The sequence below is a fragment of the Hydrogenophilus islandicus genome (genome assembly GCF_054657095.1).
In genome coordinates, this window is sequence record NZ_BAAHXE010000001.1 from 1 (window position 1) to 55,984 (window position 55,984).

Annotated in this window: 56 protein-coding genes and 1 tRNA gene (1 of these 57 cut by a window edge); 40 read left to right on the forward strand and 17 right to left on the reverse strand. The window is 63.0% G+C overall.

The window, feature by feature from the left end; genetic code table 11:
* The first annotated feature begins 180 nt into the window (after positions 1-180).
* From ACYQ6T_RS00005 to ACYQ6T_RS00045, 9 genes are all read left to right on the forward strand, one after another.
* Positions 181-414 carry a hypothetical protein gene (locus ACYQ6T_RS00005; protein ID WP_459826204.1) on the forward strand — a complete coding sequence of 78 codons (234 nt, stop codon included), beginning with the start codon at positions 181-183 and terminating at the stop codon, positions 412-414.
* Positions 415-558: 144 nt separating this feature from the next.
* Positions 559-1,137, forward strand: coding sequence for an electron transport complex subunit RsxA (gene rsxA / locus ACYQ6T_RS00010; RefSeq protein WP_459826521.1), 579 nt, complete (start codon positions 559-561; stop codon positions 1,135-1,137).
* Positions 1,138-1,158: 21 nt separating this feature from the next.
* Positions 1,159-1,803 carry an electron transport complex subunit RsxB gene (gene rsxB, locus ACYQ6T_RS00015; protein ID WP_459826206.1) on the forward strand — a complete coding sequence of 215 codons (645 nt, stop codon included), beginning with the start codon at positions 1,159-1,161 and terminating at the stop codon, positions 1,801-1,803.
* Positions 1,800-3,467, forward strand: a complete 1,668-nt coding sequence (gene rsxC, locus ACYQ6T_RS00020; protein ID WP_459826208.1) for an electron transport complex subunit RsxC — start codon at positions 1,800-1,802, stop codon at positions 3,465-3,467. Before rsxB ends, rsxC begins: the two co-directional genes overlap by 4 nt.
* The gene (locus ACYQ6T_RS00025; protein WP_459826210.1) at positions 3,464-4,453 is read left to right on the forward strand and encodes an RnfABCDGE type electron transport complex subunit D; all 990 of its coding nucleotides are present in this window, start codon (positions 3,464-3,466) and stop codon (positions 4,451-4,453) included. The genes rsxC and ACYQ6T_RS00025 overlap by 4 nt, the downstream gene beginning before the upstream one ends.
* Positions 4,450-5,112, forward strand: a complete 663-nt coding sequence (locus ACYQ6T_RS00030) for an RnfABCDGE type electron transport complex subunit G (RefSeq protein WP_459826212.1) — start codon at positions 4,450-4,452, stop codon at positions 5,110-5,112. The genes ACYQ6T_RS00025 and ACYQ6T_RS00030 overlap by 4 nt, the downstream gene beginning before the upstream one ends.
* Positions 5,113-5,133: 21 nt before the next feature.
* Positions 5,134-5,847: an electron transport complex subunit RsxE gene (rsxE, locus tag ACYQ6T_RS00035; RefSeq protein ID WP_459826214.1), complete on the forward strand. Its 714-nt coding sequence runs from the start codon at positions 5,134-5,136 to the stop codon at positions 5,845-5,847.
* Entirely contained in the window at positions 5,844-6,515 is a 672-nt protein-coding gene (gene nth / locus ACYQ6T_RS00040) for an endonuclease III (protein WP_459826216.1), read from the forward strand. The genes rsxE and nth overlap by 4 nt, the downstream gene beginning before the upstream one ends.
* A complete protein-coding gene (locus ACYQ6T_RS00045) occupies positions 6,493-6,918 on the forward strand; it encodes a DUF1841 family protein (RefSeq protein WP_459826218.1) in 426 nt (141 codons plus the stop codon). The genes nth and ACYQ6T_RS00045 overlap by 23 nt, the downstream gene beginning before the upstream one ends.
* Before the next feature lie 9 nt (positions 6,919-6,927).
* Here ACYQ6T_RS00045 and ACYQ6T_RS00050 read toward each other — a convergent pair whose 3' ends face one another.
* A complete protein-coding gene (locus tag ACYQ6T_RS00050; protein ID WP_459826220.1) occupies positions 6,928-7,701 on the reverse strand; it encodes an oxygen-binding di-iron domain-containing protein in 774 nt (257 codons plus the stop codon).
* 145 nt (positions 7,702-7,846) lie between these two features.
* On the opposite strand from ACYQ6T_RS00050, the gene ACYQ6T_RS00055 reads away from it, so the two are divergent.
* From ACYQ6T_RS00055 to miaA, 5 genes are all read left to right on the forward strand, one after another.
* Positions 7,847-8,185, forward strand: a complete 339-nt coding sequence (locus tag ACYQ6T_RS00055; protein WP_459826222.1) for a FliO/MopB family protein — start codon at positions 7,847-7,849, stop codon at positions 8,183-8,185.
* Positions 8,186-8,262: 77 nt separating this feature from the next.
* Entirely contained in the window at positions 8,263-9,000 is a 738-nt protein-coding gene (gene fliP, locus ACYQ6T_RS00060; RefSeq protein ID WP_459826523.1) for a flagellar type III secretion system pore protein FliP, read from the forward strand.
* 12 nt (positions 9,001-9,012) lie between these two features.
* Positions 9,013-9,279: a flagellar biosynthesis protein FliQ gene (fliQ, locus tag ACYQ6T_RS00065; protein WP_459826224.1), complete on the forward strand. Its 267-nt coding sequence runs from the start codon at positions 9,013-9,015 to the stop codon at positions 9,277-9,279.
* Between the two features lie 55 nt (positions 9,280-9,334).
* A complete protein-coding gene (fliR, locus tag ACYQ6T_RS00070; protein ID WP_459826226.1) occupies positions 9,335-10,138 on the forward strand; it encodes a flagellar biosynthetic protein FliR in 804 nt (267 codons plus the stop codon).
* A gap of 19 nt (positions 10,139-10,157) precedes the next feature.
* On the forward strand, positions 10,158-11,132 hold the full coding sequence (miaA, locus tag ACYQ6T_RS00075; RefSeq protein ID WP_459826228.1) for a tRNA (adenosine(37)-N6)-dimethylallyltransferase MiaA: 975 nt from the start codon (positions 10,158-10,160) through the stop codon (positions 11,130-11,132).
* Here the strand turns inward: miaA and ACYQ6T_RS00080 are convergent.
* Both ACYQ6T_RS00080 and purM read right to left on the reverse strand, forming a co-directional pair.
* Positions 11,066-12,373 (reverse strand): hypothetical protein, encoded by a 1,308-nt coding sequence (locus ACYQ6T_RS00080; protein ID WP_459826230.1) that lies wholly within the window; start codon positions 12,371-12,373, stop codon positions 11,066-11,068. The two genes, miaA and ACYQ6T_RS00080, sit on opposite strands and share 67 nt — an antisense overlap.
* A gap of 6 nt (positions 12,374-12,379) precedes the next feature.
* Entirely contained in the window at positions 12,380-13,432 is a 1,053-nt protein-coding gene (gene purM, locus ACYQ6T_RS00085) for a phosphoribosylformylglycinamidine cyclo-ligase (protein ID WP_459826525.1), read from the reverse strand.
* 92 nt (positions 13,433-13,524) lie between these two features.
* On the opposite strand from purM, the gene ACYQ6T_RS00090 reads away from it, so the two are divergent.
* Genes ACYQ6T_RS00090 through panC form a run of 6 tightly spaced genes read left to right on the forward strand, consistent with a single transcriptional unit; the run spans position 13,525 to position 18,605 of the window.
* Positions 13,525-14,220 carry an HdaA/DnaA family protein gene (locus ACYQ6T_RS00090; RefSeq protein ID WP_459826232.1) on the forward strand — a complete coding sequence of 232 codons (696 nt, stop codon included), beginning with the start codon at positions 13,525-13,527 and terminating at the stop codon, positions 14,218-14,220.
* 3 nt (positions 14,221-14,223) lie between these two features.
* Entirely contained in the window at positions 14,224-14,889 is a 666-nt protein-coding gene (locus ACYQ6T_RS00095) for a histidinol-phosphatase (protein WP_459826234.1), read from the forward strand.
* Positions 14,890-14,899: 10 nt separating this feature from the next.
* Positions 14,900-16,294, forward strand: a complete 1,395-nt coding sequence (gene pcnB, locus ACYQ6T_RS00100) for a polynucleotide adenylyltransferase PcnB (RefSeq protein WP_459826236.1) — start codon at positions 14,900-14,902, stop codon at positions 16,292-16,294.
* On the forward strand, positions 16,291-16,893 hold the full coding sequence (gene folK, locus ACYQ6T_RS00105; RefSeq protein WP_459826238.1) for a 2-amino-4-hydroxy-6-hydroxymethyldihydropteridine diphosphokinase: 603 nt from the start codon (positions 16,291-16,293) through the stop codon (positions 16,891-16,893). The genes pcnB and folK overlap by 4 nt, the downstream gene beginning before the upstream one ends.
* Before the next feature lie 28 nt (positions 16,894-16,921).
* Positions 16,922-17,734: a 3-methyl-2-oxobutanoate hydroxymethyltransferase gene (panB, locus tag ACYQ6T_RS00110; protein WP_459826240.1), complete on the forward strand. Its 813-nt coding sequence runs from the start codon at positions 16,922-16,924 to the stop codon at positions 17,732-17,734.
* Between the two features lie 28 nt (positions 17,735-17,762).
* Positions 17,763-18,605 (forward strand): pantoate--beta-alanine ligase, encoded by an 843-nt coding sequence (gene panC, locus ACYQ6T_RS00115; RefSeq protein ID WP_459826527.1) that lies wholly within the window; start codon positions 17,763-17,765, stop codon positions 18,603-18,605.
* An 80-nt stretch (positions 18,606-18,685) separates the two neighbouring features.
* Here the strand turns inward: panC and acs are convergent, their stop codons facing one another.
* Positions 18,686-20,641: an acetate--CoA ligase gene (gene acs / locus ACYQ6T_RS00120; protein WP_459826242.1), complete on the reverse strand. Its 1,956-nt coding sequence runs from the start codon at positions 20,639-20,641 to the stop codon at positions 18,686-18,688.
* Between the two features lie 134 nt (positions 20,642-20,775).
* On the opposite strand from acs, the gene ACYQ6T_RS00125 reads away from it, so the two are divergent.
* The 3 genes from ACYQ6T_RS00125 (at position 20,776) to ACYQ6T_RS00135 (ending at position 23,627) form a co-directional block, all read left to right on the forward strand.
* Entirely contained in the window at positions 20,776-22,311 is a 1,536-nt protein-coding gene (locus tag ACYQ6T_RS00125) for a fumarate hydratase (RefSeq protein ID WP_459826244.1), read from the forward strand.
* Between the two features lie 125 nt (positions 22,312-22,436).
* Positions 22,437-22,512: transfer RNA gene (locus ACYQ6T_RS00130), tRNA-Thr, on the forward strand.
* 5 nt (positions 22,513-22,517) lie between these two features.
* The gene (locus ACYQ6T_RS00135; protein ID WP_459826246.1) at positions 22,518-23,627 is read left to right on the forward strand and encodes an ADP-ribosylglycohydrolase family protein; all 1,110 of its coding nucleotides are present in this window, start codon (positions 22,518-22,520) and stop codon (positions 23,625-23,627) included.
* Between the two features lie 83 nt (positions 23,628-23,710).
* Here ACYQ6T_RS00135 and crcB read toward each other — a convergent pair whose 3' ends face one another.
* Positions 23,711-24,106 carry a fluoride efflux transporter CrcB gene (gene crcB / locus ACYQ6T_RS00140; RefSeq protein ID WP_459826248.1) on the reverse strand — a complete coding sequence of 132 codons (396 nt, stop codon included), beginning with the start codon at positions 24,104-24,106 and terminating at the stop codon, positions 23,711-23,713.
* Positions 24,107-24,241: 135 nt separating this feature from the next.
* On the opposite strand from crcB, the gene mnmH reads away from it, so the two are divergent.
* Positions 24,242-25,294, forward strand: coding sequence for a tRNA 2-selenouridine(34) synthase MnmH (gene mnmH, locus ACYQ6T_RS00145; RefSeq protein ID WP_459826250.1), 1,053 nt, complete (start codon positions 24,242-24,244; stop codon positions 25,292-25,294).
* A gap of 8 nt (positions 25,295-25,302) precedes the next feature.
* On the opposite strand, the gene ACYQ6T_RS00150 is transcribed toward mnmH, so the two are convergent.
* Together ACYQ6T_RS00150 and ACYQ6T_RS00155 are read right to left on the reverse strand one after the other, a co-directional pair.
* Positions 25,303-25,788 carry a peptidase associated/transthyretin-like domain-containing protein gene (locus tag ACYQ6T_RS00150; RefSeq protein ID WP_459826252.1) on the reverse strand — a complete coding sequence of 162 codons (486 nt, stop codon included), beginning with the start codon at positions 25,786-25,788 and terminating at the stop codon, positions 25,303-25,305.
* 43 nt (positions 25,789-25,831) lie between these two features.
* On the reverse strand, positions 25,832-27,298 hold the full coding sequence (locus tag ACYQ6T_RS00155) for an NAD-dependent succinate-semialdehyde dehydrogenase (RefSeq protein WP_459826254.1): 1,467 nt from the start codon (positions 27,296-27,298) through the stop codon (positions 25,832-25,834).
* A gap of 108 nt (positions 27,299-27,406) precedes the next feature.
* Between ACYQ6T_RS00155 and ACYQ6T_RS00160 the strand changes: the two genes are divergently transcribed.
* The 7 genes from ACYQ6T_RS00160 to minE are packed head-to-tail and all read left to right on the forward strand — an operon-like array spanning position 27,407 to position 36,135.
* The gene (locus tag ACYQ6T_RS00160; protein ID WP_459826256.1) at positions 27,407-30,100 is read left to right on the forward strand and encodes a bifunctional acetate--CoA ligase family protein/GNAT family N-acetyltransferase; all 2,694 of its coding nucleotides are present in this window, start codon (positions 27,407-27,409) and stop codon (positions 30,098-30,100) included.
* A 12-nt stretch (positions 30,101-30,112) separates the two neighbouring features.
* A complete protein-coding gene (locus tag ACYQ6T_RS00165; protein ID WP_459826257.1) occupies positions 30,113-30,973 on the forward strand; it encodes a D-hexose-6-phosphate mutarotase in 861 nt (286 codons plus the stop codon).
* Positions 30,974-31,001: 28 nt separating this feature from the next.
* A complete protein-coding gene (locus ACYQ6T_RS00170) occupies positions 31,002-33,350 on the forward strand; it encodes a Tex family protein (protein WP_459826258.1) in 2,349 nt (782 codons plus the stop codon).
* A complete protein-coding gene (hslO, locus tag ACYQ6T_RS00175) occupies positions 33,347-34,234 on the forward strand; it encodes an Hsp33 family molecular chaperone HslO (protein WP_459826260.1) in 888 nt (295 codons plus the stop codon). Before ACYQ6T_RS00170 ends, hslO begins: the two co-directional genes overlap by 4 nt.
* A 9-nt stretch (positions 34,235-34,243) precedes the next feature.
* Positions 34,244-35,011 (forward strand): septum site-determining protein MinC, encoded by a 768-nt coding sequence (minC, locus tag ACYQ6T_RS00180; protein WP_459826261.1) that lies wholly within the window; start codon positions 34,244-34,246, stop codon positions 35,009-35,011.
* 24 nt (positions 35,012-35,035) lie between these two features.
* On the forward strand, positions 35,036-35,848 hold the full coding sequence (gene minD, locus ACYQ6T_RS00185) for a septum site-determining protein MinD (RefSeq protein WP_459826263.1): 813 nt from the start codon (positions 35,036-35,038) through the stop codon (positions 35,846-35,848).
* Positions 35,848-36,135: a cell division topological specificity factor MinE gene (gene minE / locus ACYQ6T_RS00190; RefSeq protein ID WP_459826265.1), complete on the forward strand. Its 288-nt coding sequence runs from the start codon at positions 35,848-35,850 to the stop codon at positions 36,133-36,135. The genes minD and minE overlap by 1 nt, the downstream gene beginning before the upstream one ends.
* Positions 36,136-36,174: 39 nt before the next feature.
* On the opposite strand, the gene ACYQ6T_RS00195 is transcribed toward minE, so the two are convergent.
* Positions 36,175-37,962 carry a methyl-accepting chemotaxis protein gene (locus ACYQ6T_RS00195; protein WP_459826267.1) on the reverse strand — a complete coding sequence of 596 codons (1,788 nt, stop codon included), beginning with the start codon at positions 37,960-37,962 and terminating at the stop codon, positions 36,175-36,177.
* 81 nt (positions 37,963-38,043) lie between these two features.
* Here ACYQ6T_RS00195 and lysS point away from each other — a divergent pair, with 81 nt between their 5' ends.
* From lysS to serB, 9 genes are read left to right on the forward strand one after another with little or no spacing between them, the layout of a single operon-like run.
* Positions 38,044-39,546 (forward strand): lysine--tRNA ligase, encoded by a 1,503-nt coding sequence (lysS, locus tag ACYQ6T_RS00200; protein WP_459826269.1) that lies wholly within the window; start codon positions 38,044-38,046, stop codon positions 39,544-39,546.
* A gap of 10 nt (positions 39,547-39,556) precedes the next feature.
* Positions 39,557-40,054 (forward strand): 6-pyruvoyl trahydropterin synthase family protein, encoded by a 498-nt coding sequence (locus ACYQ6T_RS00205; protein WP_459826271.1) that lies wholly within the window; start codon positions 39,557-39,559, stop codon positions 40,052-40,054.
* A gap of 46 nt (positions 40,055-40,100) precedes the next feature.
* Complete coding sequence (gene amrB / locus ACYQ6T_RS00210; RefSeq protein ID WP_459826273.1) at positions 40,101-40,934, forward strand: AmmeMemoRadiSam system protein B; 834 nt, start codon at positions 40,101-40,103, stop codon at positions 40,932-40,934.
* Positions 40,935-40,944: 10 nt separating this feature from the next.
* Positions 40,945-41,550 (forward strand): AmmeMemoRadiSam system protein A, encoded by a 606-nt coding sequence (amrA, locus tag ACYQ6T_RS00215; RefSeq protein WP_459826275.1) that lies wholly within the window; start codon positions 40,945-40,947, stop codon positions 41,548-41,550.
* Complete coding sequence (amrS, locus tag ACYQ6T_RS00220) at positions 41,547-42,617, forward strand: AmmeMemoRadiSam system radical SAM enzyme (RefSeq protein WP_459826277.1); 1,071 nt, start codon at positions 41,547-41,549, stop codon at positions 42,615-42,617. Before amrA ends, amrS begins: the two co-directional genes overlap by 4 nt.
* Positions 42,614-43,294: a hypothetical protein gene (locus ACYQ6T_RS00225; RefSeq protein ID WP_459826279.1), complete on the forward strand. Its 681-nt coding sequence runs from the start codon at positions 42,614-42,616 to the stop codon at positions 43,292-43,294. Before amrS ends, ACYQ6T_RS00225 begins: the two co-directional genes overlap by 4 nt.
* Positions 43,284-46,760, forward strand: coding sequence for a transcription-repair coupling factor (gene mfd / locus ACYQ6T_RS00230; protein WP_459826281.1), 3,477 nt, complete (start codon positions 43,284-43,286; stop codon positions 46,758-46,760). The genes ACYQ6T_RS00225 and mfd overlap by 11 nt, the downstream gene beginning before the upstream one ends.
* A gap of 51 nt (positions 46,761-46,811) precedes the next feature.
* Positions 46,812-47,897 (forward strand): 3-deoxy-7-phosphoheptulonate synthase, encoded by a 1,086-nt coding sequence (locus ACYQ6T_RS00235; protein WP_459826283.1) that lies wholly within the window; start codon positions 46,812-46,814, stop codon positions 47,895-47,897.
* A complete protein-coding gene (serB, locus tag ACYQ6T_RS00240) occupies positions 47,894-48,802 on the forward strand; it encodes a phosphoserine phosphatase SerB (protein ID WP_459826285.1) in 909 nt (302 codons plus the stop codon). Before ACYQ6T_RS00235 ends, serB begins: the two co-directional genes overlap by 4 nt.
* Positions 48,803-48,805: 3 nt before the next feature.
* Here serB and yaaA read toward each other — a convergent pair whose 3' ends face one another.
* The 9 genes in view from yaaA to bamA are tightly spaced (at most 28 nt apart) and all read right to left on the reverse strand, a layout consistent with a single transcriptional unit that may run on beyond the window.
* Complete coding sequence (gene yaaA, locus ACYQ6T_RS00245; RefSeq protein ID WP_459826287.1) at positions 48,806-49,627, reverse strand: peroxide stress protein YaaA; 822 nt, start codon at positions 49,625-49,627, stop codon at positions 48,806-48,808.
* 20 nt (positions 49,628-49,647) lie between these two features.
* Positions 49,648-50,457, reverse strand: coding sequence for a TrmH family RNA methyltransferase (locus ACYQ6T_RS00250; RefSeq protein ID WP_459826289.1), 810 nt, complete (start codon positions 50,455-50,457; stop codon positions 49,648-49,650).
* A complete protein-coding gene (locus ACYQ6T_RS00255) occupies positions 50,447-51,064 on the reverse strand; it encodes a ribonuclease HII (protein ID WP_459826291.1) in 618 nt (205 codons plus the stop codon). Before ACYQ6T_RS00255 ends, ACYQ6T_RS00250 begins: the two co-directional genes overlap by 11 nt.
* A gap of 7 nt (positions 51,065-51,071) precedes the next feature.
* Positions 51,072-52,226, reverse strand: coding sequence for a lipid-A-disaccharide synthase (lpxB, locus tag ACYQ6T_RS00260; protein ID WP_459826293.1), 1,155 nt, complete (start codon positions 52,224-52,226; stop codon positions 51,072-51,074).
* The gene (gene lpxA, locus ACYQ6T_RS00265; RefSeq protein ID WP_459826295.1) at positions 52,226-53,005 is read right to left on the reverse strand and encodes an acyl-ACP--UDP-N-acetylglucosamine O-acyltransferase; all 780 of its coding nucleotides are present in this window, start codon (positions 53,003-53,005) and stop codon (positions 52,226-52,228) included. Before lpxA ends, lpxB begins: the two co-directional genes overlap by 1 nt.
* Before the next feature lie 11 nt (positions 53,006-53,016).
* Entirely contained in the window at positions 53,017-53,454 is a 438-nt protein-coding gene (gene fabZ, locus ACYQ6T_RS00270) for a 3-hydroxyacyl-ACP dehydratase FabZ (protein WP_459826528.1), read from the reverse strand.
* Positions 53,454-54,545 (reverse strand): UDP-3-O-(3-hydroxymyristoyl)glucosamine N-acyltransferase, encoded by a 1,092-nt coding sequence (lpxD, locus tag ACYQ6T_RS00275; protein ID WP_459826297.1) that lies wholly within the window; start codon positions 54,543-54,545, stop codon positions 53,454-53,456. Before lpxD ends, fabZ begins: the two co-directional genes overlap by 1 nt.
* Positions 54,546-54,551: 6 nt before the next feature.
* Positions 54,552-55,055 carry an OmpH/Skp family outer membrane protein gene (locus tag ACYQ6T_RS00280; RefSeq protein ID WP_459826299.1) on the reverse strand — a complete coding sequence of 168 codons (504 nt, stop codon included), beginning with the start codon at positions 55,053-55,055 and terminating at the stop codon, positions 54,552-54,554.
* 28 nt (positions 55,056-55,083) lie between these two features.
* Positions 55,084-55,984: the final stretch of an outer membrane protein assembly factor BamA gene (bamA, locus tag ACYQ6T_RS00285; protein ID WP_459826301.1), read on the reverse strand. It continues 1,439 nt past the right edge of the window; the window shows 901 of its 2,340 coding nt (coding positions 1,440-2,340); its start codon lies beyond the right edge, outside the window; the stop codon is at positions 55,084-55,086.

The following is a 55,984-nucleotide window of genomic DNA, read 5'->3' on the forward strand; positions in this document are numbered from 1 at the left end:
ACCGCAGAAACGAAAGTCTAACAAATCCAATCAACCCACGTCAACCCCCACCGCACCGCCACGCCACTTCTCAGCACCGGCGCAGCAGAGGAAGGCGCGATGATACAGAGCAAAAAGAGCGCAGTCAAGGGGGCTTCGCGGTATCATCATCAACCGCTAACGCTCTTGTCTGGATCAAAGATGCCTTGGTCTGCTCGTCTGCTCTTTTTTGCCGCGGCGCTCTGTGCTCTGGCGGCTCTTGCTGCCGGGTTCGGCCTCTTTGCCCCATGGGCCCCTTGGCTCGACGGCGAGGGAGGGGTTCTGGCACTGGTTGTCAGTGCGATCGCTTTTGCTGGCTCCGGCGCATTTCCTTGGGTGCTCCACCGCTTGCAGCGCAACGACTGCACACCGACCAGCGACAAAAACAACCTCTGAGTGACAGCCCGACTCCTCCAGAAGGCATGGCCAGCTGTTTATGCCCATGAAGCACCGTTGGGAATGCCGCACGGGTATAACGGTTGAATTGCAGGCGCGGCCGGAGGATAATCGGCATGGATGAAGCCCGGGCTGGAGTCGATGATGGCGAATTACGTGCTGCTTGTGATTGGCGCGGCGCTCGTGAATAACGTCGTGTTGGTGCGCATCCTTGGCCTTTGTCCGTTCATGGGGGTCTCGAAAAAGGTAGACACCTCGGTGGGGATGGGGTTGGCGACTCTCTTTGTGTTGACGCTGGCGTCAGGGTGCAGTGCGTTAATTGAAAATTATCTCCTCGTACCCCTTGATCTTCAGTATTTGCGCACGCTCTCGTTCATCGTTGTGATTGCTGCGATCGTGCAATTTACTGAAGCGGTGATCCAGAAGACGAGTCCATTGCTCCACCAGGTTCTTGGCATCTATCTACCGCTCATCACGACCAATTGCGCCGTGCTGGGGGTGCCGCTTTTGGCAGTTGCCGGCAAGTACGATTTCTTTGAGTCATTGCTCTTCGGCGCGGCATCGGCCGCTGGTTTCACGTTGGTGATGGTGCTCTTTGCCGGAATTCGCGAACGGCTTGATGGAGCAGACGTTCCCACGCCCTTTCGTGGGGCAGCGATCGCGCTGATCACCGCGGGAATCATGAGTTTGGCGTTCATGGGCTTTGCCGGGCTAGACCGCTGAGGGTCATCAGAGGACAGAAAAATGGTCGCAGCGCTTGGGGTGATGGGGGGGATCGCTCTCCTTCTTGGGGTGATCCTCGGTTGGGCGAGCGTCCGCTTTCGCGTCGAAGGCGATCCGATCGTCGATCAAATTGACGCCATTTTGCCGCAAACGCAGTGCGGCCAGTGCGGCTATCCCGGCTGCCGCCCTTATGCGGAAGCGATTGCCAAAGGGGAAGCCGATATCAACCGTTGCCCACCAGGGGGGGAAGAGGGTGTCCGCCGACTCGCTGACCTCCTTGGACGAGAATTTAAACCGCTTGAGCAGGAAGAGGCGGCAGAAAAGCCCAAATCGGTGGCGGTTATCGACGAAAGCCGTTGCATTGGGTGTACACTTTGTATCCAGGCCTGCCCGGTCGACGCGATTGTTGGGGCAGCGAAGCAGATGCATACGGTGATCGACTCCCTCTGCACAGGGTGCGAGTTGTGTGTCGCCCCCTGCCCTGTCGACTGCATCACGATGGAGCCGATTCCGCAAACGCTTGCAACCTGGAAGTGGCCGAAACCGACCCAAGACGAGACACGACTGGCCCCTTTCCAGACGGTCGATCTCAGGGCCGCAAGTAGAGGAGCTTCGTTGGCAGTGGCTGAAAGCGAAACACCCCAGCATGAGCGGGAGACGCTATGAGACGCTTTTTCGCTGCGATGCTCCACGCCGCTGGCCACGAGCGCTACGACCCTATCGCCCATCGGCGACTCTACCCGATCGATGGGGGCATCGCTTTCCCCGACTACCATAAAAAAGAGTCGTCGGAAATTCCCCTGCGGACCGTACCCCTTGCTTCGCACTACGTCGTGCCGCTTGTCACCCACCCCCGTTCGACTGCTCGTCCGCTCGCGGCAGTGGGTGCATACGTGCGCAAGGGGGAAAAGATCGGTGACCCCGAGGATCCATTCGGTATCGCGGTTCATGCGCCGACCTCTGGGGTCATCCGTGATTTGGGGCACTACCCGATGACCCACGTTTCCGGGTTACCCGCGTTAGCCTACCTGATCGAACCTGACGGAAAAGATGAGACGCATGAGCCAAATCCCTACCGCGGTGCTGCAGACGACACCGATGCGGTCCGCGCTTTCCTCCAAAGCATGGGCCTAGCCGGAATGGGGGGTGCTGCGTTTCCGACCCACGTGAAGGTCGCCTCCGGCCCAGCACGGACATTGGTCATCAACGGTGCCGAGTGCGAGCCGTGGATCACCTGCGATGATCGGTTGATGCGCGAACACCCCGGCGAGATTGTCGCTGGCGCGTTGGTTCTTGCCGCCGCTGTTCATGCCGACGAAGTAGTGATTGCGATCGAAGAGAACAAGCCCGAAGCGATTGCCGCGATGCGGCAAGCCGCCGAAGCGAGCTCGGTCACCGTGGTGGCGATTCCCACGATCTACCCGGCGGGTGGAGAGAAGCAGTTGATCGCACGACTCACGGGAATCGAGGTTCCCTATGGCCGCCTCTCTGCTGAGTTTGGCGTGCTGGTCTTCAATGTCGGCACCGCACGCGCAGCCCATCGGGCGATTCAGCGGGGTGAACCGCTCATCGAACGCGTCGTCACGCTCACCGGGGCCGCCGCAGACCCGGGTAACCGATGGGTCCGCATTGGCCATCCGATTGCCGAACTGATCGACGAGATGCGCCCCACTCCCGACGTCGACCGCTACCTGTTGGGTGGCCCGATGACCGGTTTTGCGATTCCCGATCTCGACGCGCCGATCCTCAAGGGGAGCAACTGCATCATCGCAGCTTCCCCTACCCTCTTTCCCCCACCCCCCCCAGAGCAGCCGTGTATCCGGTGCGGCGCTTGCGCCCCAGTCTGTCCGGCACGACTGGAACCGATGGCGCTTTACTGGTTCGCACGGGCCAATCAGTTTGACAAAGCCCAGGCGTTTCATCTCTTCGACTGTATTGAGTGCGGGTGTTGTGCTTACGTCTGCCCTGCCCACATCCCGCTGGTCGATTATTACCGTTACGCCAAAAGCGAGATTGGGGAACGCGAACGGGAGAAACAGAAATCCCAGCAGGCGAAAGCGCGCTTTGAGTTTCGCAACTTCCGATTGGAACGAGAGAAGATGGAAAAGGCGGCTCGCGCTGCAGCCAAAGCGGCAGAGACCAGACGCAAACTGGAAACGGAAGAGGATCGTGGCGCTGCGATGCTTTCCGAAGGAGAGGAAGCTCAGACCGTCTCCGGGGATGTCGCACCCTCAGCTGAGGCCGAGCGGAAAAAGGCGCTCGTTGCGGCGGCATTGGCACGCGCAAGGACGAAACGGGGTGCAGTTGATTCAGGGGAGGAGACCGAATGATCACCGCCCCCTATTGGCGCGCGCCGGCAAGCGTAACCCGTGTGATGGGTTGGGTTTTGCTCGCGCTGCTTCCTGCGGTCGCGACATTCGTCGCCCTCTTTGGTCCGCTGGTGCTCGCCCAACTGCTCCTCGCGTCGATCACTGCACTCGTACTGGAAGGGACGATCCTGGCGCTACGCCGGCGGCCTGTGGTTCCGGCAGTAACCGACCTCTCCGCCGTGGTCACCGCGTGGCTCCTGGTCCTCTCGCTCCCTCCGACGGTTCCCTGGTGGCTGACCGTGCTGGGGGTCGTGATCGCGATCGGTGGTGCGAAGCAGCTCTACGGCGGAATTGGCCAAAACCCGTTCAATCCGGCGATGGTGGCGTTTGCCGCGCTGATCGTCTCGTTTCCTGCCGAGCTTTCCCGCTGGCCGACACCGACGACGTCGGTTGCCGCACAGTGGCAGAGTTTCCTCGGCAACCCCGAACCCGACGCGCTCGCTGGGGCAACCGTGCTGGATACGCTCCGCACCGCGACCCGTAGCGGCACAGCCATCGGGGAGGTGCTGCAAGGCGGAGCACCCTTGGGCCACCTCTCCGGAGCGGGCTACGAATGGGTTGCGTTGGCATTTCTTGTCGGCGGCCTCGTGCTCGTTTGGCGGAGTGTCATTCCCGCCCGGCTCCCCTTCGCGTTTCTGGGGACGTTGACACTGCTCACCACGATCGCGTGGTGGCTCGTTCCCGATCGCTTCGCCCCCCCCTGGGTCCATCTTTTTGCCTATAGTACGATGCTTGCTGCCTTCTTCATCATCACCGATCCGGTGAGTGGTGTCGTCACCCCGCGCGGGCAGTGGGTGTTCGCTGCCGGTGCAGCCCTCCTCGTCTTTTTGATCCGCCACTTTGGACAGTTTCCCGATGGCGTCGCTTTCGCGGTGCTGCTGATGAATCTCGCTGCACCCTGGATTGAGCTCAAGACGCAACCGGCTGTTTTTGGGAAGAGACGATGAACGATCCTCAGCAGCCCTCGATCACCCAAGCGGTCGTTCGCTCGTCGCTCACTCTTGGCGCTTTTGCCCTCGTCTTTACGCTCCTCATGAGTGGCGCTTACCACCTCACCCGTGATCCGATCAACGAGGCGGTGAAGCGCGAAGAGTTGCGCCTGGTGAAAGAGCTCGTTCCTCCTCCACTGGACGAAGAGGCGATCCGCCCGTTCCCCCTCCCCGAGCCGATTCAACGGGAGCTCGATGTCGCGCCTGAGGCGAAAGGGTATGCCGTTTTTCGTGCGGAGAAGCCTCAATTGGTGATCGTCCCTGCGCGCAGCCGGCAGGGGTATGGGGGAGATGTGGTCGTGATTGTCGCCGTAAACGCCCAAGGCGAACTGGTCGGGGCACGGGTGACGCAGCACCATGAGACGCCGGGACTCGGAGACTACATCGATCCGGCGCGCGACCGCAATCGAGCGCACCCATGGATCGCGCAGTTTTCTGGCTGGGCCGTTGCGAACCACTCCTCACCGTGGCGGGTCAAAAAGGATGGCGGTTTCATCGACGCCCACGCCGGTGCAACGATCAGCGCCCGCGCAGCAACCGCGGCGATCGAACGGGGCGCACGCACGGCCCACCGCGCTTTTGCCGAGCTTGCGGCGTTGGCGCAAGGGATGCCGTAAACCGCTTAGGGAGCAAAAAGAATGAACAACCCAGAACCGCCTTTCCAAGAACTGAGCGTCAATGGTCTGTGGAAGCAAAACCCTGCGCTCGTGCAGTTGCTGGGTCTCTGCCCGACACTTGCTGTGAGTACGAGCTTTGTCAACGCCGTGAGCCTGGGTCTTGCGACCGTCCTCGTGATGATGGTAGCCAGCGGTGCCGTTGCCCTGTTGCGCCCTGTGATCCCGCGCGAGATCCGCATCCCAGTTTTTGTCTTGGTGATCGCTGGGCTCGTGACGGTGGTCGACCTCCTGATGAACGCCTATCTCCACTCGCTCTATCTCGTTCTGGGGATCTTTGTCCCGCTCATTGTCACGAACTGTATTGTGCTGGCGCGGGTTGAGGCGTTTGCGGCGAAAAATCGCTCCAGTTTCGCCTTGATGGACGCGCTGATGATGGGGCTGGGACTGGTTTGGGTCTTGGGGCTGATTGGTGCGGTGCGTGAGATGCTTGGCCAAGGAACACTCTTTGCCGGCATCGAATGGATTGTCCCTTCCTGGTCGGCGATTACCCTTTTGGGCGAAGAGAGCCGGGGATTCCTGCTGGCGATGCTGCCCCCGGGTGCTTTTGTCGTCCTCGGTTTTCTCGTGGCGATCCACAATGCGCTCACCGCGGGGCATAAAAAGCGACAGAAAGCGCAGGCCCGAAGTGCGGGAGGATCACCGCTTGCGCCCGCTGCGAGCGAGAATCTACCATGAGTCACCAGCTCATGTCCGAAGCGGAGATCACCGCGGCATTCGCCCGTTGGCAAGCGGCCAATCCACAACCGACCACAGAACTTCGCTATGAGACCCCTTTCCAGCTGCTCGCCGCGGTGGTGCTCTCGGCCCAGACGACCGATCAGCGCGTCAATGACGCCACGCGCACCCTTTTTGCCGTTGCTCCTGACGCGTGCACGATGGCGGAACTCCCCGAGGAGGAGATCGCGCGCCACATCCGCCAAACCGGGCTCTTCCGCAGTAAAGCGCGTCACCTCAAAGCGCTTGCCGAGCGGCTCTGCCGCGACCACCAGGGAGCGGTACCCAACGACCGCGCCTATCTTGAGAGTCTCCCTGGCGTAGGGAGGAAGACGGCCAATGTCGTGCTGAACACCCTTTTTGGCGAAGAGACGATCGCCGTCGACACCCACATCTTTCGGGTGAGCAACCGGATGGGTTTAGCGCCGGGGAAGAGTGTCCGTGAAGTGGAGGAGATGCTCCTTGCACGTGTCCCGCAACCCTACCGTCGCCACGCCCACCATTGGCTGATTCTGCACGGCCGCTACACCTGCACCGCGCGCAAGCCCCGCTGTGACACGTGTTTGGTTGCGGACCTCTGTCACTATCCGGAAAAACGGAGGCATCATGCTCTTTCAACCCTCCCGTGACGACGTTCGCCGTTTTCTTGCCGAGAGTTACCGCCGGTGGCGAGCAGGACTACCGCTCGAGCCGATGCAGGTGGTTGCGGCCGAGGTGATTGCGCTGCACCCGGAGTACTTTCCTCTCTTTGAAGACGAAGAGGCGCTCTTTCGCGACTACACGCCGGAGGATGGCGGGGTCAATCCCTTCCTCCATCTGACCCTCCATTTGGCGGTCGCCGAGCAGCTGATGATTGACCAACCCCCAGGGATCAAGGCGCTCTTTGCCGCCCGCGCACGCAAGCGGGGGGACGTTCATGAGGCGCTCCACGATCTGGTCGAAGCGCTGGGGGTGACGCTTTTTGAAGCGCAACGGGCTGGGCAGATGCCCAACAACGATCGCTACCTCGAGCGGATCCGCTCGCTTCCGTGATCCGGGTGCTTAGCGCGGAACGCGGTAGTTCTCCTGCGTCATCAGGTCGATCCCGCAGGGGAACGACTCGACCCAGTCGATGAAGCGCTGGACCATCGCTTTGCCTTCAAAACGTTGGCCGTGCTGCGGGACGATCATCTCGATCTCGAGCGACCGCGCCATGTTGGCCCAGTAGCGCAGGATCTTTTGGGAAACCATGTAGCGGCGGTGGAAGGCTGCCATTTTGGGGATATGGGCGTCGAAGTCGCGCACCGGTTGCGCCGCCGTTTCGTGATCGACGATCGATACGCCCAAGTCGCCGGAAAAGAGGATTTTGGCTACCGGGTCGTAGAACTGGAAATTCCCTTCGGCGTGCATGAAGTGGGCCGGAAGCGCGATGATTTCGTGGTGTCCCAATGGAATGCGCATCCCCTCGTCGGGAATGCCGAGAATACGGTCCGAATAATCTTTGCCGGTGGTGAAATGGGGCACGAAACGGGTCCACAAGTTCGAAATATAGACCTTCGCATGGGAAGCGATGAGCCATTTATTCACCGACGCGATGATGTCGGGGTCGGCGTGCGAGGCAAAGAGGTAGTCGATCTCCTGGGGGCGACAATACTTGGACATCCCCATCAGAAGCCCCGTGTGGGTCATGTTGCCGCCCGGGTCGAAGAGCGCCGCGTGGTGGGCGTCGATCACCAAAAACTGGTTGCACTGCACGGCATGGTTGCGCGCCTCGTCGACCAGATCGTAGAACCCGAGCACGACGTGGTTGCCATCGTTGAAGAGCTCAACTGCCATCGATTGCTTCCCCCAATTCGGTTTTTTGATTGTCGCACAAAACGGTCAAGCTGCGCAACGCGCGGAATTGACCGCTTTTCTTCCCATTTTTCCTCCCCAAGCGCTCCCCCTTTTCGGCGACAATAGGGCAAAAGGAGAGGTCACGATGGACTGGGCTCAATACGAACCCCTCTGGCGACTGCTCGTTGTTCTGGTCATCCTGGCGCTGGGCGCGTGGGGTGTGGGTCAATGGCTGCGGCGGCGCCCGGCGCTCGTGAGCGCCAACCGGCAACTGCGCGTGGTCACCGCGGTTGCGGTCGGGACCCGAGAGCGGGTGGTGCTCCTTGAAGTGGAAGGGGAGAAGGTGCTGATCGGCGTCTCGCCCCAGGGGATCACCCCCCTTTGGCAGAAGAGTTTCGCCCAGACGCTGGCAGAGCAAAAAGGTGCTTCACAACGCGCTGAACCACCGGAAGAGAACTCCGCTGAGGAGCAGCATCACCGATGACGACGCGATCGCTTCCGCACGCTAACGCCGGGCGTAACCGCAACAGCAACGCCCAACCCCGTCAGCGAAAATGGTGGATGATTGTTGGGGTATTCGGCGGGGCACTCCTCATGATGAGCCCTGACCTCTTTGCCCAACAGGGGATCCCGCTTGCGACGGTCACCCCGCAGCCAGGGGGGGCGTCGAGCTACTCGCTCAACGTCCAGACGCTTCTGCTCCTCACCGCGCTCACGTTCCTGCCCGCGGCGCTCTTGATGATGACGAGTTTCACCCGCATCATCATTGTGTTGTCGCTGCTACGGATGGCGCTGGGGACGCAAACCTCCCCTCCCAACCAGGTCCTTATCGGGATTGCCCTCTTTCTCACCTTTTTCATCATGGCACCCGTATTCGACCGTATCTACCAGGAGGCGTGGCTTCCCTACCAGAACGATCAGCTCGCATTCGAAGCCGCGGCGGCCAAGGCGGCCGAACCGCTCAAGGGGTTTATGCTGCAGCAGGTCCGGGAAAATGATCTCCGCCTCTTTGCCGACCTCGCCCAGACGCCGCCGGTGACCAAACCGCAAGAGCTGCCGCTGCGGGTGATCGTCCCCGCCTACCTCACTTCGGAATTGAAGACCGCGTTCCAGATCGGTTTTGTGATCTTTCTCCCGTTCCTCATCATCGACATGATCGTCGCGTCGGTCTTGATGTCAATGGGGATGATGATGGTCTCGCCGATTCTGGTGGCGCTGCCGTTCAAACTCCTCGTCTTCGTGTTGGTCGATGGCTGGACCCTCTTGGTCAGTTCCCTTGTGCGCAGTTTTGGCCTTTGACGGAGAACGACGATGCACGCCGCACTCTTTGACCTCGCTCGCGACGCAGTGATCACAACGCTGCTCCTCTCAGCCCCCCCCTTCCTCGCCGCGCTCGTCACGGGGCTTATCGTGAGTATCTTTCAAGCAGCGACGCAGATCAACGAGATGACCCTCACCTTCATCCCCAAGTTTGTCGCCGTGGTGGTCACCCTCATCGTAATGGGTCCGTGGATGGGGCAGACGATTACCGATTTCATGACCCGTCTCATGACCCAATTGCCGCTCCTCCTCTCATGACCAGAACCCCAAGCCCTGCGGCACCCTAACCCCATTTGCCCTCTGACGCCAAGCGATGCTAACGATTACGAGCGCACAATGGGCAGAGTGGTTGACGATCTATCTCCTGCCGCTCTTTCGGCTCGCGGCGCTCGTCACAACCGCGCCGCTCTTTTCCAACCGCGCAGTTCCGGCGCGGATTCGCCTGGTCGTTGCTGTGGCACTCACTTTGGTGATTGCACCGACGTTGTCTTCCCCGCGTGAGCCGCTTCCGATCGGTTCTTGGGCGATGCTACCCGCCGTGGTGAGCGAAATCCTCATCGGTGCGACGATCGGTTTTTTGCTGCGCGTCGTCTTCGCTGCGATCGACCTTGCTGCATCATTGGTCGGTTTTCAGATGGGGCTCTCATTTGCCACCTTTTTCAGCCCAACGAGCGGCACCCAGACCCCTGTCCTCAACGAGTTCATCGGCGTCTTTGCTTCGCTCCTCTTCTTGGCGCTCGATGGCCACCTGATGTTGATCCTCGCGTTGGCGCGCAGTTTTGAGTGGCTCCCGCCGATGGGGGGAGCGATCTGGTCGTGGCAAGAGGGATGGCGGATTGCGATCGCCCTTCCGGCGATCCTCTTTACCACCGCGTTCATGGTGGCACTCCCGGCAACCGTTGCGCTGCTCCTGACCAACGTGGCACTCGGGTTTCTGACCCGAACCGCGCCGCAACTCAATATTTTCGCGATCGGTTTTCCCATCACGATCACGATCGGTTTCCTGACCCTCTGGGCACTCTACCCAGCCATCGGTGAGGCGCTTCAAAACCTTTTTGCCGATGGCCTCTCGTGGGCCGAGCGTTTCTTGCACGCGGTTGCGGCAATAGAGCGGTAATTCGGCTACCATTCTGCTCGTGACGGATCAGCTTCCTCCCTTCCCCCTCCCTGCGATTCTCGGCCCGACGGCAAGCGGCAAAACGGCTTTGGCGTTGGCGCTGAGCGAACGTTTTGCGCTCGAGGTGGTGAGTGTCGATTCGGCGCTCGTCTACCGCGGGATGGACATCGGGACTGCAAAGCCAACGACCGAGGAGCGGGCGCGCTGCCCCCACCACCTGATCGACCTCATCGAGCCCGAGGAGGTCTATACCGCAGGACGGTTCGTGCGCGACGCCGAAGATGCAGCGGCGGTAATCACCGCGGGGGGCCGTCTTCCCCTCTTTGTGGGCGGCACGATGCTCTACGCCAAAGCGTTCCACGAGGGGCTGGCGTCGCTTCCCCCGGCTGACCCGGCATTGCGGGCCAAAATCGACGCCCGTGCCGCCGAGGAGGGGTGGCCGCAGCTCCACGCGTGGCTCGCCTCGCTCGACCCCGCGACCGCCGCGCGCCTCTCGCCCAACGACCGGCAACGGATCCAGCGTGCGCTCGAGGTAGTCTTGACTACCGGTGTGCCCCTGGCCGAGACGCTCGCCCGCCAGGAATCGGCCGCGCAATCAGATCGGCTTGCCGTTCTGGCCCTCATCCCGAGCGACCGCACGTGGCTCCACCAGCGAATCGCTGACCGCTTTCACCAGATGCTCACGCAGGGTTTTCTTGAAGAGGTGGAGCGGCTGCGGACGCGGCCCACACTCACCGCAGACCACCCTGCAATCCGCGCCGTGGGCTACCGCCAGGCGTGGGACTACCTCGAAGGGGAGATCAGCTACGACGAGATGGTGACGCGAGCGATCACCGCAACGCGGCAACTCGCGAAGCGCCAGCTCACCTGGCTTCGGCAGTTCGCCCGCAATTGGCGGCAGGTGACAATCCTCGATCCTACCGACCCTCACTGGATCGACAGAGCCACCGAGTGGCTCTCCCGCCAGGCGATCACCGCGACGATCAGAAGGTAACCCAGCAGCGCGTAGCGCCAGTTGCCCCGGGCGAGCGCCACGGACGAGAGGCCAAAACGGGCCTCGAGCAGAAGATGAACCCCCGCCAACGGGTTGACCGCCAGGCCAATCGCCCATGTCCCGAGGAAGATGAGTGCCAGCATCACCGGATCGGGGTGAAGCGGCGCAAACCAAGCACTCACGAGCGTAATCGTGATCACCGCGTGAATGCCCAACGACGCCAAAAGGACCATCCCAGCCAAGGTCACGGCAGCGGCAAAGGTATCGAAGCGGGAAAAGGGAAGGAGCCCCTTGAGGAGCGGCAGCCAGGCGTCCACCCCAACCGAAAAGAGCCCTGCGGCAAGAAAGAGGAGCAGTTCGCCACGCATCAGCGGCAGGCGTTGGGTGATGTGCTGCTTGAGAATATGGAGCCCCTCACGTGCCGAGTAGCGCACGAAAATCACCGTGAGCGGCAGTCCGAGCGCAGCGAGATTGATGACCGAGAGCATCGCCCAAGCAGGTTGCCACCCACGCAACCCGACGACGATCAGCGCCATCGCCACCGGCAAAAGGAGCTGGCGCGGCGTCAAGGGGTATTCGGGTAAGTGGAGAAGCCTTTCGCGCTCCGTCCGCCAAAGGATCTCGGCCAGTGAGAGTGCGATGAGCAGCGCCGCAAGAGGTGCACCGTAGAGGGCGATTGCCGCGAGCGACGCGCCGGGGGCGTAGGTGAGTGCGACCGCCATCGCAGCGAAGAAGGGCGACCAGAGCGCCGCTGCGAGAAAGGCCCGCGCGATCGCCCGCGCCATCGCTTCGGGGAGCGGCCCCTGGGCGCGGCGAACCAGCTGCTCAACAGTGATCACCACCATCGAGAGGTTGATCACCGCCCCGATCAGATGGACCGCAACTGCGGCGTGGAGCAACCGCCGCCACGGTGGGGTGCCCTCCTTTTCGTGACGAAGGAGAGGAGGAGCGGGAGCGACCAGTTGGAGGAAGGTGACGCAGGCGAGCATCGCCACGAGGAGCGTATTCTGAGTGAGCATCCGCTCCCACGCCACCCGATAGCCTTGGAGCTCCGCTCCCACGGCCAAAAGGAGACCGAGGGTAAAAAGCGCCGCAACGTACCGTTTTTGCCGCGCATCGAGCGCCGGATAGAGCAAAGGGGCGATCAGCCAGGCAATGAACCCGGCGATGGAGAGTGTGGGTGCGCCCATCCCGCCGACAGTCGCCAAGAGGGCGACTGCGGCAATTCCCCAACCAACCATCGAGGGTTACACGTAGCGAACGGCAGGTGCCGTGTCCGAAGGAACGATCGTGCCGATGCGATAGACCTCCTCGCCGGCGCTGCACAGCGCCTTCTCGACCGCGTCGGCATGCTCCGCGGCGATGATCACGGTCATGCCGATGCCGCAATTGAAGACGCGCAGCATCTCGTCGTCTGCTACGCTTCCTTGCTCCTGGAGCCACTGAAAGAGCGCGGGCCAACGCCAACTCCCCCGCTCGATCGCTGCTGCGGTCCCATCCGGGAGGACGCGGGGGAGGTTTTCGGTGATGCCGCCACCGGTAATGTGGGCAAGCGCCTTGATTGCACCGGGATGGGCGGCACGGGCGGCCAAAACACTCTTCACGTAGAGGCGCGTCGGCGCCATGATCGCGTCACGTAACGGCACCCCGTCGAGCACGACGGCGCGATCGACATCGGGATCGACCCCGAGCCCCGTGCGCGCCAAAATTTTCCGGATGAGCGAGTAGCCGTTCGAGTGGGCCCCGCTACTCGCCAAACCGAGCACGACGTCACCCGGCGCGACCGTGCGGCCGTCGAGGATCTGGTCACGCTCGACCACCCCAACAGCAAAGCCCGCGAGGTCATATTCGCCATCCGGGTACATATCGGGCATCTCCGCCGTCTCCCCGCCGATCAACGCGCAGCCGCAGGCTTCACACGCCCGAGCGATCCCGGCAACCACCCGCTCGGCAACCCCGACGTCGAGCCGACCACAGGCGAAGTAGTCGAGAAAGAAGAGCGGCTCGGCCCCTTGGACCAGGATATCATTGACGCTCATCGCCACCAAATCTTGACCGATGGTGTCGTGGCGATCCCAATGAAACGCCAGTTTTAATTTCGTTCCCACCCCGTCGGTCCCTGAAACCAAAACCGGATCACGGTAGCGCTGTCCCAAGGCAAAGAGCGCGCCAAATCCCCCGATGCCGGCGATCACCTCGGGGCGCATCGTCTTTGCTGCCCAAGGCTTGATGCGATCAACGAGCCTATTCCCGGCATCGATGTCGACCCCGGCATCTCGATAGGTCAATCCTGTCACGATCTGCTCCCTTGCAGAAATGAGTTAGCCCAGCGATAATTCGCACTTTCCGAATTGTACGACGAACGGTTACCGAGACGAGAGGCACCCGGCCGGTGCAATTGCTGCTGGATCTTTTCGACCCCTTGCCGCAGCGGTTTGAGAATTTCGAACCCTACGGCAACGAAGCGCTTGTTGCGGCGCTTCTGCGCTTTGCGCACAACGAAACGATCCCCGGCGTGACAACCCCCCACCTGGCCATTTGGGGACCGCCTGGTTGCGGCAAGAGCCACCTGCTCCATGCCGTCGCGGAAACGGTGCGCGGGCAAGGGCAATTGGTTTGGTACGCCCCTTTGCGTGAACCCCTGGATGCCCCCCCGACCCAGTCGCCCGGCGCAGTGTTGCTCTTGGACGATCTGGAGGCCGCAGATCCCGCGACCCAGGAGCAGCTCTTTCACGCCTTCAACTGGGCGAATCGGCTCGGCCAGCGGTGGCTCGTTGCCAGCCAAACGCCGCCGAACCGCTTGCCGTTCCGGGAAGATCTCCGGACACGTTTGGCGCTTCTGCCCTCTTTCTCGGTCAAACCGCTCGATGACGTAGGGCGGGCGCAGCTCCTCCAGCGCCGCGCCGCGCAACTCGGTGTGTTGCTCTCGGACGAAGCGGTGCGCTTTCTGCTCACCCACCTGCCGCGCTCGATTCCGGAGTTGCTGCTCGCGCTCGAAGCAGCGAGCGAAGAGAGTTTGCGCCGAGGGAAGCCCATCACGGTGTCCCTCCTCAAAGAGGTTTGGCACCTCCTCTCCCAGGAACGTTAGACCATGGATTTGACGCTATTCGATTTGGACAACACTTTGCTGGCCGGCGACTCCGATTTCGCCTGGGCTCAGTTTCTGATCGGCAAAGGGTTGCTCGACCGAGAACTGCATGAAGCGAAAAACCGCCAGTTTTACGACGACTACGTCGCTGGGACGCTCGATATCGACGCTTTTCTCGCCTTTCAACTCGCGCCGCTCGCCCGGCATGACCGTGCCACGCTCGAGCGCCTGCGCGAGGAGTTTCTCAGCAAGGTCATCCGGCCGATGATGCTCCCGCATGCCCTGGCTGAAGTCGATCGGGCGCGGGCGCGGGGTGACCTCGTTGCGGTGGTAACGGCAACCAACGCATTCGTCACAGGCCCGATTGCGCGCGCGTTTGGGATCGAACACCTGATCGCGACGATTCCCGAGGTGGAACACGGGCGGTTTACCGGGCGGGCACGCGGCACCCCGGCGTTTCAAGCGGGCAAGATCGCGCGGGTCGAAGCGTGGCTCGAGTCGCTCGGTTACTGGTGGAGCTCGTTTGCCACGATCCGCTTTTACAGCGACTCGCACAACGATCTGCCGCTCCTTTCGCGCGTCGACGAACCGATCGCCGTCGACCCCGACGCACGGCTACGCGAGGCGGCGACCCGTAACGGTTGGCGTATCGTCTCGTTTCGATCGTGAGGGGCAAAGTATGATCCGGAAAATCTTACGGAAACTGACCGAAAAAATTGTCCCTCGCCCGAAACCATCGCTCCTGCCGGGAGAACAGTACGGCATTACCCCCGACCAGATCTCGGCGGCAGCGCGACGCGTCTGCGAGGTGCTGCAGCACAACGGCCATGAGGGACTGATCGTCGGGGGGGCGGTGCGTGACCTGATCCTCGGGCGGACACCGAAAGATTTCGACGTCGCCACCGACGCGCCACCTGAGCGGGTACGCGCCCTTTTTCGCCGTTCCCGCATCATCGGCCGCCGTTTTCGCATCGTTCATGTCTATTCGAACCACGAAACGGTTGAAGTAACCACCTTCCGGGCACACGGGGGCGATGAACTTGCAACCGACGAACATGGCCGAATTCTCGAAGACAACCGCTTCGGGACGATCGAAGAGGACGCATTGCGGCGCGACTTCACCGCCAACGCCCTCTACTACGATCCCATCAAGGGAGTGATCCGCGATTTCCACCACGGCGTCGGCGACCTCAAAGCGGGACTTCTGCGCATGATCGGCGACCCTGATCAACGCTACCGCGAAGACCCGGTGCGGATGCTCCGAGCGGTGCGTCTCGCGACCAAATTGGGGTTGACGCTCGATAGCGCCGCGCGCGCCCCGTTGCGGCGGCTCGCGCCGCTCCTTGCCAACGTCCCAACGGCCCGCCTCGTCGATGAGCTCCTCAAGGTCCTGACCTCAGGAAACGCACTCCAGTGCCTCATGCATCTCCAGGAAGAGGGGCTGGCGACCTATGCCCTGCCCCCGGTGGAACGGTTACTCGCCTCGCAACGCTACCGCCCCTTTCTTGAGATCGCGCTCGCCGCGACCGACCGGCGCATTCACGACGGCAAACCCGTCTCAGCCTCTTTTACCCTCGGTGCAATGCTCTGGCCAGTAGTGCGTGAAGCGTGGGAAGTGCGCGAGCAGGCAGGGGTTCCGCACGTTCCCGCCCTCCTTGAGGCGTGCGACGCTGTCCTCTCGGGCGAATTTGCGGCGCTGGCACTCACCCGGGCGCACGCCGCTGAGATGCGCGAACTGTGGTTGATGCAACCGCGCTTCGAAAAACGGGTCGGCAAATACCCCTACCGCCTGATCGCGCAGCCGCGCTACCGTGCCGCGTGGGATTTCCTCGCCCTGAGGGCGCAGGCAGGGGAGGTACCCGAAGCGCTCGTTGCGTGGTGGGACCAGTTTGCCCACGCGGGCGAAGAGGAGCGGTTGCGGCTGATCCGCGCCGCCGAAGGGAAAGAGGGTGGATCACCCGGCGCAAAGAAAAAACGGCGGCGGAGAAAAAAAGCGCGAAACGCGGCCGCACCTGCTGCAGCGGAGGATCGAGAGCACCAGCAAGCAACGCTTTCTGAAGGGGGCGACACGTGACCCTGGCGTTCCCCTCCTTGGAAACAGCGGAATTGGCCCGCGTCGCTGCGCTGAAGAACCGTGCCGTCACCGCCTACATTGGGCTCGGGGCGAACCTCGGCGACGCACCGCAAGCGCTCGCCCGTGCTGCGGGCACCCTTGGAAGGCTCCCCTACACGCGCCTTGCAGCACTCTCGCACCTCTACCAGAGCGGCGCCGTCGAGGTCGACGAGGAGCAGCCCGACTATACCAACGCGGTTGTGGCGATCGAAACTCGGCTCGACGCCGAGACGCTCCTTTCCGCACTCTTCGCGATCGAGAAGCGCTTTGGCCGCAAGCGCTCCGGCTACCATGCGCCGCGTACCCTCGATCTCGACCTGCTTCTCTACAGCGATGAATGCCACCACTTACCGCACCTCACCGTCCCTCATCCTCGGCTCCACTATCGCGCCTTTGTCCTGGTTCCGCTGCTTGAAATTGCCCCCGATCTCACTGTCCCAGGCCTTGGGCCACTGGCGCGGTACCTCCCGCTCGTCGCTGATCAGCCGATTCGCCGCCTCGCGCCGCTCCGCCCCGTCACCGACCCCTTGGCACAACCGGCATCGGCTCTGGCACAATGAGCACTTCGCCAACACCAGGGAGTAGACGATGAGCGAAGTGACCCAGACTCCGATCACCCTTGCGGCGCTGCAACGCAAGCGCGAAGCGGGTGAAAAGATCGCCATGCTCACCTGTTACGACGCGGCCTTTGCCGCACTCCTCGATCAAGCCGGGGTTGATGTTTTGCTGGTCGGTGACTCGCTGGGGAACGTCATCCAGGGCCACCGGTCGACGCTGCCCGTGACGCTTGAGCAGATGTGCTACCACACTGCGTGCGTCGCGCGCGGGGCACAACGGGCCTTCATCGTCGCCGATCTTCCCTTCGGAAGCTACCAACAGAGCCCAGAGCAGGCCTTCGCGAGCGCCGCGCAACTGATGGCTGCCGGGGCCCACATGGTCAAACTCGAAGGGGGGATGGCGATGGTTGACACCGTCCATTTCCTTGTGGAACGGGGCATCCCCGTCTGCGCCCATATCGGTTTTACCCCGCAATCGGTCCATCAACTGGGCGGTTACCGCGTTCAGGGGCGTCTGGAAGCGGAAGCGGAGCGGCTCTTCGTCGAAGCGGCTGCGCTCGAATCGGCCGGAGCGGCGATGATCGTCCTGGAGATGGTTCCGCGTGCGGTCGCCAAGGAGGTGACCCGGCGCAGCAACGAGATGATCACGATTGGCATTGGCGCAGCCCCCGAATGCGACGGCCAGGTGCTCGTCCTCTACGATATGCTCGATATCTTCCCGGGCCGTAAAGCGCGCTTCGTCAAAAACTTCATGGCTGGCGCAGGAAGCATCGCCGAAGCGGTTTCGGCTTACGTGCGCGCGGTGAAAGAGGGGACTTTCCCGGCCGACGAGCATTGCTACTAGCCAAGGAATCTCACCGATGAGCCACCCCATACAGACTGTGACGACGATTGCCGAGTGGCGGGCCGTGCGGGCGCAACTCCCAGAGGTCGCGTTTGTGCCGACGATGGGGGCGCTGCACGAAGGGCATCTCGCGCTCGCGCGGTTGGCGCTGCAACGCACCCCCCATGTCGTGGTGAGCATCTTCGTCAATCCCTTGCAGTTCGGGCAGAACGAAGACTTCGGCCGCTACCCGCGAAGGCTCGAGGAGGATCGAGCGCTGCTTACTCAATGCGGCATTCCCTACCTCTTTGCCCCGACGACCGACGAGATCTATCCGCAACCGCAGCGCTTCTTCGTGGAACCGCCGGAAATCCTCTCTTCGATCCTCGAAGGAGCAGCGCGTCCGGGCCACTTTCGCGGCGTTGCGACGGTGGTGATGAAACTCTTTGCGATCATTCAACCGACCCTCGCCTTTTTCGGCAAAAAGGATTATCAGCAGCTGATGATCTTGCGCCAGATGGTCGAGCAGTTCGCGTTGCCGATCACCCTCGTCGCTGGCGAGACGGTCCGCGCCGCAGACGGCCTTGCCCTCTCGTCACGCAACGCCTACCTCTCCCCCGCGGAGCGGGCAGAAGCCCCGCGGCTCTATCGGGTGCTTGAAGAGGTCGCCACAGCAGTAAGAAGCGGCTGCGGCGACTATCCGCGGCTTGAGAAAGAGGCTATGAGCGAGCTCACCGCCCACGGGTGGCTTCCCGATTACGTCGCCATCCGCCGTCGCGCCGACCTGCAACTGCCCACCCTCACCCCCCCGAACCGTGCGGTCGAGCCGCTCGTTGTCCTTGGCGCGGCGCGGCTCGGGACGACGCGCCTGATCGATAACGTCGAGGTGTAGGCCAAAAAAACCCGGCCATCAGGCCGGGCGGCAATCTCCTCTCGTGGCGGGTGAGTCACCCGCCCTCCTCCCTCTCTTTGTTACCCTTTCAACTGCTCCAGGATCGCCGGGTTCTCGAGGGTTGAAGTATCTTGGGTAATCTCTTCCCCTTTCGCGAGCTGCCGCAGGAGCCGCCGCATGATCTTCCCAGAGCGGGTCTTCGGCAGGTTGTCGCCAAAGCGGATTTCTTTGGGTTTGGCAATCGGGCCGATCTCCTTCGCCACCCAGTTCTGCAGCTCTTTGACGATTTTCGCTGCCTCTTCCCCTTCGGGACGGGGACGTTTCAGGACGACAAAGGCGACGATCGCCTCACCCGTGATCTCGTCGGGCCGGCCAACCACCGCCGCCTCAGCAACGAGCTCGTGGGCCACCAGCGCCGACTCGATCTCCATCGTCCCCATCCGGTGACCCGAGACGTTGAGGACGTCGTCGATCCGACCGGTGATGGTGAAGTAACCCGTTTCGGGATCGCGAATCGCGCCGTCCCCGGCAAGGTAGAGTTTCCCTTGAAAATCAGCGGGGTAGTAGGACTTCTTGAACCGCTCGGGGTCGCCCCAGATCGTCCGGATCATCGACGGCCAGGGCTTCTTGATCACCAAAAAGCCCCCTTGACCCCACGGGACCTCGTTGCCAGTCTCGTCGACCACCGCAGCCTGGATCCCCGGGAACGGGAGCGTGCACGAACCGGGCACGAGCGGCGTTGCGCCAGGGAGCGGGGTAATCATGTGGCCGCCCGTTTCGGTCTGCCACCAGGTATCGACGATCGGGCAGCGTTCGCCCCCCACTTCGCGGTAGTACCACTCCCACGCCGCCGGGTTGATCGGCTCGCCGACCGAGCCGAGAATCCGCAGGCTGGAGAGGTCGAAGCGTTTGGGATGGACCTCGGGGTTCGCCTCAGCCGCTTTGATGAGCGCACGAATGGCCGTCGGCGCAGTGTAGAAGATCGACACCTTGTGCGCTTCGATCATCCGCCAGAAACGGCTCGCGTCGGGGTAGGTCGGCACCCCTTCGAAGACCACCTGCGTTGCCCCCACGGCAAGCGGACCGTAGCAGACGTAGGTATGACCGGTAATCCAGCCGATGTCGGCGGTACACCAGAAGATATCCTCCGGTTTATAGTCGAAGGTCCAGAGCATCGTGAGCGCCGCGTGGGTGAGGTACCCCCCCGTGGAGTGCTGCACCCCCTTGGGTTTCCCAGTGGAACCGGAGGTGTAGAGGAGAAAGAGGGGGTGTTCCGCCTCAACCCACTCCGGCTCGCAGACTTCACTCTGTCCCGCGACCACGTCGCTCCACCAGAGGTCTCGGCCCGCGACCCACTCGATCTCCATCCCGGTGCGCCGGTTGACGATCACCTTCTCGACGCTGTCACACCCGCCCATCGCGATCGCCTCGTCGACGATCGCCTTGAGCGGCAACTTCTTCCCACCGCGGAACTGCCCGTCTGAAGTGACGACCACCTTCGCCCCAGCATCCTGGATACGGTCGCGGAGCGCTTGCGCCGAAAAGCCGCCGAAGACCACCGAGTGGGTGGCACCGATCCGCGCGCACGCCTGCATCGCGACCACCCCTTCGACCCCCATCGGCAGATAGATGACGACGCGGTCCCCTTTCTTCACACCAAGCGACTTGAGCCCATTGGCAAACTGGGCAACGCGCTTAAGGAGCTCAGCGTAAGTGACCTTCGTCACCTGACCGTCGTCGGCCTCGAAGATGATCGCGACGCGATCCCCCTTCCCTGCTTCGACATGACGATCCAAGCAGTTGTAGGAGGCGTTGAGCACCCCGTCGGCAAACCACTTGAAAAAGGGCGCGTTCGACTCATCGAGCACCTGGGTGAAGGGCTTCTTCCACGTGATCAGATTGCGCGCGTGATTCGCCCAGTATCCCGCGTAATCACGCTCGGCCTCTTCGCAGAGGCGACGATAGTGGTCCATGCCCGAAACGGCCGCTTTTTTCACCAGCTCTTCCGGCGGATAGTACAGCTTCTGTTCGCTCATTGCGTTACTCCCTCTCACTTGAGAACCATAGACAATCTAACGTCAATATCTTACAGCAAACTTACAACAGGGGCAGTCCTGGGAGCCCACACTTTTCGCTACAATCACGCCACCAAACCAGGGAGTGATTGACCATGACCACCGTGATCCGTGAAGAAGATCTGATCGACTCGATCGCCGACGCCTTTCAGTTCATCAGTTACTACCATCCGCTCGACTTCGTCCAAGCAATGGCCGAAGCCTACGAGCGGGAAGAGAACCCTGCAGCCAAAGACGCGATTGCGCAGATTCTCACCAACTCGCGGATGGCCGCCGAGGGCCACCGTCCGATCTGTCAAGACACCGGTATCGCCGTTGTCTTCCTCAAAGTGGGAATGAATGTCCGCTTTGCCACCGAAAAGAGCCTGCAGGAGCTGGTCGACGAGGGAGTGCGGCGCGCCTACACCAACCCGGAGAATCCCCTGCGTGCGTCGATCCTGCGCGATCCTGCGGGCAAACGGCAAAACACCCGCGACAACACCCCCGCGGTCGTCCACTACGAAATCGTCCCGGGCAACACCGTTGAGGTGATCTGCGCCGCCAAAGGGGGCGGTTCGGAGAATAAAGCGAAACTGGCAATGCTCAACCCCTCCGACTCGATCGTCGACTGGGTGCTCAAAACGGTCCCCACCCTGGGCGCCGGCTGGTGCCCGCCGGGGATTCTCGGTATTGGCATCGGCGGAACACCGGAAAAAGCGATGCTGCTGGCCAAAGAGGCGCTGATGGAACCGGTCGACATCCACCGTCTGCAAGAGAAAGCTGCACGGGGAGAGCCGCTTTCGACCGTCGAAGCGCTGCGCCTCGAGCTCTATGAGAAGGTGAACGCGTTGGGGGTCGGTGCCCAAGGGCTCGGGGGGCTCACTACCGTGCTCGATGTCAAAATTCTCGACTACCCGACCCACGCCGCGAGCCTGCCGGTTGCTCTCATCCCCAATTGCGCGGCGACCCGCCACGTCCATTTCACGTTGGATGGAACCGGGCCGGCAGAACTCACCCCGCCGCGGCTCGAGGATTGGCCACAGGTGACCTGGACGCCGGATGTCAAACAGGCGAAACGGGTGAACCTCGACACCCTCACCAAAGAAGAGGTGGCGAGCTGGCGCGCCGGCGAGATTCTCCTCCTTTCCGGCAAACTCCTCACCGGCCGCGACGCGGCGCACAAACGGATCGCCGATCTTTTGGCGAAAGGTGAGAAGCTCCCGGTCGATTTCACCAACCGGGTGATCTACTACGTGGGCCCCGTCGACCCCATCCCAGGGGAAGTGGTCGGACCCGCGGGCCCGACGACGGCTACCCGGATGGACAAATTCACCCGCATGATGCTCGAACAGACCGGCCTCATTGCGATGGTCGGTAAAGCCGAACGGGGACCAGAGGCAGTTGCAGCGATTCGCGACAACCGTGCCGCCTATCTGATGGCGGTGGGCGGCGCCGCCTATCTGGTGGCCAAAGCGATCAAGAAAGCGCGCGTCGTCGCCTTTGAGGACCTCGGGATGGAAGCGATCTATGAGTTTGAAGTCGCCGACATGCCAGTGACCGTCGCCGTCGACAGCGAAGGGAACAACGTCCACGAGCGGGGTCCGCAGGAGTGGCGGATCAAAATCGGGAAAATCCCGCTCAAAAGCGCGTGATGCGTTTGGCAGACCGCCGCGGAACGAGCGATCATCTCCCGCTCCCCCGACCCCGTGACGGAAGCCCACGGGGAGGGGGCGCGACGGGACTGCTGTTCATGGTACAATTTTGCTGTTTCTCCTTAGCCGGCATAGCTCAGCTGGTAGAGCAACCGCCTTGTAAGCGGTAGGTCGCGGGTTCGAATCCTGCTGCCGGCACCAAAAAGATGAGCGACCAGAATGCACCCGCGGTGATTGACCGCTTCACGGGCTGCCTCCTCGGCGGCGCCGTCGGCGACGCCCTAGGCGCACCTGTGGAGTTCATGAGGCGCAGCGAGATCCTCCGCCGCTTCGGCCCGGAGGGGATCACCCAATATGCACCAGCCTATGGCGGCATCGGGACGATCACCGACGACACGCAGATGACCTTGTTCACGGCCGAAGGGTTGATCCGCGGCTGGGTGCGCGGCTGCTTTAGAGGCATCACAAGCTACACCGGTGTCACGGCGCATGCCTACTTGCGTTGGCTGCAAACCCAGGGCGAACGTCCGACCTGCGACATCGAGTTCGGCGCCGCTGAACCGGGCTGGCTCTTTCAGCAGCGTTCGCTCCACAGCCGTCGCGCACCGGGCAACACCTGCTTGGCGGCCCTGCGGGCGATGAAGCGCCTCGGGGAGCCGGCCCGCAACGACAGCAAAGGTTGCGGCGGCGTCATGCGGGTTGCGCCCGTCGGCCTCTTCGCCTGGCGGCTGGACCAGCCCCCTGAAGGGGCCTTCCGCTTGGGTGCCGAGTTGGCGGCGCTGACCCATGGCCACCCCACCGGAGCACTGACCGCAGGGGTGCTGGCGGTGCTGATCCAGGCGCTCACCGATGGTGCGTCGCTCTCCGAAGCGTTAGCCACCGCCAAACCTCTTCTGCGCGCCGAACCCGGCTTTGAGGAGACCCTACACGCCATCGAGACGGCCGAAGCGTTGGCCGAGTCTCCCCTGCCCCCTGAAGAAGCCATTGCCCGGCTGGGCGAGGGCTGGGTTGCCGAGGAAGCGCTCGCCATCTCGATCTACTGCGCCCCGGTCGCCCGCGACTTCAGGCAGGGCGTGATCCTTGCAGTCAACCACGATGGCGACTCCGACTCGACCGGAGCGATCACCGGCAACCTGCTCGGCACGATCTACGGCGTAAAAGCGATCCCTGCCGAGTGGCTCGAGCCGCTTGAGCTGCGCGAGGTCATCACCGAACTGGCGCAAGACCTTTACTCATTCAAAGATTGGGCAATCGGCGAATACAGCGACAACGCAGAGCTGAACCGGCAGATCTGGCGCAAATATCCGGGATTCTGATTTTGGAAGAATCATATGGGGACAAGACACGCGCTCGGTCGCAGGTTTGAATCCCTCTGCCGGCACCCACGTCATCGTGCTCCTCACCGCTCGAGCAGCCACGCCATCGTCGCCAGGCCAGCAAAAGTCATCGCGAGTGACCCGGCAAGGTGGGTGGTGGCCGAGACGACGAACCAGAAGTAGCGTTCGTGTTGCAGGAGGTGAACGAGCTCTGCCGAAAAGGTGGAGAAGGTGGTGAGCCCTCCGCAGAACCCAGTGATGATGAAGAGCCGCCACTCCGGCGCGAGATGAGGAAGCGCTGCAAGCCACCCCAACGCGAGCCCCACTGCATAGCCCCCCAGGAGATTGGCTGCAAGGGTACCGAGTGGTATCGTCGGCCACAACCAGTTGAGCTTCACCCCCAACCACCAACGCAAAATCGCCCCAAAACCGGCACCGACAAAGACCGCTCCGACGGCCCGCCACGTATCAGATACCATGCTCAACCGAACTCCCGCAAACGGGCGCAACGCTGCGCACCCGAGATGATCTTCTCACCACCGCAAGGGTGAGTTCCGTGTCCATTACCCACTTGTTGCGCGATAATAACATCTCCCCTTTTTCGTTAGGCAGCGATGGAGCGACAGACCTCCCCCACCGTTCTGGTGACCGCGATCGACTCTTTCGACACGGTGATCGACGCCCGAACCCCCGCCGAGTACGCCGAAGACCACATCCCCGGTGCGATCAATTGCCCCGTTCTGACCAATGAGGAGCGGGTGATCGTCGGGACGATCTACAAGCAGCAATCGCCCTTTGAGGCGCGGCGCATTGGCGGCGCGTGGGTCGCGCGCAACATTGCTCACCACATTGAGGCTGCATTTCAGGATAAACCCCGAACTTGGCGGCCGCTCGTCTACTGCTGGCGCGGCGGGCAGCGAAGCGGCGCGTTCGTCACCTGGCTGCGACTGATCGGCTGGGACGCAGCGCAACTGGAAGGGGGCTACAAGGCGTTTCGCCGCCATGTGCTCGCCGAATTGACCCACCTTCCGCAACGCTTCCGTTATTACGTGCTCGCTGGCCCCACCGGCTGCGGCAAGACGCGGCTGTTGCAGCTCCTTGCCCGGCACCACGCGCAGGTGCTCGATCTCGAGGCGCTGGCGCGCCATCGAGGTTCGCTCCTCGGGCGCGCCCCGGACGGGACGCCGCAACCGTCGCAGAAGGCGTTCGAAACAGCACTCTGGGAGCAACTCCGCCGCTTCGACCCGGAGAAACCGGTCTTTACCGAAGCGGAGAACCGCCGCATCGGCACCTGTCATCTGCCTGACCCGTTGTGGGAGAAGTTACAGACTTCGCCGCTCATCTTGCTCGACGCGCCGCTCGACGCTCGTCTCGCATTGGTGCTCGAAGATTACGGCTTTTGGCGCAACGAGCCCGCGACCCTCAAGGCGCAGCTCGACCGCCTGAAGGGGATCGTCCCCAACAGCGTGCTGAACGAATGGCACCAGGCGATCGACCGCGGAGCGTTTTCAGACCTCTACCGCGACCTCATGGCGCGCCACTACGATCCGCTCTACCGTAAAGGGCTCAGGGGCTGGAAGGGGAAAGTTTGTGCCCAATTGACCCTTGAGAAGCTCGATGAGGCAACACTCTTCAAAGTTGTCGAAGAGCTCCTCACCCTCCCCTGATCGCCCCCCTACCAGAGAAAAGTGAGCCGCTGCGGACGTGTCGCCTTCTTGAGCGTGATCTGCCGCTCTTGCGGGGGATACTCGACAAGCGGCGTCCCGGTTGCGACGAGGCGATAGTCGCCGGCGGGAAGCGCTGCGCACCACCACGGGCCGAGATCGTCGCCCCGCCAACGGAGAAGCCCATCCCGGCTGGTTACCGCCAAAGTTGCACCGGCAAGGTAGGGACGGCCGCTTTGCGCCCACTCAATGCAGAGGGTGAACCGGCCGCCCAGACGCTCGAGCGCCGCGCGCTCTTCAGCGCCAATCCCACCGCTACACCAGAAAAAGGGCTCATTGGCGCAGTGGAGCCGCTCCACCGCCTCGCTGATCTCCGCCTCGGAAAGCGCCTCTTCTGTTTCTGCAGGGGCCATTTGCGCCCAACCCTCCCCAGAGAGGGTCAGCGCGAAGAGAAACGCCACAGCACCCCAACGGATCCAGCCACTTTTTTTGACCATCTCTATCCTCCCCAGCCACACGTGTCGCCCGATGCCATTTTGGTCACATCCCGGCCAAGCAGACCGCTTTGACCTCGAGATACTCCTCGACGCCATATTTCGACCCTTCACGGCCAAACCCCGACTGCTTGACGCCGCCGAACGGGAAGACCTCGCTCGAGATGATCCCCGTATTGATCCCCACCATCCCATAGTGGAGCGCTTCGGCAACCCGCCATACTCGCCCGACATCGCGGGCATAGAAATAAGCCGCCAAACCGTATTCGGTGGCGTTCGCGAGCATCACCGCCTCCTCGTCCGTCGTAAAGCGGTAGATCGGCGCCACCGGACCGAAGATCTCTGTCTGAGCAATCGGCATCGCCATCGTCACGTCGGTGAGCACGGTCGGCGCGTAAAAGTTTGGCCCGACGTCGGGAAGTGGCGTTCCGCCACAGACCACCTTTGCCCCCCGAGACACGGCATCGGCAACGAGCGCCTCCACTTTCGCGAGTGCCGCCGCGTCGATGAGCGGCCCCACCGCAACCCCCTCCTGCCATCCTGCTCCGACCCGCATCTTTGCCACTTCCGCAGCAAAACGCTCGACGAACGCGTCGTAGATCCCCTCTTGGACGATCAGGCGGTTGGCACAAACGCACGTCTGCCCACTGTTGCGGTACTTCGACGCCAAGGCTCCTGCCACCGCCGCGTCGAGATCGGCGTCGTCAAAGATGATGAACGGGGCGTTCCCACCGAGTTCAAACGACAAGCGCTTCAGCGTCGGCGCGCATTGCGCCATCAAGAGGCGACCCACCTCGGTCGAACCGGTAAACGAGAGCTTCCTCACCAAGGGGCTCGAAGTAAGCACCTGTCCAATCACCTCGGGGCGGCTACCGGTCACCACGTTGAAGACACCCGGTGGGAAACCGGCAGCCTCCGCCAACGCCGCGAGCGCAAGTGCCGTCAGAGGGGTCTGCTCAGCGGGTTTCACCACCACCGTACACCCCACCGCGAGCGCAGGGGCGACTTTGCGGGTGATCATCGCCGCCGGGAAGTTCCACGGCGTGATCGCGGCACAGACCCCCACAGGCACTTTCCAGGCCATCAGGCGGCGATCGTGCGCGGGTGTGGGGATGATGTCGCCGTAGATCCGCTTCGCCTCCTCGGCAAACCATTCGACAAACGACGCTGCGTAGGCCACCTCCCCGCGCGCCTCAGCAATGGGTTTCCCCCCTTCCAGGGTAATCAACTGCGCAAGGGTCTCGGCGTGCTCGTTGATGAGCGTGTACCAGCGGCGTAGGAGCGCAGAACGGTTCTTCGCAAGCTCTTTCCTCCACGAGCCAAAAGCGGCGTCGGCTGCCCGGATCGCCGCTTCGGTCTCCTCCGCGCCGCAGTCGGCCACCTCGGCAAAAACTTCGCCGGTTGCCGGATTCTTCACCGCATAGCGGCGCGCTGCCCGCTGCCACGCTCCACCCCAATAGGCGTCGGTCCGCCAACAGGGGCTTTGAGGTAACTGTTCCAACCATGATCTCATTGCGGTCTCCCTGGCTCTTGGTAGAATCGTGCGGTCACGCCGCTATTGTACGCCCACAGAAAACGGGCGTTGCGGTACACTCCGCTGCGATCCATTCGGGAGCCGATCGTGCAAGAACACCACTATCTTCAACCTCTGCTCGAACCGCGTTCGGTTGCGGTGATTGGCGCTTCGGAACGTCAAGGGTCGCTCGGCAGGACCGTGATCCGCAATCTCCTCGATGGCGGCTACACCGGCCGCCTCTTCGCGGTCAACCCCAAACACAAAAAGATCTTCGACCTCATCTCCTACCCCACGATCGAAGAGGTCCCCCACCGGATTGAGCTTGCGGTGATCTGTGTCGCAGCCGAGAAGGTGTTGAGCGTCGTCGAGGGGTGTGGACGCGCGGGCGTCAAGATGGTGGTGATCCTCTCGGCTGGGTTTGCCGAATCGGGACCGCGCGGTGAGCGGCTCGAGCGCCAGCTCATCGAAACGGCGCGCCGCTACCACATCCGCATCCTCGGCCCCAACTGTTTGGGGGTGATGCGGCCCCACGTCGGGCTCAACGCCTCGTTTGTCCTCACCCCCCCGCTCAAAGGGTCGATTGGGTTCATCTCCCATTCGGGAGCCCTTTGTTCCGCGGTCCTCGACTGGGCGAAACCGGCCGGAGTTGGCTTCTCCGCAGTCGTTTCACTCGGGGCAAGTGCCGACATCGACTTTGCCGAGGTGCTTGATTTTCTTGCCCAAGACTACCGGACTGAGGCGATTGTCCTCTACATCGAGGGGATCAAGAATGCCCGCCGCTTCATGAGTGCGCTGCGTGCGGCAGCGCGCATCAAACCGGTGCTGGTCCTCAAAGCGGGCCGCCACCCCGAGGTAATGCGCACGATCCACCTCCACGCCGGTCACCAACCGGGAGACGACAAGGTTTTCGATGCCGCGCTGCGTCGTAGCGGCGTGATCCGCCTCTACAACACCACGCAGCTCTATGCCGCGCTCTCTGCCCTCTTCGCCCGCCTGCGCCCAAGAGGCAACAAGCTGGCGATCCTCTCAAATGGCGGCGGCTTGGCGGCGATGGCCGCCGACCGGGCAGCCGACCTCGCGATTCCCCTTGCTGAACTCTCGAGCGACACCGTCGATAAACTCAACGCGCTCCTTCCTGCCAACTGGTCGCACGCCAACCCGGTCGACATTCTGGGCGACGCCGATGCCGACCGCTACGGCGAAGCGTTCCGCACCCTTCTCGCGGCACCAGAGGTCGACGGGATCCTTGTGATCCTTGCCCCGCAGGCGATGACCAATCCCACCGCAGTAGCCGAACGGATCATCGAAATCGAAGCGAAAGGGGATAAGCCCGTCGTCACCTGTTGGATGGGGGATCTGCAGGTCGACGAGGCGCGGCAAAAATTCGTCGCGGCCGGAATTCCCACTTTCCGCGCACCAGAACCGGCGGTCGAGCTCTTCTCCCACGTTTCGTCCTACTACCGCAACCAGAAGCTGCTCGCGCAAACCCCTCCGCCACTCACCAACGCCGAGCCCCCGCGCATCGAGAGCACTGAACTGATCATCGAAGCGGCGCTCACCGAACGGCGGCTGCGCCTCAACGAAATGGAGGCCAAAGCGGTCCTATCGGCCTTTCGCATCCCGATCGCGCAGGCGATGCTCGCCCGGACCGTCACTGAGGCGATTGTGCTCGCCGAAGAGATCGGCTTACCAGTCGCGATGAAGATTCAGGCGAAAAATGTCCTCGACAAAGCCGATAGCGGTGGCGTGCGCCTCAACCTCACGACGATGGCCGCAGTGCGGACCGCGTTTCAAGAGATCATTGCTGAAGTCCGCCGCAACGCCCCGGATGCCGAGATCGAGGGGGTGGTGATCGAACCGATGGTGATCCGCCGCTACGGGCGTGAGGTGATGATTCGGGTGAAACGCGATCCGGTCTTTGGTCCGGTGATCTACTTCGGCGAGGGGGGGAAACGGGCAACCCCCGAAGCGGACATGAGCGTGGCGCTTCCGCCGTTCAACACCTACCTCGCGCACGACCTCATTCGCTCGAGCCGCATCTACCCGATGCTTCAGGAGTGGCGCAATATGCCGGCGGTGGCGCTCGAGCGGCTCGAGTCGGTCCTGTTGCGTGTCTCCGAGATGGTCTGCGAACTGCCGTGGATCGAGTACCTCAGCATCAACCCGCTCATCGTCGACGAGAACGACGCGATTGCGCTCGACGCAAAGATTTCGCTCACCCCCACCAACCCGTCGCAGGATCGCTACGCCCACATGGCGATCCACCCCTACCCCTCGCACCTGGTGCAGCACTGGACCCTCCCCGACGGCACCGACGTCCTGATCCGTCCGATCCGCCCAGAAGATGCCGAACTCGAAGCAGAGTTCGTCCGCAACCTCTCGCCGCAGACGAAATACTTCCGCTTCATGACCACGTTGAACGAGTTGCCCCCTGCGATGCTCGCCCGTCTCACCCAAATCGACTACGACCGTGAAATGGCGTTCATCGCCGTGACCACGCAAGCGGGCAAGGAGGTCGAACTGGGCGTTGCCCGTTACGCTGTCAACCCCGACGGCGAAAGTTGCGAATTCGCGATCGTTGTCGCTGACGAGTGGCAACACCGCGGGCTTGCGCGCAAGTTGATGCAGGTTCTGATCGAAACGGCACGCAACCGCGGCCTCAAAGAGATGCGCGGCGTCTTTCTTGCCAACAACGAGCGGATGCTCCGTTTTGTCGCTAGCCTCGGCTTTACCCTGACCGACGACCCCGAAGACCGCTCGATCAAGCTCGGGGTTTTGCCCCTGCAACCGCACCACTGAGGAATCGAAGCGATGCGTGAGCCATCCATCACTTCTGAGCGTTGGCACGACCTCGACGTCGTTCGTCTGGAAATCAGAGGCGCGCAAGCAGTCGTCAGCCACTGGGGGGCACAGGTCCTCTCATGGGTCCCGCCCGACGGCGTTGAGCGGCTCTACGTCAGCCCGTTGAGCAGAGGTGAGAACGCCACCCCGATTCGCGGCGGTATTCCGGTGATCTTCCCCCAATGGGCAGACCGCGGCCCTCTCACCCGCCACGGTTTCGCCCGCCGTCTGACCTGGCGGATGACGGAACAGAAAGCGGATCGCGACTTCGTCTTCGCCACCTGGCGTCTCACCAGCGACGACCTCCCTACCCGCTACCAACAGGAGATCCCTCCTGGGTGGTGGGCGGAGGTGACGGTGATGCTCTCTCCCGACCGCCTCGATGTCGAACTTGCGGTGGGGAATAACGGAGCAGAGGAGCTCTCATTCACCGGTGGGCTTCACACTTACCTTGCAACGCCCGAGCTCGAGCTCTCCAACCTTTCTGGGCTCTTTGGCCTCACCTACCAGGACGCCGACAACGACTGGCAAAGCGTCACCGAGCGGGCGCCGGAACTGGTCGTTGAGCGGGCGATTAACCGCGTCTATCCCGCACCGCAACGCCCGCTCCTTTGGCGATGTGGCAAAGAGGCCACAGGAATCGACCAGGCGGGTTTTTCCGACCTCGTCGTCTGGAACCCCGGTGCGCACCACCACCTGCCCGACCTTCCCCGCGACGGTTTCCGCCGCTTTCTCTGCGTCGAGGCGGCACAACTCACCACGCCGGTCACCCTGGCGCCGGGCGAAGAGTGGTTCGGCAGACAGTCGCTGGTCGCGCTCCCGTCGTTATAATGACCCCTTTTTGCTGCATCGCCCCGCCATGAGCTCTGCACCCTACTCCTCAATCGAAACGCGGATCGCCGCACTCGTCGGCGCAACGCCCCAGCAGGTGATCGCTGCCGTCCGCCTGCTGGACGAGGGCGCTACCGTCCCTTTTATTGCCCGCTACCGCAAAGAGGTCACCGGCGGTTTGACCGACAGCCAACTGCGCGAGATCGAAACACAGCTGATCGCTCTGCGCGCTTTAGAGGGACGGCGCGAGACGATCCTGAGAAGCCTTGCCGAAAACGGCCATCTCACCCCTGAACTCGAACAAGCCGTCCGGGAAGCGGACAACCGCCAGCGACTCGAAGACCTCTACCTCCCCTACCGCCCGAAGCGCCGCACCAAAGCGACGATCGCGCGCGAAGCGGGTTTGGCGCCGCTTGCGGAGACGCTCGCCCGCCCAGTCGTCGCCCCACCGGAGACGCTCGCGCAGCCCTACGTCAACCCTGAAGCGGGCGTTCCCGACGTGGCCGCTGCCCTTGAAGGGGCGCGCGCGATTCTCAGTGAGCAGCTGAGTGAAGAGGCGGAACTCCTGCAGCGGTTGCGCGATCGCTTCTGGCGCGAAGCGGTGGTTCGCTCGCGCCTCCTCGACGAAAATGCCCCCAACGCCGCGAAGTTTCGCGACTGGTTCGCCTTTGAAGAGCCGATTCGCTCGATTCCGTCGCACCGGGCGCTCGCCCTTTTGCGCGGCCGCAACGAAGGGATTCTGACGCTTACCGTCGACCTTCCCCTCGAAGAGGGCGCCCCTCATCCCTTTCCCGCGCTGATCGCTCGCCACGCAGGGTGGGACCGTATCGACGACCCGGCAACCCCCTGGCGCGAACGGACAGCCACCTGGACCTGGCGGACCAAGCTCCACCCGCACCTCGAGCGTGACGCGCTCACGCAGATGCGCGAAACCGCCGAGCGCGAGGCGATCCGGATCTTTGCCGCCAACCTGCGTGAGCTGCTCCTCGCCCCGCCGGCAGGAAACCAGGTGGTGATGGGTATCGACCCCGGCATTCGCACCGGCATCAAAGTCGCCGTGATCGACACGACCGGCGCGGTCGTTGCTACTGAGACCTGCTACCCCTTCGAACCGAAGCGTCACCTCGAACCGACGATCGCGCGCCTTACCGAACTCATCGACGCGCACCAGGTCACCCTGATCGCGATCGGCAACGGTACCGCGAGTCGCGAGACTGAGCGGCTCGTCGATACCCTTCTTGCCCGCCTGCCGGTTGCGCGTCGCCCCACCAAATTGATCGTTTCAGAGGCCGGCGCATCGATCTACTCCGCAAGCGCCCTGGCTAGCGAAGAGCTTCCCGATCTCGACGTGAGTCTGCGCGGAGCCGTTTCGATCGCCCGCCGGGTGCAGGATCCTCTGGCCGAACTGGTCAAGATCGACCCGAAATCGATCGGCGTTGGGCAGTATCAGCACGACGTCGACCAGACGGAACTGGCACGGATGCTCGACGCGGTGGTTCAAGACTGCGTCAACGCCGTCGGCGTCGACCTCAACACCGCGTCGCCCGCGCTCCTTGCCTACGTTGCTGGTCTTAACCGCACGCTTGCGCGGGAGATCGTCGCCTGGCGCACCCAGCACGGCCCCTTTCGCAGCCGGGCGCAACTTCTGGAGGTGCCTCGCCTGGGTCCCAAAACCTTCGAACAGTGTGCCGGGTTCTTGCGGATCCGGGATGGGGTGGAGCCCCTGGACGCCTCCGCCGTCCACCCGGAGGCCTATCCGTTGGTGGAGAAAATTCTCGCCCGTATTCAGAAAACTGTTCGAGAGGTGATGGGGCGGGACGATTGGCAGCACCTTGTCAATCCCAACGAATTCACCGACGAACGTTTTGGCCTCTTCACCGTTCAGGATCTCCTGGAAGAGCTCGCGAAGCCCGGTCGCGACCCCCGCGGAACTTTCCAAACCGTGCGCTATCGCGAAGGGGTTGAGACCCTGGACGACCTCCACGAAGGGATGTGGCTGGAAGGGGTGGTCACCAATGTGACCCATTTCGGCGCTTTTGTCGACATCGGGGTCCACCAGGACGGTCTCGTCCATGTTTCGGAACTCGCTGACCGATTCGTCAAAGACCCGCTGACAGTAGTCAAACCGGGGCAGATCGTCAAGGTTCGGGTCATCGGGGTCGATAAAACCCGAAACCGCATCGCCCTCTCCCTTAGAGGTGAAGCTGCGGCAACGTCTCCTGCCCAAAAGGAAACGAATCGGCGAACCTCCCCCTCTGAGAAGACGTCTCAGCGTCCGGTCGCGCGATCCCAAAAACCCTCCGTGCCCAGGAGGGACACACCCGCAACGGCGCTTGCGCTCGCACTTGCTCGAGCGAAAGAGAAAAGCACACGATGAACCACTCCGTAGATGGGGTCACCCCCTTTCTCCTTGAGACGGCTGACATTCGCGGCGCCCACGTGCGCTTGAGCAACACGTGGCAATGGGTCGTGCGCGGCCGCCGCTATCCTGCAGCGATCCGCAATGCTCTCGGAGAACTCGCCGCGTTTGCCGCGCTTCTCTCTGCCCGCCTCAAAAATCCGACGCGCATCACCTTACAGGCGCAAGGACGGGGGTTGGTCCCGCTCTGGGTTGTCGATCTCTCTCCCGATCGGGAACTCCGTGCGGTGGCCCAACAACGTGATGAAGCGATTCCGATCGCCGACGACACCCCCTTGCGCACACTCCTCGGGGACGATGCGCAACTGGCGGTGATCCTTGAGCTTCCTGCAACGGCAAAACCCTACGTCAGTCTGGTCCCCTGGGTGGGAGAGACGCTCGCGCATGCGCTCGAAGCCTTTCTCACCCAATCGGAACAGCAACCGACACGTCTCTGGCTCGCTGCGGACGAAGAGGTTGCTGCCGGGCTCTGGCTGCAAAAACTCCCCACCGCAGACGAAAAGGATCCAGATGGATGGTCGCGGGTGACGCTACTGGCGCAAACCGTCTCCCGTGACGAACTCCTGAAACTGGAGAGCGCCTCACTCCTTCGCCGCCTTTTTGCCGAAGAGGATGTGCGTCTCTTCGACCCGATCGCGATCCACCCCTTCGAGCGCCGGGAGCCGGAGCGGATCGAGCGGCTGCTGCGTCTGATTGGCCGCGAAGAGGTCGAGGCGATGCTGGCCGAGAAAGGGTTTGTCGAAATTCGCGATGAACTCTCGGGGCATACCTACCGCTTATACCGTAACGAAGCGCTCGCACCCTTTGCCCATGACCTACCCACTTCACCCCATATCCATTGAGGTGTTGCGATGACTGAACCGCTTGCCGAGTTCACCGTCACCCATTTCTCAGCGGTCTCCGTGCACCTTGCGGCGACAAGCCCTGCGCGGCTCGCCGATGAGCTCCATAAGCGCTTTGCCGGAGCCGACCGTTATTTTACGGGAGAGGTGGCGCTCCTTGATTTTTCCCGGGTACGGGACTGGCCGAGCCATGTCGATTGGGCCGGAATTGCCGCGTTGATGCGCCGCATCGGGTTGCAACCGATCGGGGTTCGAAACGTCCCTGAGCATCACCACACGGCGCTTGCCCGCCACAACCTGGCGCTCCTCGACAAGGTGCCGGCTACCGAATCGCCGACCCTTCCCAACCCTTCGTCTCATCGCGATCACCCCCCCGAAGCATCTCAAACGCCTTCGAGCCAGGTCACGGAGGAACCTCACCAAGGGGCGTCACTCGTCGTCGACCGGCCTGTTCGCTCCGGGCAACAGATCCACCATGCCCACGGGGACGTGATTCTTCTCGCCGGAATCAACCCCGGCGGCGAGGTGATCGCCGCAGGTCATATCGTCTGTTGGGGACCGCTTGCCGGTCGGGCGATTGCCGGCGCGTATGGGTTTGAGCACGCGCGCATCTTCGCCCAGCGTTTTCAACCGGAGTTGATCGCAATCGCCGGAATTTTCCAAACCTTCGAACAGGGTATCCCGAGCGAGGTTGCCGGGAAAGCCGCACAGGTCCGGTTGGCATCCCCGCAACACGGAGGTGAATTGCGGTTACAATTTGAATCCATCGAGTCTTGAGCCATCTTTCACGGAACCCCAATCATGCGTATCGTTGTCGTCACTTCAGGAAAAGGGGGCGTTGGCAAGACCACCACCAGCGCTGCGTTTGCGACCGGTTTGGCATTGCGGGGGTACAAAACCGCCGTGATCGACTTCGACGTCGGGCTACGGAACCTCGACCTCATCATGGGGTGTGAGCGGCGGGTGGTGTACGACTTTGTCAATGTCATCCAGGGGGACGCGAAACTGACCCAGGCGCTGATCAAGGACAAGCGCGTCGATTCGCTCTATATCCTTCCTGCGTCGCAAACCAAGGACAAAGAGGCGCTCACCGAGGAGGGGGTTGAAGCGGTAATGCAGGAGCTCCAACAGATGGGGTTCGATTTCGTCGTCTGCGACTCCCCTGCGGGCATCGAACACGGAGCGCTCATGGCGATGATGTTTGCCGACGAGGCGATCGTGGTCACCAACCCGGAGGTCTCGTCGGTGCGCGACTCCGACCGCATCCTGGGACTTCTGCAATCGAAGACTCGGCGCGTCATTGAAGGACGGGAGCCGATCAAAGAGCATCTCTTGATCACCCGCTACCACCCCAAACGGGTCGAAGAGGGGGAGATGCTCTCGTACAAAGATATCCAGGAGCTGTTGCGGGTTCCCCTCATCGGCGTGATTCCGGAGTCAGAGGCGGTGCTCCACGCTTCCAACCAGGGGGAACCGGTGATTCTCATCAAAGAGGATAAGGCGGCGCAAGCCTACGACGACGTCGTCGCCCGTTTCCTTGGGGAAAACCGGCCACTTCGCTTCACTACCTACGAAAAACCGGGTCTGCTCAAGCGCCTGTTGGGAGGTGCATGATGGCCATGCCCTCATTTCTTGAACGGCTTTTTGGGCGCAAAGAGCCGTCAACCGCACAGATCGCCAAAGAGCGACTGACGATGGTTTTGATCGCCGAACGGCGCGAGGGGCGAGCAAATACCCCGGAAGAGAGCGAACGGCTGCGGCAGATGCAAGAAGAGATCCTGGCGGTGGTCTCGAAATATTACCCCGTCGACCAAGACGCGATCTCTGTCCATATCGAACGGAAAGAGAATGTCGAGATGCTCGAATTGAATATCGCGCTCAACGACAAAACTTCTCCCTAAAGCTGGTCGCTTCGCTCCCTTCAACTTCCATAATGCTCTTCAAGAGGCCTCTTCGACCAGCTCCTTGATCGGCAACCCAACGCGGACGTTGCCCCAGAGGCGCCCATGGACATGGATCGGCATCGCGATATCGGCAAGGATCTCTCCGGTATCGCGCCGATAGGTCTGAAGCAACACCGGACGCTCGTTTTGCGCTGCCCGAAGTTCATGCAGGTTGGTGAATTTGCGGTAGGTGCGGTTGCCGACAAGGTCCTTTTCCCGATCCCCCGTCAAAGGCTTACTGAATTTACTGTTGTGGGCGGAGAGGTAGCCGTCGGTATTCACCGCCACAGCAAAAACGGCGTTGGGAATGCGCGTGAGCGTCTCATCGAGAAGGTGTTGCGCCCGCCGAACAAACTCGTCACTCCACTGCAGCTTATATTTCGGAGGATCACAATTGAGATAAGGCTGGTAATTGCGATCGAAGATGTCGATGCCGCTTGCCGCCATCTCCTCAAGCACTTTTTGCACCCGGTCACGAAAAATTCGCGTCTCCGTCATCGCGTGATCGAGGCGCCCGTAACCGATCCGGTAGCGAGCAAGCAGCTCCAAGGTCCGTTCGGTCCGCTCTTCCAACTGTTCCATATGGCGACGGCTGCCGTCGATCACCTGCGCTACCCGTTGGCTTGCGGCAACGATCCGCTCCACCTGTTTGGCCGCCTCCTCGTTTGCTGCGCTCATCGTCTGCGAAGAGGCGACAATCTCATCCAGCGCATCGCGGCTCTTTGCCAGCTCCTGTGTCATTGCCTCAAAAAGTAGGTTGGTCTCTTCGATTTCGGCTTCGGTCTCTTGAACCCGATTGACGATCATCTCACCCTGAGATTGCGTCTTGTGGACCTCGTTCATCATGAGATCGAGATCGCGGTAGATGTCGCTCGTTGCGACATTGACCCGCTCCGCAAGTTTTCTCACCTCGTCGGCGACGACGGCAAACCCTCGGCCCTGCTCGCCCGCACGCGCCGCTTCGATCGAGGCGTTCAACGCCAAAAGGTTGGTCTGTTCGGCAATCTCCCGAATCAAATTGGCGATCCCACGCACCTCTTTCGCGCGTGCGATGATCTCTTCCACCTGATCGTTGAAGGCAGCAACCTCTTCTCGAGCCCCCTTCACCTTCACCACCGTATCGTTGAGCGATGCAACTGCTTCAGCAACGCGCTCTAGGTTTCGGTGCATCAACGCATCGAGATGCTCAGTTTTGGCAAGAACCGCGCGGTTGGCGTCAACGATTGCGGCGCTCGCCCGTTGTGCGTCTTCGGCAGCTGCAAGCTGCTCGTCTACCCGTTTGGTTGCGGTTTCTATTTCGTGTTTCGTCACCACCGCCTCTTGTCCGGTCTCGAGCCCCGCCGCGCGCAGATCGACGATAATTTTGCGCATCCGCGCGGCAAAAGCGTTATAAGCACGGGCCAAATCGCGGAGCTCATCCTGAGAGAGTTCCGGCAGGTCGATCGAGAGGTCCCCCAACCGACGATCGTTACCCAGCGTCGCGAAAATCTCGGTCATCGTCCGGACGGGACGCACGATCAGATAGCGGAGGTAGAGGACCAACGCAACAGAATAGACCAGAAGTGCCGCCCACAGGCCCCAAAACCACACCCGCTTTTCCGCGACAAGCTGCGCGATCGCTTGTGCATCCCCAGCCGCAGCAGGCAGTGAAGCCTCCAGTTGGGCAAACAGAAGAAGAAAAAGCCCTGCAAAGAGCGCGACCGAAACGATACTCGCGAGCTTCTTGGTGAGCGTGTTGAAGAACGTCGCTTCAACCGCGCGATAGATTTGCAAGAAGAAACTCATTTCACCTACTCCTCTCTTGGTCGAAGGGGCTACCCCGTGCGACAATTCGCTCTGCACCCTATTCCCAAGACGGTTGGCACGATGACGGAGACAACACAACACGAACTCAATACGGTGATGGAAGATCGCCGTCGTAAGCTCGCGGCGTTGCGCGCCAAAGGTCCCGCCTACCCGAACGATTTCGAACGTCTTCATTATGCCCTAAAACTTGCTGAAGCCTACGAGGAAAAAAGCCAGGAAGAATTGGCCCAATTGCGCGTCTCCGCGGTGGTTGCGGGGCGGATCCTCTTGAAGCGGGTGATGGGGAAAGCGAGTTTCATCACGCTGCAGGATATGTCGGGGCGGATCCAGGTCTATGTGGCACGCGACTCGGTGGGCAAATCGTGCTACGACGATTTCAAACACTGGGATATCGGCGACATCGTCGGCGTCTCCGGTACCCTCTTCAAAACCCGCACCGGAGAACTGACGATCCACGCCGAATCGATCCGGTTGCTCACCAAAAACCTGCGACCACTTCCCGACAAGTACCACGGCATTGCCGACCAGGAGCTCAAATATCGTCAGCGTTACGTCGATCTGATCATGAGCGAGGAGACGCGGCAACGGTTCGTCGCCCGCAGCCGCCTCATTCAGGCGATCCGCAGCTACATGATCGAATACGGCTTTCTCGAGGTCGAAACGCCGATGCTCCACCCGATCCCCGGTGGGGCGAACGCGCGACCCTTCGTCACCCACCACAACGCGCTCGACATGCCGATGTTTCTCCGCATCGCCCCGGAGCTCTACCTCAAGCGCCTGGTGGTCGGGGGCTTTGAGAAGGTCTTCGAGATCAACCGCAACTTCCGCAACGAGGGGTTGAGCCCGCGCCACAACCCCGAATTCACGATGATGGAGTTCTACGAAGCCTACGCCGACTACCGGAAGGTGATGGACTTCACCGAAGGACTCCTCCGCCACGCTGCGCGGGTGGCGCTCGGAAGCGAGCGTTTTGTCTATCAAGGACGGACGCTCGACCTCAGTCACCCCTTTGCCCGTATGACGATTGTCGAAGCGATCCACCGCACCCATCCGGGGTGGTCGCTCGCGGAGCTCGCCGACCCGGTGTGGCTGCGCGCCAAACTCGAGTCGCTCGGTGTCGCGACACACCCCCACCAAGGAGTCGGTGCGTTGCAATTGGCCCTTTTTGAGGAGACGACCGAAAGCGAGCTCTTCGATCCTACCTTTATCGTCGACTATCCGGCAGAGGTGTCGCCGCTCGCGCGGCGCAGTGACACCAACCCCGAGATCGCCGAACGGTTCGAGCTCTTCATCGCCGGGCGCGAGATCGCGAACGGCTTTTCGGAGCTCAACGACCCTGAGGATCAGGCGGAGCGGTTCCGTGCCCAGGTCCGTGCCAAGGAAGCGGGAGACGACGAGGCGATGTATTTCGACGCCGACTACATCCGCGCGCTCGAATATGGGCTCCCACCCACAGGAGGCTGCGGCGTCGGCATCGACCGGCTGGTGATGCTGCTGACCGACTCCCCCAACATCCGCGACGTCATCCTCTTCCCGGCGATGCGTCCCGAAACGCACGAGTGAGGGCCAGGCGATGAGTGGTTCCGTGCCCGCCTCTCTTTCGCCGCAAGATGGCGGGCTCTTTGCCATCACCCGACGCCTCGAGTTCGACGCCGGCCATCGCATTCCCGACCACCGTAGCCTCTGCCGGCACGTGCACGGCCACCGCTATGTGCTCGAACTGACGCTCGTCGGGACGCTCGATGAAACCCCAGGGTCTCCGGAACGGGGGATGGTGATGGACTTTGGCGACGTCAAGAGAATCGCGTGGGACCACCTCATCGGCCACTGGGACCACGCCTTCCTTGCTTGGCGCGACGATCCGGTCGCCGCGGCGATCACTTCGGTCCTGCCCCACCACCGCACGGTTCTCCTCGATTCGATCCCCACTGCGGAGAATCTGGCCCGGATCGCTTTCGAAACGCTAGCCCCCCACTTTCGCGCCCGTTACGGGGAGCGGTTGCGGCTTGCGCGGGTCCGAATCTTTGAGACCCCCAACTGCTGGGCCGATTTTCCTCTGGAAATTGGGTAACTCTGGCGCTATATTGGTACTATCCCTGATTGAGGATAGGCCCGCCATGAGTCGAACCGCCACGATCCGGCAACCCGCGGTAAGCGGTCTCTTCTACCCCTCTGACCCGACAACGCTCGCGGCGCAGGTCGCAGCGCTGCTTGGACAGAGTGCACCGGTACGACTCCCTTCGCACCCGCTGAAAGCGCTCATCGTGCCCCACGCCGGCTACATCTATTCTGGTCCTGTTGCCGCCCAAGGCTACCGGTTACTCGCCCCTTTTGCTGACCGCATCCAGCGCGTGGTGCTTTTTGGCCCTGCCCACCGTGTCCCCGTTTTGGGGTTAGCGCTTCCCGAGACGTCGCTCTTTCGTACCCCGTTGGGGGATGTGCCGGTCGATGTCGCTGCCGCGGCGGTGGCGCTGCAACACCCGGAGGTGAGCCGCAACGAGCGCGCCCATCTCCTCGAACATGCGCTCGAAGTCCAATTGCCCTTCTTGCAGCAGCTGTTGCGCGACTTCACCATCGTCCCCTTCGTCGTCGGTTGGGTCGATCCCAAAACCATCGCCGAGGTGATGTCGATGCTGTGGGGTGGAAGCGAAACGCTCATCGTCGTCAGCTCTGACCTCTCGCACTACCACCCTGACCACGAGGCGCGAAGACTCGATCAGCAGACGGTTGCGCGGATTCTCTCGTTCGACGCGACGCTCGAACCGGACGATGCGTGTGGCTCGGCAGCAATCGACGGCCTCCTGCTTGCAGCACAGCGCCATCGCCTGACCCCCGAGCTCGTCGCCTACGGCACGAGCGCCGATACCGAAGGGCCGCGCGATCGCGTCGTTGGCTATGCGAGCATCGCGTGGTTCGAAGAGCCCAACGGCGCCCAGCGGCCGGTCCATTGAAAGGGAGCCCATGACCACAACCCGCAGAGAATCCCCTTTTGTGATCGACGACGGGTTGGGGCAGGTGCTCCTTGCCCATGCCCGTGCCGCGATCAGTGAGGCGCTCACCGGCCAAACGGTGGCGTTGCCCGACGATCCCCGCCTTGATCACTTTGGTGCGACCTTCGTCACCTTGACGCGCAAGGGTGCGTTGCGCGGCTGTATCGGTTCCCTCGAAGCCCACCGGCCGCTCCGCGACGACGTGCGCGCCAACGCGCTTGCTGCGGCGTTTACCGACCCCCGTTTCCCGCCCCTTACCCTGGAGGAGTGGCCGGAGATCGCGATCGAAGTGTCGCTCCTCTCCCCGCCCGAGGCGATTCTGTTTCGCGACGAAGCTGAGCTCCTCGCGCAACTGCGCCCCCACCGCGACGGGTTGATCATTGCCGCCGGCCCCTACCGGGCTACCTTTCTCCCCCAAGTCTGGTCGCAACTCCCTTCCCCAGAAGATTTTCTTGCCGCGCTCAAGAGTAAAGCGGGACTCAACCCCTATCGTCCCACGCCCGGGCTCCAAGCTTGGCGGTACACCGTCACCGCGTGGCATGAACCCGCACAACTCCCCCACGGAGGCGCGTCATGAACCATCCCGCCCAATTTTGGCGTCCGCTCCCCGACGGGCGCCTTGAATGCACCCTTTGTCCGCGCCGTTGCAAGCTCCGCCCGGGGCAACACGGCGCCTGCTTGGTGCGGGCGAACACTGGCGGCGAGATGGTGCTTACCACCTACGGCCGTTCGACCGGTTTTTGTCTCGACCCCATCGAGAAAAAGCCGCTCAACCACTTCTACCCCGGAACAGCGGTTCTCTCGTTTGGCACCGCGGGGTGCAACCTGGCGTGCAAATATTGCCAAAACTGGTCGATCTCGGCCGCGAAAGCGCTCGATGAGACGATCGGTGACGAGGGAACGCCTGAAGCGATCGTCGCCGCAGCCCAGGCGACCGGTGCTGCGGGGATCGCTTTTACCTACAACGACCCGGTGATCTTTGCCGAGTACGCCATCGACTGTGCCCGAGCAGCGCACGCCGCCGGCCTCTACACCGTCGCGGTCACCAATGGCTATATCGAACCAGAAGCCTATGAACCCTTTTTCGGGGTGATGGACGCTGCCAATGTCGACCTCAAAGCCTTCTCGGAAACCTTCTACCAGCGCTACTGCGGTGGCCATATCGAACCGGTGAAGGAGACGCTGCGCTACCTCGTGCACCACACCGCGGTCTGGGTCGAAATCACGACGCTCATTATCCCGACGCTGAACGACTCCGAAAGCGAAATCCGTGCGCTTGCCCGCTGGGTGCGCGATGCGCTTGCACCGCACGTGCCGCTCCACTTCACGGCGTTTCATCCCGATTTTAAGCTCCGCCACCTTCCGCCGGCGCCTGCATCGACGCTCACCCGCGCTCGCGCGATTGCCCGCGAAGAGGGGCTGCTGCACGTCTATACCGGCAACGTCTGGGACCCCGTCGGCAGCACCACCTACTGCCCGGGCTGCTCGACCCCACTCATCGAACGCGAGGGGTACGCGATCACCCATTACCGGCTGACCCCGCACGGTACGTGCGCCCACTGCGGCCGTCCGCTGGAGGGGCGGTTTGCGCCGCAACCGGGCCATTTCGGCAATCGCCGCATTCCGATCCGCCTTGCCGCATGACGACCAAAAGACACCGCCACCTCAACGTCGGCATCAAGATCGATCGCGGACTGTGGCTCGACGCCGAACTCGCCTACCACGACGAGTGTGTGGGTTTAGCGTTGCTCTTCGACCCAACCTGCGCGACCTCCCTAAGTGACCTTCCGCTCTTTGCCCTGGTCGAGCCCCTCAAAGCCCAAGGGTGGGCAACGCTCCTGGTCGCTCTCATTGAACCCAGTGAAGCGGCCCACAGTGAAGAGCGACGGTTTCAGATCAGCGAACTTGCCGAGCGGTGCAGCAAAACCCTGGAATGGGTCGACCACCAGCCCTTTCTCGCCCCCCTTGCCGATCGCCTGGTTGCTGTGGGGTGGGACAACGCGGCAGCCGCGGCCCTGAAGCTCGCGAGCCGCTATTCCACCTGCTTTCTCGCCGTCAGCGCCCCGATGGGGCGGCTCGACCTTGCTGGCGCGGCGGTCTTGCGGTCGGTGCTGCTTCCGGTTCAACTCATCACCCGAAAAGGGAGCGCCCTGGAACCCCCCAATGAGGCGGCCTGGCAGCTCCTCGCCTCCCCCCACAAGGTGTGGCTGCAGCTTCCGGAAAGCGCCAACCCCGATCTCCTCTCCCCCGAGGAGATGGGACGCGTTGCGACCGAGGTGTGCACCTGGCTGGGCGGTATAATCCCCGCCCATGATTCCTGACTCTTTTCATCTGCCGAAACGAGGCGATCGGGTGCGTATTCCGCTCCCCTTTGCCGGGTCTTTACCCCTCCTCATCGCGGAGCTGAAGGCGCGCCATCAGGGGCCGCTCCTCTTTCTTGCCGCGAATGCCGCAGAGACGATTCAGGTCAAAGAGGCGCTCACCTTTTTCGCCCCCGAGTTGCGCGTCGGCCACTTTCCCGATTGGGAGACGCTCCCGTACGACCCCTTCTCTCCCCATCAGGACCTGATCTCGGAGCGGCTCGCCACGCTTTATGCGATCACGCAAAAGCGGGTCGATGTCGTCGTCACGTCGGTGACCGCCGCGATGCCCCAGATCGCTCCCCCCGCGTTTATCGCCGGGCGGATCTTCCACTACCGCCAGGGGGAGCGGATCAACGTCGAAGCCTTCCGCACACAACTCGCTCTTGCCGGTTATGAACCGGTCGCGCAGGTGCTGCGCCCGGGAGAATACGCGTTCCGCGGAGGGATCATCGACCTCTACCCGATGGGGGCGACACTCCCCTTTCGCCTCGACCTCTTCGACGACGAGATCGAGACGATCAAGACCTTCGACCCCGACACACAGCGGACCCTCTATCCAGTAAGCGAAATCGCCCTCTTGCCTGCGCGGGAGTTCCCCACCGACGAGGAGGGTCGGGCAACCTTTCGCCGCCGCTTTCGCGAAACGTTCGAAGGAGACCCGAGCCGCGTCGCACTCTATAAAAGCGTAAGCCAAGGACTCCTCCCGGCTGGAATCGAATACTATCTCCCCCTCTTCTTTTCCACGACGGCGACCCTCTTCGACTACCTCCCCGACGCGCTCTGGGTCACCCACGGGGCGATCCACGAGGCGCTCGAGGCCGACTGGTTTGAAGCGCGCGACCGCTTTCGGCTGCTCAACACCGACCCCAATCGACCGCTGCTCCCGCCTGAGGCGTGGCTGCTATCGCCGGAGGCGTTTCATTCGCGACTCCAATCGGTGGCGCGCGTCGATCTCACCGACACGGCGAGCGAGCCGATGCCTGCGGTGGCGCTCGACGCCCGTGCGGCGCAACCGGCAGCGGCGCTTGCCGCGTGGTGCGCCGCGCACCGCGATTGGTCGATTCTGTTGGTGGCCACCAGTGAAGGGCGGCGCGAGACGCTGCGCGAGCGACTCGCGGCGGTGGGGCTCACCCCCACCGATCTACCCGATTGGGCAACCTTCCAAAGCGAGCGCCCGCCGCTTGCGCTCGCCGTTGCGCCGGTGGAGAGCGGTTTCCTCGACGCGGCCAACCGCATCGCCCTCTTCGGTGAAGCAGAGCTCTTCGCCCATCTCGTGCGTACGTCCCGAAGTGGCAAACAGAGGCGCACTGCCAGTGACCCCGAGGCGTGGATCCGCGATCTCACGGAGCTCACCCCCGGCGCCCCCGTCGTCCACTTCGAACACGGCATCGGCCGCTACCGCGGGCTCGTGCGGCTGAGCGGCCCCGAGGGAGAAGCAGAGTATCTCCATCTCGAATACGCGGGTGGCGCGGCGCTCTACGTGCCGGTGACGCAACTGGAGCGCGTCGGGCGATATCTCGGTGCCGACCCGGAGACAGTGCCGCTTCACGAACTCGGCTCTGGCCAGTGGGAGAAGGAGAAACGGAAAGCGGCGGAGAAAGCCCACGACACCGCTGCCGAGCTCCTCGCCCTCTACGCCGAGCGGGCAGCACGCCCCGGGGAGCGCCTCACGATCGACCCGGCCGCCTATGAGGCCTTCGCCGCGGGATTCCCCTTCGAAACCACCCCCGACCAGCAGGCGGCAATCGACGCGGTGCTGCACGACCTCACCTCCGGCAAGGTGATGGATCGGTTGGTGTGTGGCGACGTCGGTTTTGGCAAGACCGAAGTCGCGCTTCGCGCCGCGTTCGTCGCCGCGATGAACGGCCGCCAGGTGGCGATCCTCACCCCGACGACGCTCCTTGCCGAACAGCACACCCAGACCTTCCTCAACCGCTTTGCTGGCTGGCCGATCAAGATCGCCGAACTCTCGCGCTTCACAAGCAGCAAAGCGCAAAAAGAGGCCCTCAAGGAGTTGGCCGAGGGCAAAATCGACATCATCATCGGGACCCACCGGCTGATTCAATCGGACGTGCGCTTCGCACGGCTGGGGCTCGTGATCATCGACGAAGAGCACCGCTTCGGCGTGCGGCAAAAAGAGGCGCTCCGTACCTTCTGCGCCCATGTCCACACCTTGTCGCTCTCCGCCACCCCGATTCCGCGCACGCTCGGCATGGCGCTCGAAGGGCTGCGCGACTTTTCGGTGATCGCGACGCCCCCCGCGAAGCGCCTCGCGGTCAAGACCTTCGTCGTCCCCAAGAGCGACGCATTGATCCGCGAAGCGGTCGCACGGGAGCTGCGCCGCGGCGGGCAGGTCTTCTACGTCCACAATGAAGTGCGCACGATCGCCAACACCTTCGAGGCGCTCCAGAAGCTCCTCCCCAACGTCCGGATCGGGGTCGCCCACGGGCAGATGAGCGAACTCGAGCTCGAGCGGGTGATGCGCGACTTCATCCATCAGCGGCTGCAGCTGCTCCTCTGTACGACGATCATCGAAACGGGGATCGACATCCCCAACGCCAATACCATCCTGATCGAACGCGCCGACCGCTTTGGCCTGGCGCAGCTCCACCAACTGCGCGGCCGCGTGGGGCGCAGCCACCATCAGGCGTTCGCCTACCTCATGACCGACCCCCACGTGAAACCCACCCCCGCAGGCGCGAAGCGGCTCGAAGCGATCGCGCTAGCCGAGTCCCTCGGCGGTGGTTTTACGCTGGCGATGCATGACCTCGAAATCCGCGGCGCAGGCGAGATTCTCGGCGAGGCGCAATCGGGCGCGATCGAATCGGTCGGGTTTGCCCTTTATGCGCAACTCCTCCACGCTGCAGTGCGTCGCCTCCAAGCGGAACAAGGAAAAGGGCCCGCGCAACGCCAACGAGGGGAGACCCCGCAGTCGCTTTCCGACTCGCTCCTTGCCGCTTTTGCCGCGACCACCGAGATCACCGTCGGCGAACCGGCGCTCCTTCCCGAGAGCTACTGCCCCGACGTCGCGGTGCGCCTCGACCTCTACAAGCGACTTGCCGATGCCGATTCCCCAGAGGCGCTGGAAGCGCTCAAAGCGGAGCTCATCGACCGCTTTGGCCTCCTCCCGCCGCCCGCGCAAGCCCTCATCGCCACCCACCGCCTGCGGCTCCTGGTTGCCCCCTACCGGGTGGCACGGGTCGACGCCACGCCCAACCGCATCACCCTGCGCTTTGCCGCGGGCGCGCCAGTCGATCCGGCCAAGGTGATTCGGCTGATCCAAAGCGACCGCTCGGTCCAGCTCAAAGGGGGCGACACCCTCGTGCGCACGGGATCGTTCCCGACCCTCGCGGAGCGGATCGCTGCGGTGGAGCGGCTCTTGGCGGCAGTGGTCGAAGAGGTCAAACCCGAGGTGATCGCGTAAAATCGCTCGTACGCTAGTGCACTGCACAAAAGTTACTACCAGGGAGAGACGATGATCCACTACCTGCTTGAAAACACCAACATCGAAGCCTTCGAGCCGATGCCCTCGCCGGCCGAAATCAAAAAGGACCTGCCCCTCACCGAACGGGCGGCAACGACCGTTGCGCAGGCGCGGCAGGCACTCACCGCGATCCTCGACGGGAGCGATCCTCGCCTCTTTGCCGTGGTTGGTCCCTGTTCGATTCACGACACCGACGCGGGACTCGACTACGCCCGGCGCCTCAAGGCACTCGCCGATGAAGTGGCTGAGACGATCGTTCTGGTGATGCGAGTCTATTTCGAAAAACCGCGCACCAGTATCGGCTGGAAAGGGTTCATCAACGACCCGTTTCTCGACGACTCCTTCCGCATCGACGTCGGTATGCGGCGCGCACGTGAGTTTCTTTTGGCGGTCAATGAGTTGGGACTCCCCGCCGCGACCGAGGCGCTCGATCCGATCGGCCCACAATACTACGGCGACCTCGTCAGCTGGACCGCGATCGGCGCGCGCACGGTGGAGTCGCAAACCCACCGCGAAATGGCCTCGGGGCTCTCCACCCCGGTCGGGTTCAAAAACAGCACCGACGGGAGTCTCGAAGTGGCGATCAACGCGATCCTTTCGGCGTCGCACCGCCATGCGTTTCTCGGGATCGACGAGAGCGGGCGCACCGCGATCGTCCGCACCAAAGGGAACCGCTACGGCCACCTGGTGCTGCGCGGCGGCGGCGGACGGCCCAACTACGACTCGGTCTCGGTCTCGCTCGCCGAAGAGGCGCTCAGGAAGGCGAAACTTCCCGCGAACATCGTGATCGACTGCTCCCACGCCAACTCGTGGAAAAAACCGGAGTACCAGCCGCTCGTCCTCAAAGACATCGTCCACCAGATCCGCGAAGGGAACGGGTCGATCGTCGGCTTCATGGTCGAGAGTTTCATTGAAGCAGGCAATCAGCCGCTCGCCGAGCGTGCGGCGTTGCGCTATGGCTGCTCGATCACAGACCCGTGCGTCGACTGGGCAACCACCGAGACGATGATCCGCACCGCGCACGAGGTGTTGCGCACTGTGCTTCCCTCGCGGCAGCGCACGGGGTTCGCGGCGTGACTGCTGCGTTGCGGCTCCTCGCCACCCCCGCAGCGCGCCGTTGGCTCGCGGAGCGCGCGCTTCCTTTCGTCGAACTCCCGTGTGCGACAACGCACCCGCGCACGCCACCGCCCACCCATGACGGGGACGGAGAATGCCAATCGCCGATGCCCCCTGAGCCGTCTGCGATTTTGGCGGTCTCCGCGCCGCTTGCCCGTACCCCGACGCTCGACCTAGAGCTCGCCGCCGCCGGGTGCGACTGGGCGTGGTGGGAAGAGGGGCTGTCGCTCGCTGCGGTCCGCCTCTTTGTCACCGACATGGATTCGACGCTGATTGCGATCGAATGCATCGACGAGATCGCCGCCGCGGTGGGGAAGCGCAACGAGGTGGCGCGGATCACCGAAGCGGCGATGGAAGGAAGGCTCGACTTTCGCGCGGCGCTCTTGGAGCGCGTCGCGCTCCTTGCGGGACTCCCCGAAGCGGAGCTTGCGGCGATCTTTCACACAACGGTTCGTTACAACCCCGGCGCGCGGGCGCTTGTTGCCGCACTCAAGGCGCAAGGGACCTACTGCCTCCTCGTTTCGGGGGGATTCACCCACTTCACCGCGCCGATTGCTGCCGAGTTGGGGTTCGATGCGCACCTTGCGAACCAGCTCGAGGTCGATCGCAACGGGCGACTCACCGGCCGACTCGTTGGCCCGATCGTCGACGCCGAAGCGAAACAGGCAGCGATCCGCGCCCACCGCGCCCGCCTCGGCTGCCCTGCTGCAGCGGTCCTTGCCGCGGGCGACGGCGCGAACGACCGGCTGATGCTGCGCGAGGCGGGTTTGCGCCTCGGTTACCGCCCGAAAGCGGTGCTGCTGCCTGAGCTCAACCTGATCTCGATGACCGCGGGCTTGGCACTCCCGCTCTGGTTCTACGCGTAGCGCTCACCCCCTCTCCCGGATTTCACTTGCCGCACGCCGGCGAAAAACGGGTCGCTCGGGCGTCGAGACTTCCGGGACGTAGCGGTACCCCTCGGCGGAGAAAGTAAGCAGCGCATCGGGCTCGAGCCTCCCCCCTTGCGCGATCGCCGTCTCCGCAAGAAAACGGACCATCAACCCCCGCGCCCGTTTCGCGTAAAAACTGATCACCCGGAAGCGTCCCCCCTTCTCGTCTTCAAACTGCGGCGAAATGACGGGGTAGCCGAGCGCGCCGCTGTCCACCACCTTGAAGTACTCTTGCGACGCGAGGTTCACAAGCACCGCGGGCTCCCCTCGTGCCGCTCGTTGCTCAAGGAGTTCGCGGAGCGCCGCGGTCACCGTCTCGCGCCAGAAGGCGTAGAGGTCGCTCCCCGCGGGGTTGGCCAACCGGCTGCCCATCTCCAGACGGTAGGGTTGCATCGCGTCGAGCGGCCGCAGCACCCCGTAGAGTCCCGAAAGGATCCGCAAATGGTCTTCGAGCCAGTCGATCGCCGCAGGTGACAATTGCCGTGCCGCCAACCCCTCATAGACGTCGCCGTTGAAGGCAAAGAGCGCCGCGACGCTGTTCTCAGGGGTATGGTCGAGCTGCCATGCACGGTAGCGGGCAACGTTGAGCGCGGTGAGCGCATCGGAAAGGTCCATCAAGCGCGCAACCTCTTGGGGGGTGAGTCGCCGCAGCTCCTCGATCAACACCGCGGAGCGGTCGACGAATTGCGGCGTGTGCCGCGCCGTTACGGGCGCGGGCGTCGTGAAATCGAGCACTTTGGCGGGAGAGATCACCAGTAGCATCAATAGACTCCTTCGACATTTCAACAAGAGCCGAGACGCCGTTGCCGCTCTGCCTCAAAGAGGAAAACGGCTGCGGCGGTGGCGACGTTGAGCGACTCGACCCCCGGGGCGAGCGGCAGATGGGCCGAAAGGGCCCCGCGTTCGAACCAGACGGGCCGCACCCCCGCCCCTTCGTTCCCCATGATCCAGGCCACAGGACGGCGCAAATCGAGCGTATAAAAGGAGCGACTTCCCCGATCGAGCGACGTGGCGATCAGCCGCTCTTGCGCGGCGTAGGGTTGCCAGACCGCGTCGGGCACCTCGCCTTCGAAGATCGCCACCACCATGTGCGCTCCCATCGCTGCACGCAATACCTTCGGCGACCACGCGTGCGCCGACCCGGGGGCGAGCCACACCGCCCGCACCCCCGCCGCCGCCGCGACCCTGAGGAGCGCCCCGACATTACCGGGATCTTGGATCCCATCGGCGATCACCAGGTCGCAGTCGCCCCAGGGTTGCAGCTGCGGTTCGGGCGGGATCACCTCGGCGACGATCCCTTGGGGGGTCGTCGTCTCGGTAACAGCTGCAAGGACCTCAGTCGTCACCCGCGTCACCGGTATCCCAAGCGCGGCCACCTGGGCGAGGAGCGGCTGAAAACGCGCTTCGCCCCCCGAATCGACCCAAACGTCGACAAGGGGCCAACGCGCGGCAACCGCCGCTTCGACAAGGTGCGCCCCCTCGAGGAGCACCCAGCGCGCCGCACGCCGCACGCTACTCTTTGTCATCCACTCCCGCCACCGCTTGACGCGCGGGTTGGCGCGCGAGGTGATGCGCTCCGCGTTATCGGCCATCTCCTACTCTCACGTATGCGGCGACGGGGCGAAACGACCGCCGGTGCTCAGGCGTCACGCCAAGACGCGCCAACGCCGCCGCGTGCTCGCGCGTCCCATACCCTTTGTGCCGGGCAAAGCCGTAACCGGGGTAACGCTCGTCGAGCGCGACCATCCAGCGATCCCGCGCCACCTTCGCGACAATCGACGCGGCAGCGATCGCCGCGACCGATCCATCCCCGCGCACGACGGCGCGCGCGGCGTAGGGCCAGTGGGGAAGGCGATTGCCGTCCACCGCGATCGGCTGCGCCAAGAGCCGCTCTCGGACCGCGTCGTCGGGAAAGCGCGCCAAGAGCGCTTCGACCGCGCGGGTCATCGCCAAAACGGTCGCCGGCCAGATGCCGTGGGTGTCGATCTCGGCAACGCTCGCCCAGCCGAGCGCCACCCCAAACGCGTGGGCAGTGATTCCCTGTGCAAGGCGCTCGCGCGCCGCGGGGGTGAGCGCCTTCGAGTCCCTAAGTCCGGGAATCGCCCACCCCTCGCCCAAGACCACCGCCGCGGCGCAGACCGGCCCGGCCCATGGCCCACGCCCGACCTCATCGACACCGATCTGCCACGGTTCGATCACCAATGCGCTACCCTCCTGATCCTTCCACCTCGAGCCACTCAGCAAGGAGCGCCGCGGTGCGCTCGGCCATATTGCAGCGCAACGCCCGATGGAGTTCCGCAAACCGCTCAGCGAGCCGCGCCACCTCCGCTGGCCGATCCCACCACGCCAACACGGCTGCCGCGAGCCGCTGCGGCGTTGCCTGATCCTGGAGAAGCTCCGGGACCACCGCTTCGCCGCAAAGGATGTTGGGCAACCCGACCCAAGGGAGGTAGGCCATCCGGCGCAGCAACCGATATTGCCACGGCGCGACGCGGTAAGCAATCACCATCGGGCGTTTGAAAAGGGCCGCCTCGAGCGTCGCCGTGCCGCTCGCAACCAGAACCACGTCGGCGGCGGCCAACGCTGTGTGCGCGCCGCGCGGCGAGATGAGGAGCGACGCCCGCCCTGACCACTGTTGTGCGAGCTCCTCTGCCCAACGGTCACCAAGATCATTGGCCGTCGGCACGACGACGGCAAGCTCCGGCACCACCTGCGCCACCCGCTCGGCCGCGGCGAAAAAGATCGCCCCCAACCGCGCCCATTCGCCGGCACGGCTCCCGGGAAGCAGCGCAAGGACCGGCCGCTGCGGCGCCACCCCGAGACGCGCCCGCGCAGCCACACGATCGGGCTCCATGGCGATCGTATCGGCCAACGGGTGACCGACATATTCGGCGCGAAGCCCCGTTCCGGCGTAACAAGCCGGCTCAAAGGGGAAGAGACAGAAGAGGAGTTCGACCGCTTGAGCGATACGGGCAATCCGGCCGCGCCGCCACGCCCAAACCGAGGGACTGACGAGATGAGCAGTGCGCACCCCATTCTTTCGGAGCTTCGCCGCCAAACCGAGGTTGAAGTCGGGCGCGTCGACGCCGAGGAAGTGGCTCACCTTTTCGTTCAGAAAGGTGTGAAGAACGGTACGGCGGAAGCGAAGGAGCTGCGGGAGGCGTTGGAGGGCGTCGGCAAAGCCGTGGACGGCAAGAAGCTCGTAGGGCCACCGCACGTCGCAGCCGGCCGCGGCGAGCTGCTCGCCGCCGACCGCAAGTGGGGTGAGGTCGCGCTTTTCGCGCAGCCGGACGACGACCGGTGCGGCGATCGCGTCTCCCGACGCTTCGCCGGCAACGAGTGCGAGCGTTGGCCCCTTCATCAGCGCACGATGCCGCGCCCCGGCTCCTTGAGGAAGGTCACGAGCGGCACGAGTTCCGGGTGGTTCGCGCTTTCGCTTTCGATCGCAGCGATCGCCTCCTGCAGCGACAACCCTTTGCGGTAGAGTGTCTTGTAGGCGCGCTTGATCGCAGCGATCGCCTCCGGCGAGAAGTTGCGCCGCCGCAGCCCTTCACTGTTGATCCCGTGGGGGGCAGCAGGGTGGCCGGCAACGGTGACGTAGGGAGGAAGGTCTTGGGTGAGCACCGTCCCGACGCCGCAGAAGCTGTGCGCCCCGACCCGGACGAACTGGTGCACCCCGACAAAGCCGCCGAGGATCGCCCAATCGTCGACGCGGACGTGTCCGCCCAACGTCGCATTGTTGGCAAAGATCGTGTGCGACCCGACGACGCAGTCGTGCGCGATATGGACATAGGCCATGATCCAGTTGTCGTCGCCGATCGTCGTCTCACCCCGATCCTGAACCGTGCCGCTATTGACGGTGCAATATTCGCGAAAGGTGTTGCCGTTGCCGATGATGACGCGCGTCACCTCGCCGCGGTACTTTTTGTCTTGCGGCGGCAGGCCAATCGCACAAAAGGGGAAAAAGCGGTTCCCTTCTCCGATCGTGGTGTGGCCATCGATCACGCAGTGGGCGCCGACCGTAGTGTGGTCGCCGATCGCCACGTTCGCGCCGATGATCGCGTAAGGGCCAACCGCGACGCCGTCGCCCAAGCGGGCATTGGGGTCGACGATCGCGGTGGGGTGGATCGTTGTCGCCACGCGCTCTCCCCTCACCGCCCCTCTTTCAATGCGCAGAGGATCTCGGCTTCAGCAGCGAGTTCCTCACCCACGCGGGCACGGGCGGCGTAGCGCCAGATGTGGCGCATCGTGCGCAAAATCTCGACCTCCAACAGCAGCTGGTCGCCGGGAACGACGGGCCGCTTGAAGCGCGCTTTGTCGATTCCCGCGTAATAGACGACCGAGTCGGGGGTAGGTTTGCGCTCCATCGTGACGAACGAAAGGACCGCTGCAGCCTGCGCGAGCGCTTCCAAAATGAGGACACCAGGGAAAATCGGTTGGTTGGGAAAGTGGCCGGGGAAGAAGGGTTCGTTGATCGTGACATTTTTGAGCGCCACAATGCGTTTTCCCTTCTCGAGCTCGACCACCCGATCGACCAACAGGAAGGGGTAGCGATGGGGAAGATAGGTCAAAATCTCTTGAATGTCGATCATGGCTCTTCCTTGACCGGGTGTTGGGGAAAATGGTCGGGTTCAGCGCTTGCGTGGTGGCGATCCGGTACGGCGCTATGGCTGCGGACAAAGCGCTGCCACCACCGGCCGATCTCGGCGAGCCGCTTCCACCACGCCGCGTTCTTTTGCCACTCGCGGTAGGGCAATGCCGGGAGATGTCCCGCGTAGAAGCCGCCGCTGGGCAAGGAGCTGGTCACCAGCGTCGCGGCGCCGATCGTCACATCGTCCCCCACCGTCAGGTGGCCGGCAAGCCCCGCCTGGCCGCCGATCCGGCAGCGCGCCCCGACCACCGTGCTTCCGGCAAGCCCCGCACAGCCGGCGATCGCCGTCGCGCGACCGATGCGGCAGTTGTGCGCAATCTGCACGAGGTTGTCGATCTTCACCCCTGCCTCGATCACGGTATCGGCAAGCGCCCCACGATCGATCGTGGTGTTGGCACCGATCTCGACGTCGTCGCCGATCACCACCCGACCCACCTGCGGGATCTTCTCCCACCGCTCAGCAGCGCGATCCCAGGCAAAGCCGAAGCCGTCCGCGCCGATCACCGCACCCGCGTGGATGCGGCAGCGCGCGCCGACGACACACCCCGCTTCCACCACCACATTGGGCCCAAGCCAGCTCTCCGGACCGACGATCGCGCCACGACCCACCCGCACCCCCGCTTCGAGCACCGCCCGTTCGCCGACCTCAGCGTCTGCGGCGACAGTCACCAAGGGGCCGATGTGGGCCGTTGCCGCAACCCGTCCCTCGACCACCGCTGTCGGATGGATTCCCGACGGAAAGTGTGGCGCTGGGTAGAGCCACTGTGCCGCACGCGCATACGCGAGATAGGGATCGGGGCAGAAGAGCACGGCGCGAATCGTCGGCGAAAGGGCCGCCTCCACCCCTTCGGGCAGGAGAATCACGGTCGCTTCAGTGGTTGCTGCAAGGGGCAAAAAGCGCGCGTCGGCAACAAAAGCCAACGCCCCCGCCCCTGCTGCCTCGAGCGGCGCAATGCGCTCGATCACCGCTTCGCCGTCGCCCCGTAACGCAACGCCGAGGCGCTCAGCGAGTTCCCTAGCCGTAATCACAGAGGGTTAGCGGACGTTTTCCAACGCCTTGATCACCTCTTCGGTGATATCGATCCGCGGACTCGCGTAGACCGCTTCCTGGAAGACGATATCGAGATCCTTTTTCTCCGCGACTCGTTTGATCGCCTGGTTCGCCAGATCGAGCACCTGGACGAGCTCCTCGTTGCGGCGCTGGTTGAGATCTTCGCGAAACTCCCGCTGCTTGCGCTGGAATTCGCGGCTCAAATCGGCAAATGCCCGCTCTTTCCGCTGGCGTTCGTTCTCACTCATCGACGCGCCGCGGGTGTCAAGCTCCTGCTGCAATTTCTGCAGCTCATCAGCCATCCGTTTGAGCTCGCGATCGCGCGGTTCAAACTCCTTTTCGAGCCGTTTCTGCGCCGCAACTGCTGGCGCGGCCTCTTTGATGAGCCGTTCGGAATTGACAAAGCCGATTTTTGCTTGCGCGTATGCGGCGAAACTCGCAAGCGAAAAGGCTACGACAACCAAAGCGTGATGCCAACGACGTTTCATGATGCTCCTTCGTGGTGGAATAAAGAGGTTAGAAAACCGCACCGAGCTGGAATTGGAACTTCTCGGTTTTATCCTTGACCCCATTCAAGTCTTTCCGCACCGGGACGCCGACGGCAAAACGCAACGGCCCGATTGGCGAGACCCAGGTGAGGCCGACACCGGTGCTGACCCGCAGATCCTGTAACCGCATCTTCTCCTCCTCGCCCCAGACATAACCCGAGTCGACGAAGACCGACCAGCGGAACGACGGATCTTTGCCACTTCCCGGCATCGGGAAGAAATATTCGGCGTTCAGCAGCAACCGCCGCGTCCCGCCGTAAGCGTCGCCATTTTCATCCTTCTTCCCGATCGACGACGAGCCAAACCCCCGCACCGTGGTGATCCCCCCGGCGTAGAAGTTGCGGTAAAAGGGCACCGCCTTTCCGCCATACCCCTTTTCATAGCCAAATTCGGCGTTGAGCATCAGCGATGTGTTGCGCGTGAAAGGAATCCATTGCTGATGCTGTGCGATCATCCGCCACAGTTTTACATCCCCCGGCGGAAGGTCGACCTCGCCCACCAAGCGCTGGTAGATCCCTTTGTGCGGCATCAAGCGCGAGTCCCGGGTATCGCGTGCCCAACCCGCCGACGCCGCCAAAGTCAGCAGGCCGCTACAGTCGTAGGCGCTCCCTGGAGCACAGAAGTCCCTGTACCGCTTGGGACTATCCGGGTAGGTAATGATCTCGGTTCGATCGACCGAAAGACCGAAGTTGATCCGATCCTCTTCAGCGATGGGCCAACCGACGCGAATGCCAGCCCCGAGCGACTTGGTCTTGTAGTTTGAAATGTAGAGCGAGCGGGAATTTGCCGGATCGTAGGTCCGGTGGTAGAGGTCGTAGCCTACTGAGACGCCATCGACGGTGTAGTAGGGATCGGTAAACGAGAGCGAA

Bases quoted from the DNA above. Each gene is read 5' to 3' on its own strand.
- ACYQ6T_RS00005 (WP_459826204.1), top strand. From the start codon at position 181: ATGCCTTGGTCTGCTCGTCTGCTCTTTTTTGCCGCGGCGCTCTGTGCT.
- rsxA (WP_459826521.1), top strand. From the start codon at position 559: ATGGCGAATTACGTGCTGCTTGTGATTGGCGCGGCGCTCGTGAATAAC.
- rsxB (WP_459826206.1), top strand. From the start codon at position 1,159: ATGGTCGCAGCGCTTGGGGTGATGGGGGGGATCGCTCTCCTTCTTGGG.
- rsxC (WP_459826208.1), top strand. From the start codon at position 1,800: ATGAGACGCTTTTTCGCTGCGATGCTCCACGCCGCTGGCCACGAGCGC.
- ACYQ6T_RS00025 (WP_459826210.1), top strand. From the start codon at position 3,464: ATGATCACCGCCCCCTATTGGCGCGCGCCGGCAAGCGTAACCCGTGTG.
- ACYQ6T_RS00030 (WP_459826212.1), top strand. From the start codon at position 4,450: ATGAACGATCCTCAGCAGCCCTCGATCACCCAAGCGGTCGTTCGCTCG.
- rsxE (WP_459826214.1), top strand. From the start codon at position 5,134: ATGAACAACCCAGAACCGCCTTTCCAAGAACTGAGCGTCAATGGTCTG.
- nth (WP_459826216.1), top strand. From the start codon at position 5,844: ATGAGTCACCAGCTCATGTCCGAAGCGGAGATCACCGCGGCATTCGCC.
- ACYQ6T_RS00045 (WP_459826218.1), top strand. From the start codon at position 6,493: ATGCTCTTTCAACCCTCCCGTGACGACGTTCGCCGTTTTCTTGCCGAG.
- ACYQ6T_RS00050 (WP_459826220.1), bottom strand. From the start codon at position 7,701: ATGGCAGTTGAGCTCTTCAACGATGGCAACCACGTCGTGCTCGGGTTC.
- ACYQ6T_RS00055 (WP_459826222.1), top strand. From the start codon at position 7,847: ATGGACTGGGCTCAATACGAACCCCTCTGGCGACTGCTCGTTGTTCTG.
- fliP (WP_459826523.1), top strand. From the start codon at position 8,263: ATGATTGTTGGGGTATTCGGCGGGGCACTCCTCATGATGAGCCCTGAC.
- fliQ (WP_459826224.1), top strand. From the start codon at position 9,013: ATGCACGCCGCACTCTTTGACCTCGCTCGCGACGCAGTGATCACAACG.
- fliR (WP_459826226.1), top strand. From the start codon at position 9,335: ATGCTAACGATTACGAGCGCACAATGGGCAGAGTGGTTGACGATCTAT.
- ACYQ6T_RS00080 (WP_459826230.1), bottom strand. From the start codon at position 12,373: ATGGTTGGTTGGGGAATTGCCGCAGTCGCCCTCTTGGCGACTGTCGGC.
- ACYQ6T_RS00095 (WP_459826234.1), top strand. From the start codon at position 14,224: ATGGATTTGACGCTATTCGATTTGGACAACACTTTGCTGGCCGGCGAC.
- pcnB (WP_459826236.1), top strand. From the start codon at position 14,900: ATGATCCGGAAAATCTTACGGAAACTGACCGAAAAAATTGTCCCTCGC.
- panB (WP_459826240.1), top strand. From the start codon at position 16,922: ATGAGCGAAGTGACCCAGACTCCGATCACCCTTGCGGCGCTGCAACGC.
- acs (WP_459826242.1), bottom strand. From the start codon at position 20,641: ATGAGCGAACAGAAGCTGTACTATCCGCCGGAAGAGCTGGTGAAAAAA.
- ACYQ6T_RS00125 (WP_459826244.1), top strand. From the start codon at position 20,776: ATGACCACCGTGATCCGTGAAGAAGATCTGATCGACTCGATCGCCGAC.
- ACYQ6T_RS00135 (WP_459826246.1), top strand. From the start codon at position 22,518: ATGAGCGACCAGAATGCACCCGCGGTGATTGACCGCTTCACGGGCTGC.
- crcB (WP_459826248.1), bottom strand. From the start codon at position 24,106: ATGGTATCTGATACGTGGCGGGCCGTCGGAGCGGTCTTTGTCGGTGCC.
- mnmH (WP_459826250.1), top strand. From the start codon at position 24,242: ATGGAGCGACAGACCTCCCCCACCGTTCTGGTGACCGCGATCGACTCT.
- ACYQ6T_RS00150 (WP_459826252.1), bottom strand. From the start codon at position 25,788: ATGGTCAAAAAAAGTGGCTGGATCCGTTGGGGTGCTGTGGCGTTTCTC.
- ACYQ6T_RS00155 (WP_459826254.1), bottom strand. From the start codon at position 27,298: ATGAGATCATGGTTGGAACAGTTACCTCAAAGCCCCTGTTGGCGGACC.
- ACYQ6T_RS00165 (WP_459826257.1), top strand. From the start codon at position 30,113: ATGCGTGAGCCATCCATCACTTCTGAGCGTTGGCACGACCTCGACGTC.
- ACYQ6T_RS00170 (WP_459826258.1), top strand. From the start codon at position 31,002: ATGAGCTCTGCACCCTACTCCTCAATCGAAACGCGGATCGCCGCACTC.
- hslO (WP_459826260.1), top strand. From the start codon at position 33,347: ATGAACCACTCCGTAGATGGGGTCACCCCCTTTCTCCTTGAGACGGCT.
- minC (WP_459826261.1), top strand. From the start codon at position 34,244: ATGACTGAACCGCTTGCCGAGTTCACCGTCACCCATTTCTCAGCGGTC.
- minD (WP_459826263.1), top strand. From the start codon at position 35,036: ATGCGTATCGTTGTCGTCACTTCAGGAAAAGGGGGCGTTGGCAAGACC.
- minE (WP_459826265.1), top strand. From the start codon at position 35,848: ATGGCCATGCCCTCATTTCTTGAACGGCTTTTTGGGCGCAAAGAGCCG.
- ACYQ6T_RS00195 (WP_459826267.1), bottom strand. From the start codon at position 37,962: ATGAGTTTCTTCTTGCAAATCTATCGCGCGGTTGAAGCGACGTTCTTC.
- lysS (WP_459826269.1), top strand. From the start codon at position 38,044: ATGACGGAGACAACACAACACGAACTCAATACGGTGATGGAAGATCGC.
- ACYQ6T_RS00205 (WP_459826271.1), top strand. From the start codon at position 39,557: ATGAGTGGTTCCGTGCCCGCCTCTCTTTCGCCGCAAGATGGCGGGCTC.
- amrB (WP_459826273.1), top strand. From the start codon at position 40,101: ATGAGTCGAACCGCCACGATCCGGCAACCCGCGGTAAGCGGTCTCTTC.
- amrA (WP_459826275.1), top strand. From the start codon at position 40,945: ATGACCACAACCCGCAGAGAATCCCCTTTTGTGATCGACGACGGGTTG.
- amrS (WP_459826277.1), top strand. From the start codon at position 41,547: ATGAACCATCCCGCCCAATTTTGGCGTCCGCTCCCCGACGGGCGCCTT.
- ACYQ6T_RS00225 (WP_459826279.1), top strand. From the start codon at position 42,614: ATGACGACCAAAAGACACCGCCACCTCAACGTCGGCATCAAGATCGAT.
- mfd (WP_459826281.1), top strand. From the start codon at position 43,284: ATGATTCCTGACTCTTTTCATCTGCCGAAACGAGGCGATCGGGTGCGT.
- ACYQ6T_RS00235 (WP_459826283.1), top strand. From the start codon at position 46,812: ATGATCCACTACCTGCTTGAAAACACCAACATCGAAGCCTTCGAGCCG.
- yaaA (WP_459826287.1), bottom strand. From the start codon at position 49,627: ATGCTACTGGTGATCTCTCCCGCCAAAGTGCTCGATTTCACGACGCCC.
- ACYQ6T_RS00250 (WP_459826289.1), bottom strand. From the start codon at position 50,457: ATGGCCGATAACGCGGAGCGCATCACCTCGCGCGCCAACCCGCGCGTC.
- lpxB (WP_459826293.1), bottom strand. From the start codon at position 52,226: ATGAAGGGGCCAACGCTCGCACTCGTTGCCGGCGAAGCGTCGGGAGAC.
- ACYQ6T_RS00280 (WP_459826299.1), bottom strand. From the start codon at position 55,055: ATGAAACGTCGTTGGCATCACGCTTTGGTTGTCGTAGCCTTTTCGCTT.